The sequence below is a fragment of the Pseudomonas sp. VE 267-6A genome (assembly GCF_024126555.1).
Lineage (GTDB): Bacteria > Pseudomonadota > Gammaproteobacteria > Pseudomonadales > Pseudomonadaceae > Aquipseudomonas > Aquipseudomonas palmensis.
Window position 1 is genome coordinate 55,010 of sequence record NZ_JAMYBY010000009.1, and the last position, 55,969, is coordinate 110,978.

At 64.2% G+C, this 55,969-nt stretch carries 52 protein-coding genes (1 of these 52 only partly in view); 23 read left to right on the forward strand and 29 right to left on the reverse strand.

What is annotated here, in order from left to right; translation table 11 throughout:
- Window positions 1-69: 69 nt before the first annotated feature.
- Together NJH59_RS12235 and NJH59_RS12240 are read right to left on the reverse strand one after the other, a co-directional pair.
- On the reverse strand, window positions 70-1,071 hold the full coding sequence (locus NJH59_RS12235; RefSeq protein ID WP_043861541.1) for a phosphate ABC transporter substrate-binding protein PstS: 1,002 nt from the start codon (window positions 1,069-1,071) through the stop codon (window positions 70-72).
- Window positions 1,072-1,221: 150 nt separating this feature from the next.
- Window positions 1,222-2,511 (reverse strand): MFS transporter, encoded by a 1,290-nt coding sequence (locus NJH59_RS12240; RefSeq protein ID WP_043861540.1) that lies wholly within the window; start codon window positions 2,509-2,511, stop codon window positions 1,222-1,224.
- A gap of 360 nt (window positions 2,512-2,871) precedes the next feature.
- Between NJH59_RS12240 and NJH59_RS12245 the strand changes: the two genes are divergently transcribed.
- Both NJH59_RS12245 and NJH59_RS12250 read left to right on the forward strand, forming a co-directional pair.
- The gene (locus NJH59_RS12245) at window positions 2,872-3,273 is read left to right on the forward strand and encodes an acyl-CoA thioesterase (protein WP_009402429.1); all 402 of its coding nucleotides are present in this window, start codon (window positions 2,872-2,874) and stop codon (window positions 3,271-3,273) included.
- 72 nt (window positions 3,274-3,345) lie between these two features.
- Entirely contained in the window at window positions 3,346-4,242 is an 897-nt protein-coding gene (locus NJH59_RS12250) for a D-hexose-6-phosphate mutarotase (protein ID WP_253086838.1), read from the forward strand.
- 49 nt (window positions 4,243-4,291) lie between these two features.
- Here the strand turns inward: NJH59_RS12250 and NJH59_RS12255 are convergent, their stop codons facing one another.
- From NJH59_RS12255 to NJH59_RS12275, 5 genes are all read right to left on the reverse strand, one after another.
- Complete coding sequence (locus tag NJH59_RS12255; protein WP_236176493.1) at window positions 4,292-4,825, reverse strand: DUF3299 domain-containing protein; 534 nt, start codon at window positions 4,823-4,825, stop codon at window positions 4,292-4,294.
- A 51-nt stretch (window positions 4,826-4,876) separates the two neighbouring features.
- Window positions 4,877-5,122, reverse strand: a complete 246-nt coding sequence (locus tag NJH59_RS12260) for a GlsB/YeaQ/YmgE family stress response membrane protein (protein WP_043861538.1) — start codon at window positions 5,120-5,122, stop codon at window positions 4,877-4,879.
- A gap of 92 nt (window positions 5,123-5,214) precedes the next feature.
- Window positions 5,215-6,297, reverse strand: coding sequence for a 5-(carboxyamino)imidazole ribonucleotide synthase (locus NJH59_RS12265; protein ID WP_043861537.1), 1,083 nt, complete (start codon window positions 6,295-6,297; stop codon window positions 5,215-5,217).
- Window positions 6,298-6,307: 10 nt separating this feature from the next.
- Complete coding sequence (purE, locus tag NJH59_RS12270; RefSeq protein ID WP_054916459.1) at window positions 6,308-6,799, reverse strand: 5-(carboxyamino)imidazole ribonucleotide mutase; 492 nt, start codon at window positions 6,797-6,799, stop codon at window positions 6,308-6,310.
- Between the two features lie 212 nt (window positions 6,800-7,011).
- Entirely contained in the window at window positions 7,012-7,917 is a 906-nt protein-coding gene (locus tag NJH59_RS12275; protein WP_043861535.1) for a LysR substrate-binding domain-containing protein, read from the reverse strand.
- Window positions 7,918-8,095: 178 nt separating this feature from the next.
- Here NJH59_RS12275 and aspA point away from each other — a divergent pair, with 178 nt between their 5' ends.
- On the forward strand, window positions 8,096-9,520 hold the full coding sequence (gene aspA / locus NJH59_RS12280) for an aspartate ammonia-lyase (protein WP_043861534.1): 1,425 nt from the start codon (window positions 8,096-8,098) through the stop codon (window positions 9,518-9,520).
- A 126-nt stretch (window positions 9,521-9,646) separates the two neighbouring features.
- On the opposite strand, the gene NJH59_RS12285 is transcribed toward aspA, so the two are convergent.
- Window positions 9,647-10,228 carry a hypothetical protein gene (locus tag NJH59_RS12285; protein ID WP_229589177.1) on the reverse strand — a complete coding sequence of 194 codons (582 nt, stop codon included), beginning with the start codon at window positions 10,226-10,228 and terminating at the stop codon, window positions 9,647-9,649.
- Here NJH59_RS12285 and NJH59_RS12290 point away from each other — a divergent pair.
- The 3 genes from NJH59_RS12290 (at window position 10,227) to NJH59_RS12300 (ending at window position 13,472) form a co-directional block, all read left to right on the forward strand.
- Window positions 10,227-11,213 carry an asparaginase gene (locus tag NJH59_RS12290; RefSeq protein ID WP_253086839.1) on the forward strand — a complete coding sequence of 329 codons (987 nt, stop codon included), beginning with the start codon at window positions 10,227-10,229 and terminating at the stop codon, window positions 11,211-11,213. The two genes, NJH59_RS12285 and NJH59_RS12290, sit on opposite strands and share 2 nt — an antisense overlap.
- An 87-nt stretch (window positions 11,214-11,300) precedes the next feature.
- Complete coding sequence (locus NJH59_RS12295) at window positions 11,301-12,293, forward strand: AraC family transcriptional regulator (protein ID WP_043861531.1); 993 nt, start codon at window positions 11,301-11,303, stop codon at window positions 12,291-12,293.
- Window positions 12,294-12,434: 141 nt separating this feature from the next.
- The gene (locus tag NJH59_RS12300) at window positions 12,435-13,472 is read left to right on the forward strand and encodes a histone deacetylase family protein (protein WP_043861530.1); all 1,038 of its coding nucleotides are present in this window, start codon (window positions 12,435-12,437) and stop codon (window positions 13,470-13,472) included.
- A gap of 2 nt (window positions 13,473-13,474) precedes the next feature.
- On the opposite strand, the gene NJH59_RS12305 is transcribed toward NJH59_RS12300, so the two are convergent.
- Entirely contained in the window at window positions 13,475-15,004 is a 1,530-nt protein-coding gene (locus NJH59_RS12305; RefSeq protein ID WP_229589181.1) for a PLP-dependent aminotransferase family protein, read from the reverse strand.
- Between the two features lie 108 nt (window positions 15,005-15,112).
- Between NJH59_RS12305 and NJH59_RS12310 the strand changes: the two genes are divergently transcribed.
- Entirely contained in the window at window positions 15,113-15,559 is a 447-nt protein-coding gene (locus NJH59_RS12310; protein WP_104571767.1) for a GNAT family N-acetyltransferase, read from the forward strand.
- 14 nt (window positions 15,560-15,573) lie between these two features.
- Window positions 15,574-16,248: a GNAT family protein gene (locus tag NJH59_RS12315; protein ID WP_054916454.1), complete on the forward strand. Its 675-nt coding sequence runs from the start codon at window positions 15,574-15,576 to the stop codon at window positions 16,246-16,248.
- 94 nt (window positions 16,249-16,342) lie between these two features.
- On the opposite strand, the gene oadA is transcribed toward NJH59_RS12315, so the two are convergent.
- Both oadA and NJH59_RS12325 read right to left on the reverse strand, forming a co-directional pair.
- The gene (gene oadA, locus NJH59_RS12320; protein ID WP_043861527.1) at window positions 16,343-18,151 is read right to left on the reverse strand and encodes a sodium-extruding oxaloacetate decarboxylase subunit alpha; all 1,809 of its coding nucleotides are present in this window, start codon (window positions 18,149-18,151) and stop codon (window positions 16,343-16,345) included.
- 11 nt (window positions 18,152-18,162) lie between these two features.
- Window positions 18,163-19,578 carry an acetyl-CoA carboxylase biotin carboxylase subunit gene (locus NJH59_RS12325; protein ID WP_043861526.1) on the reverse strand — a complete coding sequence of 472 codons (1,416 nt, stop codon included), beginning with the start codon at window positions 19,576-19,578 and terminating at the stop codon, window positions 18,163-18,165.
- A gap of 205 nt (window positions 19,579-19,783) precedes the next feature.
- On the opposite strand from NJH59_RS12325, the gene NJH59_RS12330 reads away from it, so the two are divergent.
- Window positions 19,784-20,731 carry a LysR family transcriptional regulator gene (locus NJH59_RS12330; RefSeq protein ID WP_253086840.1) on the forward strand — a complete coding sequence of 316 codons (948 nt, stop codon included), beginning with the start codon at window positions 19,784-19,786 and terminating at the stop codon, window positions 20,729-20,731.
- Here NJH59_RS12330 and NJH59_RS12335 read toward each other — a convergent pair.
- Window positions 20,673-20,891 (reverse strand): PA3496 family putative envelope integrity protein, encoded by a 219-nt coding sequence (locus tag NJH59_RS12335; RefSeq protein WP_078481432.1) that lies wholly within the window; start codon window positions 20,889-20,891, stop codon window positions 20,673-20,675. The two genes, NJH59_RS12330 and NJH59_RS12335, sit on opposite strands and share 59 nt — an antisense overlap.
- A 162-nt stretch (window positions 20,892-21,053) precedes the next feature.
- Window positions 21,054-21,920 carry a transcriptional regulator HexR gene (gene hexR, locus NJH59_RS12340; protein WP_043861524.1) on the reverse strand — a complete coding sequence of 289 codons (867 nt, stop codon included), beginning with the start codon at window positions 21,918-21,920 and terminating at the stop codon, window positions 21,054-21,056.
- A 104-nt stretch (window positions 21,921-22,024) separates the two neighbouring features.
- Here hexR and zwf point away from each other — a divergent pair, with 104 nt between their 5' ends.
- Window positions 22,025-23,467: a glucose-6-phosphate dehydrogenase gene (gene zwf, locus NJH59_RS12345; RefSeq protein ID WP_078481431.1), complete on the forward strand. Its 1,443-nt coding sequence runs from the start codon at window positions 22,025-22,027 to the stop codon at window positions 23,465-23,467.
- 84 nt (window positions 23,468-23,551) lie between these two features.
- Window positions 23,552-23,869 carry a hypothetical protein gene (locus NJH59_RS12350; RefSeq protein ID WP_054916453.1) on the forward strand — a complete coding sequence of 106 codons (318 nt, stop codon included), beginning with the start codon at window positions 23,552-23,554 and terminating at the stop codon, window positions 23,867-23,869.
- 61 nt (window positions 23,870-23,930) lie between these two features.
- Here the strand turns inward: NJH59_RS12350 and NJH59_RS12355 are convergent, their stop codons facing one another.
- Complete coding sequence (locus tag NJH59_RS12355; RefSeq protein ID WP_054916452.1) at window positions 23,931-26,801, reverse strand: EAL domain-containing protein; 2,871 nt, start codon at window positions 26,799-26,801, stop codon at window positions 23,931-23,933.
- Between the two features lie 235 nt (window positions 26,802-27,036).
- Here NJH59_RS12355 and uvrD point away from each other — a divergent pair, with 235 nt between their 5' ends.
- From uvrD to NJH59_RS12375, 4 genes are all read left to right on the forward strand, one after another.
- The gene (gene uvrD / locus NJH59_RS12360; protein ID WP_054916451.1) at window positions 27,037-29,220 is read left to right on the forward strand and encodes a DNA helicase II; all 2,184 of its coding nucleotides are present in this window, start codon (window positions 27,037-27,039) and stop codon (window positions 29,218-29,220) included.
- A gap of 192 nt (window positions 29,221-29,412) precedes the next feature.
- The gene (locus NJH59_RS12365; RefSeq protein WP_043861520.1) at window positions 29,413-30,264 is read left to right on the forward strand and encodes a TIM44-like domain-containing protein; all 852 of its coding nucleotides are present in this window, start codon (window positions 29,413-29,415) and stop codon (window positions 30,262-30,264) included.
- Between the two features lie 111 nt (window positions 30,265-30,375).
- Window positions 30,376-30,783 (forward strand): SMI1/KNR4 family protein, encoded by a 408-nt coding sequence (locus NJH59_RS12370; RefSeq protein ID WP_014720555.1) that lies wholly within the window; start codon window positions 30,376-30,378, stop codon window positions 30,781-30,783.
- Between the two features lie 157 nt (window positions 30,784-30,940).
- Window positions 30,941-31,753, forward strand: a complete 813-nt coding sequence (locus NJH59_RS12375; RefSeq protein ID WP_058541958.1) for a hypothetical protein — start codon at window positions 30,941-30,943, stop codon at window positions 31,751-31,753.
- Here NJH59_RS12375 and NJH59_RS12380 read toward each other — a convergent pair.
- Complete coding sequence (locus NJH59_RS12380) at window positions 31,750-33,510, reverse strand: cation:proton antiporter (protein WP_054916449.1); 1,761 nt, start codon at window positions 33,508-33,510, stop codon at window positions 31,750-31,752. The genes NJH59_RS12375 and NJH59_RS12380 overlap by 4 nt on opposite strands.
- A gap of 323 nt (window positions 33,511-33,833) precedes the next feature.
- Between NJH59_RS12380 and NJH59_RS12385 the strand changes: the two genes are divergently transcribed.
- On the forward strand, window positions 33,834-34,319 hold the full coding sequence (locus tag NJH59_RS12385) for an acyl-CoA thioesterase (protein WP_043861517.1): 486 nt from the start codon (window positions 33,834-33,836) through the stop codon (window positions 34,317-34,319).
- Here NJH59_RS12385 and pdxY read toward each other — a convergent pair.
- A complete protein-coding gene (gene pdxY, locus NJH59_RS12390; protein WP_078481425.1) occupies window positions 34,316-35,188 on the reverse strand; it encodes a pyridoxal kinase PdxY in 873 nt (290 codons plus the stop codon). The two genes, NJH59_RS12385 and pdxY, sit on opposite strands and share 4 nt — an antisense overlap.
- Window positions 35,189-35,305: 117 nt before the next feature.
- Between pdxY and NJH59_RS12395 the strand changes: the two genes are divergently transcribed.
- Window positions 35,306-35,698, forward strand: a complete 393-nt coding sequence (locus NJH59_RS12395; protein WP_253086841.1) for a DUF3301 domain-containing protein — start codon at window positions 35,306-35,308, stop codon at window positions 35,696-35,698.
- Between the two features lie 54 nt (window positions 35,699-35,752).
- Here the strand turns inward: NJH59_RS12395 and NJH59_RS12400 are convergent, their stop codons facing one another.
- The 3 genes from NJH59_RS12400 to zigA are packed head-to-tail and all read right to left on the reverse strand — an operon-like array spanning window position 35,753 to window position 38,565.
- Window positions 35,753-36,715 (reverse strand): GTP-binding protein, encoded by a 963-nt coding sequence (locus NJH59_RS12400; protein ID WP_058542010.1) that lies wholly within the window; start codon window positions 36,713-36,715, stop codon window positions 35,753-35,755.
- Between the two features lie 42 nt (window positions 36,716-36,757).
- Window positions 36,758-37,357, reverse strand: coding sequence for a DUF1826 domain-containing protein (locus tag NJH59_RS12405; RefSeq protein ID WP_043861514.1), 600 nt, complete (start codon window positions 37,355-37,357; stop codon window positions 36,758-36,760).
- Complete coding sequence (gene zigA / locus NJH59_RS12410; RefSeq protein ID WP_058541960.1) at window positions 37,357-38,565, reverse strand: zinc metallochaperone GTPase ZigA; 1,209 nt, start codon at window positions 38,563-38,565, stop codon at window positions 37,357-37,359. The genes NJH59_RS12405 and zigA overlap by 1 nt, the downstream gene beginning before the upstream one ends.
- A 153-nt stretch (window positions 38,566-38,718) precedes the next feature.
- On the opposite strand from zigA, the gene NJH59_RS12415 reads away from it, so the two are divergent.
- Window positions 38,719-39,036 carry a glutamine synthetase gene (locus NJH59_RS12415; RefSeq protein WP_290445893.1) on the forward strand — a complete coding sequence of 106 codons (318 nt, stop codon included), beginning with the start codon at window positions 38,719-38,721 and terminating at the stop codon, window positions 39,034-39,036.
- 75 nt (window positions 39,037-39,111) lie between these two features.
- Window positions 39,112-40,011: a GTP cyclohydrolase FolE2 gene (gene folE2, locus NJH59_RS12420; protein ID WP_058541961.1), complete on the forward strand. Its 900-nt coding sequence runs from the start codon at window positions 39,112-39,114 to the stop codon at window positions 40,009-40,011.
- On the opposite strand, the gene NJH59_RS12425 is transcribed toward folE2, so the two are convergent.
- Entirely contained in the window at window positions 40,012-40,539 is a 528-nt protein-coding gene (locus NJH59_RS12425) for a DUF3617 domain-containing protein (protein WP_043861510.1), read from the reverse strand. It abuts the gene before it with no gap.
- 128 nt (window positions 40,540-40,667) lie between these two features.
- On the opposite strand from NJH59_RS12425, the gene cls reads away from it, so the two are divergent.
- Complete coding sequence (gene cls / locus NJH59_RS12430) at window positions 40,668-42,107, forward strand: cardiolipin synthase (RefSeq protein WP_043861509.1); 1,440 nt, start codon at window positions 40,668-40,670, stop codon at window positions 42,105-42,107.
- Between the two features lie 9 nt (window positions 42,108-42,116).
- On the opposite strand, the gene cfaB is transcribed toward cls, so the two are convergent.
- Window positions 42,117-43,301 carry a C17 cyclopropane fatty acid synthase CfaB gene (cfaB, locus tag NJH59_RS12435; RefSeq protein ID WP_054916443.1) on the reverse strand — a complete coding sequence of 395 codons (1,185 nt, stop codon included), beginning with the start codon at window positions 43,299-43,301 and terminating at the stop codon, window positions 42,117-42,119.
- A 188-nt stretch (window positions 43,302-43,489) separates the two neighbouring features.
- Here cfaB and lpdA point away from each other — a divergent pair, with 188 nt between their 5' ends.
- A complete protein-coding gene (lpdA, locus tag NJH59_RS12440) occupies window positions 43,490-44,890 on the forward strand; it encodes a dihydrolipoyl dehydrogenase (RefSeq protein WP_043861507.1) in 1,401 nt (466 codons plus the stop codon).
- A gap of 77 nt (window positions 44,891-44,967) precedes the next feature.
- On the opposite strand, the gene hcnC is transcribed toward lpdA, so the two are convergent.
- The 3 genes from hcnC to hcnA are packed head-to-tail and all read right to left on the reverse strand — an operon-like array spanning window position 44,968 to window position 47,923.
- Entirely contained in the window at window positions 44,968-46,212 is a 1,245-nt protein-coding gene (hcnC, locus tag NJH59_RS12445) for a cyanide-forming glycine dehydrogenase subunit HcnC (protein ID WP_043861506.1), read from the reverse strand.
- Entirely contained in the window at window positions 46,209-47,612 is a 1,404-nt protein-coding gene (hcnB, locus tag NJH59_RS12450) for a cyanide-forming glycine dehydrogenase subunit HcnB (protein ID WP_253086842.1), read from the reverse strand. The genes hcnC and hcnB overlap by 4 nt, the downstream gene beginning before the upstream one ends.
- Window positions 47,609-47,923 carry a cyanide-forming glycine dehydrogenase subunit HcnA gene (hcnA, locus tag NJH59_RS12455; protein ID WP_043861504.1) on the reverse strand — a complete coding sequence of 105 codons (315 nt, stop codon included), beginning with the start codon at window positions 47,921-47,923 and terminating at the stop codon, window positions 47,609-47,611. Before hcnA ends, hcnB begins: the two co-directional genes overlap by 4 nt.
- A gap of 176 nt (window positions 47,924-48,099) precedes the next feature.
- On the opposite strand from hcnA, the gene NJH59_RS12460 reads away from it, so the two are divergent.
- On the forward strand, window positions 48,100-50,313 hold the full coding sequence (locus tag NJH59_RS12460; RefSeq protein WP_253086843.1) for an LTA synthase family protein: 2,214 nt from the start codon (window positions 48,100-48,102) through the stop codon (window positions 50,311-50,313).
- A gap of 141 nt (window positions 50,314-50,454) precedes the next feature.
- Here NJH59_RS12460 and NJH59_RS12465 read toward each other — a convergent pair whose 3' ends face one another.
- From NJH59_RS12465 to NJH59_RS12480, 4 genes are read right to left on the reverse strand one after another with little or no spacing between them, the layout of a single operon-like run.
- The gene (locus NJH59_RS12465; RefSeq protein WP_253086844.1) at window positions 50,455-51,672 is read right to left on the reverse strand and encodes a pyridoxal phosphate-dependent aminotransferase; all 1,218 of its coding nucleotides are present in this window, start codon (window positions 51,670-51,672) and stop codon (window positions 50,455-50,457) included.
- The gene (locus NJH59_RS12470) at window positions 51,669-52,298 is read right to left on the reverse strand and encodes an RraA family protein (protein WP_253086845.1); all 630 of its coding nucleotides are present in this window, start codon (window positions 52,296-52,298) and stop codon (window positions 51,669-51,671) included. The genes NJH59_RS12465 and NJH59_RS12470 overlap by 4 nt, the downstream gene beginning before the upstream one ends.
- Entirely contained in the window at window positions 52,295-52,960 is a 666-nt protein-coding gene (locus NJH59_RS12475; protein ID WP_100634884.1) for an RraA family protein, read from the reverse strand. Before NJH59_RS12475 ends, NJH59_RS12470 begins: the two co-directional genes overlap by 4 nt.
- Before the next feature lies 1 nt (window position 52,961).
- Window positions 52,962-53,624, reverse strand: a complete 663-nt coding sequence (locus NJH59_RS12480) for an RraA family protein (protein ID WP_253086846.1) — start codon at window positions 53,622-53,624, stop codon at window positions 52,962-52,964.
- 108 nt (window positions 53,625-53,732) lie between these two features.
- Here NJH59_RS12480 and NJH59_RS12485 point away from each other — a divergent pair, with 108 nt between their 5' ends.
- The gene (locus NJH59_RS12485; protein ID WP_058541968.1) at window positions 53,733-54,635 is read left to right on the forward strand and encodes a LysR substrate-binding domain-containing protein; all 903 of its coding nucleotides are present in this window, start codon (window positions 53,733-53,735) and stop codon (window positions 54,633-54,635) included.
- Window positions 54,636-54,732: 97 nt separating this feature from the next.
- Here NJH59_RS12485 and glmS read toward each other — a convergent pair whose 3' ends face one another.
- Window positions 54,733-55,969, reverse strand: partial view of a glutamine--fructose-6-phosphate transaminase (isomerizing) gene (glmS, locus tag NJH59_RS12490; protein ID WP_043860659.1) — the 3' portion only. Its footprint extends 599 nt past the window's final position; 1,237 of the gene's 1,836 nt are visible here — the last part of the coding sequence; the start codon falls outside the window, past its right edge; the stop codon is at window positions 54,733-54,735.

The following is a 55,969-nucleotide window of genomic DNA, read 5'->3' on the forward strand; positions in this document are numbered from 1 at the left end:
GGCATGCCTGGCAGCGGACTCGCAATTTGCAGCGCGGCCCGCACAGATGCAGGGCGCGCCCGTTCACACTCAGTTTGCAGCGACGCCTTTGGCGGCGTGGTTCAGGCCCAGGTCGGCCAGCGCTTTCTCGGCCACTTTGGCGGGCAGCGGGATGTAACCGTCTTTCACCACGACCTGTTGACCGGCCTGCGACAGCACCAGCTTGACGAACTCGGCTTCCAGCGGGGCCAGAGGCTTGTTCGGGGCCTTGTTGACGTAGACGTAGAGGAAACGCGACAGCGGGTAGGTACCGTTCAGGGCGTTGGCTTCGTTGTCTTCGACGAACGCGCCGCCTTCCTTCTTGGCCAGGGCCACGGTTTTCACGCTGGCGGTCTTGTAGCCGATGCCCGAGTAACCGATACCGTTCAGCGAGCTGCTGATCGACTGCACGACGGACGCCGAGCCAGGTTGTTCGTTGACGTTAGGCTTGAAGTCGCCTTTGCACAGGGCTTCTTCCTTGAAGTAGCCGTAGGTGCCGGATACCGAGTTGCGACCGAACAGCTGGACCGGCTTGTTGGCCAGGTCGCCGGTCACGCCCAGGTCGCCCCAGGTTTTCACGTCGGCCTTGGCACCGCACAGGCGGGTGGAGGAGAAGATGGCGTCGACCTGAGCCATGGTCAGGCCCTTGATCGGGTTGTCCTTGTGCACGAACACGGCCAGGGCGTCGACGGCGACCGGGATGGCGGTCGGTTTGTAGCCGTACTTCTGTTCGAACGCCTGCAGCTCGACGTCTTTCATCTTGCGGCTCATCGGGCCCAGGTTGGCGGTGCCTTCGGTCAGCGCGGGTGGCGCGGTGGAGGAGCCGGCGGCCTGGATCTGGATGTTTACGTTCGGGTATTCCTTCTTGTAGGCCTCGGCCCACAGGGTCATCAGGTTTGCCAGGGTATCGGAACCGACGCTGGAGAGGTTGCCCGATACGCCGGTGGTTTTGACGTAGGTCGGAATAGCAGGATCAACAGCGGCAACTGCGTTGGCAGTCGCAACGCCAGCGGCGGCAAAGGTCAGGGCCGCCATCAAACGCTTCAGTTTCATGCCTTACTCCTAGCAGGAATTGGGGGTAGATGGATCGGGCCCAAGTATCTGCAGGCCGTATGACTACTCTATGAACTGAATGTGACAATTAGATGAAAGGCCATCACCTCGTTCGAGGGATGGCCTTTATAGCGGACGCGGGGCGGGGTTTCAGCGCTTGGTGAGCAGCAGGTAGATGCCTACCAGCAGGCCCAGGGTGCAGATGCCGGCGACATAGTAGGCCGGGCCGAGCGGGCTGAACTTCATCAGCGAGGTGACCATGATCGGGGTCAGGCCACCGAAGATCGCGTAGGCCAGGTTGTAGGAAAACGACAGGCCGCTGAAACGCACCACCGGCGGGAAGGCGCGCACCATCACGTAAGGCACCGCACCGACGATGCCCACGCACAGCCCGGTAACCGCGTACATCGGGTACAGCCACTCAGGGTGCGCCGCCAGGTTGTGGTAGAAGCTCCAGGAGCTGGCCAGCAGCGCCAGGCTGCCGACGATGAACACGCGCCCGGCGCCGAAGCGGTCGGCCAGGCGCCCGGCCACGATGCAGCCGATGCTCAGCAGCACGATGGCCAGGCTGTTGGCCTTGAGGGCCTCGGTGGCGCTGATGCCGTAGAGGGTCTGCAGCACGGTCGGGGTCATCAGGATGACCACGATGATGCCGGCCGACAGCAACCAGGTCAGCAGCATCGACAGTACGATGGCGCCACGGTGGTCACGCAGCACCGCGCGCAGCGGCACTTCCTCGGCCAATGCCTTGCGCTGCTGCATCTCGGCGAACACCGGGGTTTCGTGCAGCCAGCGGCGCAGGTACACCGAAAACAGGCCGAACACGCCGCCGAGCAGGAACGGGATCCGCCAGGCGTAGTCGCTCAGTTGCTCGGGGGTGTATACGGTGTTGATCAGGGTCGCGACCAGCGAGCCGAGCAGGATGCCCGAGGTGAGGCCCGCCGTCAGGGTGCCGCAGGCGTAGCCGATGTTGCGCGCCGGCACGTGTTCGGACACGAACACCCAGGCACCCGGCACTTCACCGCCAATGGCGGCGCCCTGGATCACGCGCATCAGCAGCAACAGGATCGGTGCCCACATGCCGATCTGCGCGTAGGTGGGCAGCAGGCCCATGATCAGGGTCGGCACGGCCATCATGAAGATGCTCAGGGTGAACATCTTCTTGCGCCCCAGCAGGTCGCCGAAGTGGGCCATCACGATGCCGCCCAGCGGGCGCGCCAGGTAGCCGGCAGCGAAGATGCCGAAGGTCTGCATCAGGCGCAGCCACTCGGGCATGTCGACCGGGAAGAACAGCTTGCCCACCACCGCGGCGAAGAACACGAAGATGATGAAGTCGTAGAACTCCAGCGCCCCGCCCAGGGCGGAGAGCGACAGGGTCTTGTAGTCACTGCGGGTGAGCGGCCGCGAGGGCTGCTCTATGGAGGGGGGCACGGAGGTCATCGAAGCGTCTCTTATTGGCAAATCAGGCCGCGGCAGCGCTGGCCCCGGCCTGTCAGGAGGTCGAACGATAGCAAATTGTTCGAAAAAGCACATGGATCGACATAATCGGGGCAGATAATCATGACCGCATGGTCGTCGCCCCACGCGCGGCTCTATATACTGGCCGCTCGTATCAAACGGTTACGCCTTGTGTGGGATGTTGTGCGAAAACGCCGCTAGGTATGCTTAGTCGGTTTCGCAGAGTTTCCCTTCGCCGCACGGCAGAGCGAAGCAGCGTAGTATGTTCGTGCTGAATCGTTTTTCGCGGCGTCCGCACCAGCGCAAACCAACGAAGCGTTACGGGTCAGAGGCACCCCCGGCATGATTGAACTCGAACAAGAAGATCCCATTCCGCAAGGCGACCTGGCCTTGCAGATCACCGCATTGCCCCGTGAAACCAACGGTTTCGGCGATATCTTCGGCGGCTGGCTGGTCGCCCAGATGGACCTGGCCGGCACGGCCATGGCCAGCCGAGTCGCAGGCGGGCGCGTCGCCACCGTGGCGATCGACCGCATGGCCTTTCTGGTGCCGGTGGCGGTGGGCGCGCAATTGTCCTTCTATACCCAGACCCTGGAAATCGGCCGCAGCTCGATCCAGATGATGGTCGAGGTGTGGAGCGACGACCCGCTGAGCAGTGAATGGCGCAAGGTCACCGAGGCGGTGTTCGTGTTCGTCGCCATCGACGGCAGCGGCCGCACCCGCTCGGTGCCGCCTCGTCGCTGAGCCTGGGGCGCGCTAAACTCGAGGGTCTGCGCGAGGTCCAAGACCTCGTAGGCCACCCTTCGAGAGCAACGCATGTCCACATCCAAGGTAGAAGTCGAACAGCATGGCGAGCTTGCCTGCTGGCGTATCACCACGCCTCGCGCCGAGCTGCTGATTGCCCAGCAGGGCGCACAGGTGCTCAGTTACCAGCGCGTGGGCGAGCCGCCGCTGCTGTGGCTCAGCGATCAGGCGATCTTCAGGCAGGGCAAATCGGTGCGCGCCGGTGCCCCGGTGTGCTGGCCCTGGTTCGGCAACCTGCAACGCAACCCAGCGGCCGTACAGGCCATGTTCCACGGCGCCGAGGCCCCGGCCCACGGGCTGGTGCGCGGGCGTGACTGGCAGTTGCTGGGTATCGACAGCAGTGCGGATTCGGTACGCGTGGACTTCACGCTGCCCCAGACGTTGGGAGAGCTACCCGGCTGGCCGCACACGGTGGAACTGAAACTGAGCATCGTGCTCGGCGAGGAACTGGCGCTGACCCTCGACAGCCACAACCTGGGCAATGGCAGCGTCACCCTCAGCCAGGCGCTGCACAGCTACTTTGCAGTCAGCGACGTGCGTGGCGCGCGGGTAGAAGGCGTGGACGGGCTGGCCTACATCGAGACGCTGGCAGACTGGGAGCAACGCACCCAGCAGGGCGACCTGGGGTTTGCCGGGGAAACCGACCGCATCTACCTGCAGGCACCTGAGCGTCTGAGCATCGTCGACCCGGGCTGGAACCGGCGTATCACCCTGCGTACCCAGGGTTCGCGTTCGGCGGTGATCTGGAACCCATGGGTGGACCGCGCCGCGCAGCTCACGGACATGGCCGATGACGGCTGGCAGCGGATGCTGTGCATCGAGACGGCGAACGTGTGGGATGACGTGGTAACCCTGAAGCCTGGGGCGACGCATTCTTTGAGTGTCAGTATCGGCAGCGAACCGCTCTAGACCGCATTCGCCGGCAAGGCCGGCTCCTACATTGCAGGAGCCGGCGCGGTTATAGGTCGGAGTCCTCCACCACCCTCACCTTCCCCGCATCCAGCGCATACGCCGCATCGGCCAGGTCATTGCTGACCTTCTCCACCTTCAGCGTGCCGCTGACCCACAACGGCGTGTAGATATCGTCCAGCTTCAGGCCATGGGGATAACGCACCAGCACCAGCTGGTTGGGCGGCGGTGGCGGTACATGGATGCAGGCGCCCGGATAGGGCACAAGGAAGAACAGCGTGCTGTTGCCCTTGGCGTCGGTTTCCAACGGCACCGGGTACCCGCCCAGACGGATCTGCCTGCCGTTCATGGCAGCCACCGTCTTGCTCGAATACATCACCGCCGGCAGGCCCTTGCTCTGCTTCAGGCCACCCTTCTCGGTAAAGGTACCCATCGCCTCGGGGGAGTTGTGGTCGATCTCGGGCATCTGCTCCAGCGCCTTCTGGTCCGACTTGGGCATCAGCTCCAGCCAGTCGGTCTCGGGCAGCTCGGCGCGGGCCAGGCCACTACACAGCAACAGGATAAGCAGTACGACTCGGCGCATGAAAAAAAGCTCGGCAACTGACGGAAAGTTGCCGAGCATTCTAGCGCCCTGTCAGCGCTTTTTGATCATGCCGTAGATCACCAGCAGGATGATTGCACCCACCAGTGCACCGAGGAAGCCAGCACCCTCGCCCGCATGGTAGATCCCCAGCGCCTGGCCACCGTAGGTCGCCGCCAGAGAGCCGGCGATACCCAGCAGAATGGTCATGATCCAGCCCATGCTGTCGTCGCCCGGCTTCAGAAAACGTGCCAGCAAGCCGACGATCAGGCCGATGAAGATGGTTCCGATGATACCCATGGCATTCCCTCTGAATTGAGTGCACGAGCCAAAGCCTAGTCAGCGCTTTGGCATCCTGCCATCAGAGGGATGCGCGGCGGGAATGGTTCCGCTCAGCCTGCGATGAGCGCTTCGACCTGCTGGATCTTCTGCTCCAGCGTGGCCATGTCGGCGCAGCGCAGGGTGGCGTGACCGACCTTGCGCCCGGCCTTGAAGGCCTTGCCATAGTGATGCAGGTGACAGTCGTCGATAGCCACGACCGCGGCCACCGCCGGCACTTCGCCGATGAAGTTGAGCATGGCGCTTTCGCCGACCTTGGCGGTCGAGCCCAGCGGCAGGCCGGCCACGGCGCGCAGGTGGTTCTCGAACTGGCTGCACTCGGCACCTTCGATGGTCCAGTGCCCGGAGTTGTGCACACGCGGCGCGATCTCGTTGGCCTTCAGGCCACCGTCGACCTCGAAGAACTCGAACGCCAGCACGCCGACATAGTCGAGCTGCTCGAGCACGCGGCTCGCGTAGTCTTCGGCCAGGCTCTGCAGCAGGTGGTCTTCGCTGGCCACCGACAGGCGCAGGATGCCGCTGTCGTGGGTGTTGTGCACCAGCGGGTAGAAGCGCGTCTCGCCATCGCGGCCGCGAACGGCAATCAGCGACACCTCGCCGGTGAACGGCACGAAGCCCTCCAGCAGGCAGGGCACGCTACCAAGTTCGGCGAACGTGTCGACAACATCGGCTTCGGTGCGGAGCACCTTCTGGCCCTTGCCGTCATAACCCAGGGTGCGGGTCTTGAGCACGGCCGGCAGGCCGATGCTGGCGACGGCGGCCTCCAGGTCGGCTTGCGACTGGATGTCGGCGAAGGCCGGGGTCGGGATGCCCAGGTCACGGAACATGCTCTTCTCGAACAGCCGGTCGCGGGCGATGCGCAGCGCTTCGGCGCTCGGATACACCGGCACGAACTGCGACAGGAAGGCCACCGTCTCGGCTGGCACGCTTTCGAATTCGAAGGTCACCAGGTCGACTTCGTCGGCCAGCTGGCGCAGGTGATCCTGGTCGCCGTAGTCGGCACGCAGGTGCTCGCCCAGGGCAGCCGCACAGGCGTCAGGGGCCGGGTCGAGGAAAGCGAAGTTCATGCCCAGCGGGGTACCCGCCAGGGCCAGCATGCGGCCCAGTTGGCCGCCACCGATTACACCGATTTTCATGCGTGTGACCTCAGGCCTGGCGCGGGTCTGGATTGTCCAGAACGTTGTCTGTCTGCTCAGCGCGGAACTGTTTCAGAACGGTATGGAACTGCGGGTGCTTGGCGCCCAGGATGCTCGCCGAGAGCAGCGCGGCGTTGATCGCGCCAGCCTTGCCGATGGCCAGGGTGGCAACCGGGATGCCGGCCGGCATCTGCACGATCGACAGCAGCGAATCGACGCCCGAGAGCATGGCCGACTGCACCGGCACACCCAGCACCGGCAGGTGGGTCTTGGCGGCGCACATGCCTGGCAGGTGGGCAGCGCCACCGGCACCGGCGATGATCACCTCGATGCCACGGCCTTCGGCCTCTTCGGCGTACTGGAACAGCAGGTCCGGCGTGCGGTGGGCGGAAACCACCTTCACTTCGTAGGGAATGCCGAGTTTTTCCAGCATATCGGCGGTGTGGCTAAGGGTGGACCAATCGGACTTGGAGCCCATGATCACGCCAACCAGTGCACTCATCGTCGAGCCTCTTCTCTTGGGCGCCTTCAGGCGCGTCAAAAAACAACAAGCCACGCAGGGACGACCGGCGTGGCTTGTTATGCGAATTAGGGCCGGGTGTACCGACCGAAGGCCGCGCAGTATATCGTAAAGCCGTGTGTTTGATGCACCCCGGCGACCAACTGTAAGCCTTATTTTTCGGGCTTTTTCAGGGCTTCGGGCTGACTCTGGAGTCAAGCCGTCGCCGGCCCGCCTTCGAGCTTGCGCCACAGCAGGCGCACGTTGGCCTTGCGCACCAGCGCGCAGCGGTACAGGCGGATCTCCAGCGGCACGTGCCATTGCGCACCGCCACAGATCACCAGCTCGCCACGTTCAAGCTCGGCACGGGCCGACAGGCGCGGCACCCAGGCAATACCCAGGCCTTCCAGGGCCATGCTCTTGAGGCTGTCGGCCATGGCGGTTTCGTAGATGGTGGTAAAGCGCAGGTTGCGCTGGCGCAGCAGCAGATTCACCGAGCGCCCCAGAAACGCTCCGGCGCTGTAGGCCAGCAAGGGCACGCTGGCGTCGTTTTCCAGGTCGAACAGCGGTTTGCCGTCGGCATCCGCTGCACACACCGGCAGCATCTCGGTGTGCCCCAGGTGCAGCGAGGGGAAGATCTCGGCGTCCATCTGCAGGGCCGCATCCGGGTCGTAGAACGCCAGCATCAGGTCGCAGCCACCTTCGCGCAGGGCGTGCACCGCATCGCCGACGTTGGTCGCCACCAGCCGCGTGGCGATGTTCAGGCCGTCGTTGCGCAACTGCGCGATCCAGCGCGGAAAGAAGCCCAGCGCCAGCGAGTGCGCCGCCGCCACCTGGATCACCTCGCCCTGCCCGCCTTCCAGGTGATGCAAGTGGCGCAGCACCTCGCCCAGCTGGTCGACCACCGTGCGCGCCGTCACCAGGAACAGTTGGCCGGCAGCGGTCAACTCGATCGGCGTGCGCGAGCGGTTGACCAGGGTCAGCCCCAACGCAGCCTCCAGGCTGCGAATGCGCCGGCTGAACGCCGGCTGGGTCACGAAGCGACGCTCCGCCGCCTGGGAAAAGCTGCGGGTGGCGGCCAGGGCGCTGAAATCTTCCAGCCATTTGCTTTCGAGGTTCATCGGGCTCTCCAGGCATGCACCAAAATGGTACACGCTCGAATGTCAATTGGCGTCACATGGAACGTTATGCCGTTTGTGCATAGGTTAGCGTGCAACAGCATTGGCCGCAAAATCCGTGCAGGCCTAGGATTGGCGCCATTCCGGCATGTGCCGGGCCTAACTCGAGATGATCTCTATCATGTCCGCTGCTGCATCGTTCCGTGTCGAAAAAGACCTGCTTGGCACCCTCGAAGTCCCTGCTGATGCCTACTACGGTATCCAGACCCTGCGTGCTGCCAACAACTTCCACCTCTCTGGCGTGCCGCTGTCGCACTACCCGAAAATGGTTGTCGGCCTGGCCATGGTCAAACAGGCAGCTGCCGACGCCAACCGCGAGCTGGGTCACCTGAGCGATGCCAAGCACGCCGCCATCAGCGAGGCCTGTGCCCGCCTGATCCGCGGTGACTTCCACGAGCAGTTCGTGGTCGACATGATTCAAGGCGGTGCCGGTACCTCCACCAACATGAACGCCAACGAAGTGATCGCCAACATCGCGCTGGAAGCGATGGGTCACCAGAAGGGCGAGTACCAGTACCTGCACCCGAACAACGACGTGAACATGGCGCAGTCGACCAACGACGCCTACCCGACCGCCATCCGTCTGGGCCTGCTGCTGGGTCACGATGCGCTGCTGGCCAGCCTCGACAGCCTGATCCAGGCCTTCGCTGCCAAGGGTGAAGAGTTCAGCCACGTACTGAAGATGGGCCGTACCCAGCTGCAGGACGCCGTGCCGATGACCCTGGGCCAGGAATTCCGTGCCTTCGCCACCACCCTGACCGAAGACCTCAACCGCCTGCGCACCCTGGCGCCGGAAGTGCTGACCGAAGTCAACCTGGGCGGTACCGCGATCGGTACCGGCATCAACGCCGACCCGGGCTACCAGGCCCTGGCCGTACAGCGTCTGGCGCTGATCAGCGGCCAGCCGCTGGTACCGGCTGCCGACCTGATCGAAGCCACCTCCGACATGGGCGCCTTCGTGCTGTTCTCCGGCATGCTCAAGCGCACTGCAGTCAAGCTGTCGAAGATCTGCAACGACCTGCGCCTGCTGTCCAGCGGCCCGCGCACCGGCATCAACGAGATCAACCTGCCGGCGCGTCAGCCAGGCAGCTCGATCATGCCCGGCAAGGTCAACCCGGTTATCCCGGAAGCGGTCAACCAGGTGGCCTTCGCCATCATCGGCAACGACATCGCGCTGACCATCGCGGCCGAAGGCGGCCAGCTGCAGCTGAACGTGATGGAGCCGCTGATCGCCTACAAGATCTTCGACTCGATCCGTCTGCTGCAACGCGCCATGGACATGCTGCGCGAGCACTGCATCGTCGGCATCACCGCCAACGAACAGCGCTGCCGTGAACTGGTCGAACACTCGATCGGCCTGGTCACCGCCCTGAACCCGTACATCGGCTACGAAAACGCCACCCGTATTGCCCGTATCGCGCTGGAAAGCGGCCGCGGCGTACTGGAACTGGTGCGTGAGGAAGGCCTGCTGGACGAAGCGATGCTCAACGACATCCTGCGTCCGGAAAACATGATTGCACCGCGTCTGGTACCGCTCAAAGCGTAACCGACGCCGTACTACCGCTCACCAGGTTGAGGGACTAGACACCTCTCACCTTTTGAGGGCCCAGGGACTTTGTCTCCGGGCCCTTTTTTTTGCCTGCGGCGCGAGCTTCGCCAGCAATGCCGGCGCCTACAGCGAACCGGTGGTGTCGGCTGCTTCTGCCGACGAGGGCAGCAGCAGCACATTCAGGAAGGTCGAATCGCTGACGATCTCCTTCATGAACCACCACACGAACGCCAGGCAGAGCGCCACCATGAAGGCGGTCAGATCGCCCGTGTAATGGCGCACCGTGAGCACCCCGATAAAGCACAGCACCACGCCCAGCCCGCTGATCAGGTCTGCCCAGTTGGAACGGCTGAGGTGGCGCTTCATGGCCCGGTGATCCGCCTCGGGCAACACCAGTGCCTGGGCACACTTTGCACAGGTGAGCGGCTGCCCGCCCATGAGCGTTTCCAGTTCGCCCTCGCTCGGCAACCAGACGTGGCCGCATGCCGGGCAATTGAGGTCTACCGCGGCGCACAGGCGCTCTTGCGCGGATTTGTACTTGTTCGTCGACACGTCCTTGGCACCTTCGTCCTGAAGCAGGCGCGATGGTAACCGCTGGCCGTCACGCTGCCCATCGCGAACTCGGGCGGCCCGGCCGCTGACAGCGCGCCGGGGGATGGCGTAAGGTGGTCGGCTTTCCTTCAGTCGAGCACGGAGACAGGCCATGACCCCGGCCCCTGCCCACAACATCATGGTGCTGTACACCGGTGGCACCATCGGCATGCAGGCCAGCGCCGGCGGCCTGGCCCCGGCGTCGGGCTTCGAGCAGCGCATGCGTGAGCAACTGGCCGGGCAACCGGGCCTGGCAGCCTGGCAGTTCCGCGAACTGCTGCCGCTGATCGACAGCGCCAACATGACGCCCTGCTACTGGCAGCGCCTGCGCGCCGCGATCATCGAAGCGGTGGATGGCCAGGGCTGCGATGGCGTGCTGGTGCTGCATGGCACCGACACCCTGGCCTACAGCGCCGCCGCCTTGAGCTTCCAGTTGCTCGGGCTGACGGTGCCGGTGCTGTTCACCGGCTCGATGCTGCCGGCCGGTACGCCGGACAGCGATGCGTGGGAGAACCTCACGGGGGCGCTGCAGTTGCTGAGCCAGGGTACGTCGCCGGGTGTTCAGCTGTATTTCCACGGTCAGCTGCTGGCGCCCAACCGCACCGCCAAGGTGCGCAGCTTCGGCCGGAACCCGTTCGCGACCTTGCAGCGCTCGGGCGGTGCGGCGCAGGCGCCCGTACCGGCAGCACTGGCTTATCGCGCGCCGCTGCAGGTGGCCAAGGTTGCAGTGTTGCCGCTGGTGCCAGGCCTCGACGCCGCGCTGTTGCAGGCCACACTCGACAGCGGGGTCCAGGGGCTGGTGCTGGAATGCTATGGCAGCGGCACCGGGCCGTGTGATGACGATGCGTTCGTGGCCGTGCTGGAACAAGCCTGCGCGCGTGACATCGTGGTGGTGGCGATCACCCAGTGCCATGAAGGCGGGGTCGAACTGGAGGTGTACGCAGCCGGCAGCCGCCTGCGCGAGGCCGGTGTGCTGTCGGGTGGCGGAATGACCCGGGAGGCGGCGTTCGGCAAATTGCAGGCATTGCTTGGTAGCCGGTTGCCGGTTGACGAGGTGCGACGGCTGGTTGGGCTGGACCTGGCTGGCGAATTACGTTGAGCCCTTCGCTGGCTTGCCAGCGAACAGGCCCTGAAGGGCATACAAATTGCTCACTCAACCCCAAGCCCCCTCAGCCGGATGCCGAGCATGCTCCACTCCCACCTCACCACCCTGAACGCGGTTTCCCTGATGCTGCAGGCCTTCAAGGACGAAGACCGTGCCGCCCAGCGGCTGCTCGAAGGCACCGGCATCACCCCGGCCGACCTGGGCCGCGCCGACTGGCGCATCACCACGCACCAGGAACTGCGGGTGTGCGCCAACGCCGTGGCCATGCGCCGGGAAGTCGGGCTGGAGCTGGGCCAGCGCATGCACGTTTCATCCTACGGCATGCTCGGTTACGCCCTGCTTTCCGGTGCCACCCTGGGTGACGCCCTGCACCTGGCCCTGCAGTACCCCGCGCTGCTGGGAACACTTTTCCAGCTGCGCCTGATCGAGGACGGCGAGCGGGTCTGGTTCAGCGCCAGCGACTACGGCCAGGCCCCGGAGCTTGCGGCGTTCAATGCCGAGTTCTGCCTGACGTCGCTCAAGGTCATCTGCAACGACCTGCTCGGCCAGCCGCTGCCCTTGCTGGGCGCGCGTTTCGCTCACCCTGCCCCGGATTACCAGGCGCTCTACAGCGCGCCTTTCGACTGCCCCCTGCAGTTCGGCGCCAGCGACAATGCCTTTGCCTTCGAACGCCACTGGCTGGCCCGGGCCCTGCCCCTGGCCGACCCGATCACCCACCGTGCGATGAGCGAACGCTGCCGCCGGCAGAACCTGGAATTCACCGGGCGCCAGGCCTGGCTCGGGCGCATTCGCCAGCTGCTGCAGCAGCAGTTGGAGGCACCACCAGGCCTCGAGGGCCTGGCGCGGCAGATGAGCTGTTCGTCACGCACCCTGCGTCGCCACCTGCACGAGCTGGGCAGCAGTTATCAACAACTGCTCGATGAGCTGCGCTTCGAACGGGCCAAGCAGTTGCTGGCCGAGGACGAGCTGCCGATCTACCGCATCGCCGAGGTGCTGGGCTTCAGCGAGCCGGCCAGCTTCCGACACGCCTTCCTGCGTTGGAGCGGCGTGGCACCGAGCCATTTTCGCGCCTGAAACACGCGCATGCACCGCGAGGGGGCGAAATGCGGACAACCGTGTTGGCCATATCGATCCCCTTTTGGCCGTTTGCGCCGTTCTGCCCGTGGGCGTACCTCTCGACAATGGGGCCACGCCAGTAAACCCGGAGAACAAAAAATGCTGACGATCTATTCCGATGACCATCGCCTGCACCACGGCCGCTGCGAGCTGATCGACGGGCAGTTGATGCCCTGCTTCGAAATGCCCTCGCGTGCCGACCATGTGCTCGAGCGGGTCAAGGCCCAGGGCCTGGGGCCCGTCGAAGGCCCTACCGATTTTGGCCGCGCACCGCTGCTGCGCGTGCACAGCGCCGACTACCTGGATTTCTTCCAGGGCGCCTGGCAGCGCTGGAGCGCACTGGGCCATGACGGCGACCTGCTGCCGTTCACCTGGCCGGCGCGCAGCCTGCGCCAGGTCAAACCCAGCGGCCTGCATGGCGAGCTGGGCTATTACAGCTTCGACGCCGGTGCACCGATCACCGCCGGCACCTGGCAGGCCGCCTACAGCTCGGCGCAGGTTGCCCTGACCGCACAGGCGGCGGTGCAGGCCGGTGCCCACAGCGCCTTCGCCTTGTGCCGGCCACCGGGGCATCATGCCGCCAGCGACGTGATGGGGGGCTACTGCTATCTGAACAACGCCGCGATCGCCGCCCAGGCCTTCATCGACCACGGTCGCCAGCGCGTGGCGATCCTGGATGTGGACTACCACCACGGCAACGGTACCCAGCAGATCTTCTACGCGCGCAACGACGTGCTGTTCGCCTCGATCCATGGCGACCCGCAAGCCGAATTCCCGTTCTTCCTCGGCTATGCCGACGAGCACGGCGAAGGCGACGGGCTGGGCTGCAACTTCAACTACCCGCTGCCGGCAGGCAGCGACTGGGCCACCTGGCGCGGCGCGCTGGACGAAGCCTGCGAACGCATCGGCGCGTATGACCCCGAAGTGCTGGTGATCTCGCTGGGCGTGGACACCTTCAAGGACGACCCGATCTCGCAATTCAAGCTCGACAGCCCCGACTACCTGGCCATGGGCGAGCGCATCGCGCAGTTGGGCAAGCCGACCCTGTTCATCATGGAAGGTGGCTATGCCGTGGCCGAAATCGGCGTCAACGCGGTCAACGTGCTCGAGGGCTTCGAGCGCGCCCGTCAAGGCTAGGCTCAGTCGGCCCAGGCACGTGCAAGGCGTGCCAGGGCCTGGGCAATCGCGGCCTCGTTCACGGCCGCGAACCCCAGCACCAGTCCGGCACGCTTATCCACAGGCAGCGGCGTGTCGGGCAACCAGTAATCACTCAGCGCATTGAGTTCGACACCCACCGCTGCAGCACGGGCGATCAGCTCCCGTTCGCGCGCCTGGCTGTGCACATCGATCTTCAGGTGCAGGCCCGCCGCCACCTCCGGCAAGGCTCCCAGCCCCGCCACAGCCTTCGGCCAGCCGGCCAGTAGCGCATTGCGCCGGCTCAGCGCCGCGCGGCGCATGCGCCGGATATGACGCTGGAAGTGCCCTTTGGCCATGAACTGCGCCATCACCGCCTGTGTGCCGACCTCGGAATGGCGCACCGCCAACGCCCGAAAGCGCGAGAATGCCTCCACCAGCCGGGCCGGCAGCACAAGGTAGCCCAGACGCAGCGCCGGGAAGGCCACCTTGCCGAAGGTGCCGACATACAGCACCCGTCCGCTGCGGTCCAGGGCTGCCAGCGGGGCCAGCGGCGCGCCGCTGTAGCGGTACTCGCCGTCGTAGTCGTCCTCGATGATCCAGCTGTCGTTGCGCTCGGCCCAGGCCAGCAGTTCCAGGCGACGCGCCAGGCTCAGGGTGACGCCGGTGGGGTACTGATGCGCGGGGGTAACGTAGCTCAGGCGACAGTTGGGCAACTGGGCCAGGGCAGCGCACTGCAACCCGTCGAGATCCACCCCCACGCCATGCACCTTCGCGCCCGCCATGGCGAAGGCTTTGCCCGCCGCACGATAGCCGGGGTTTTCCACAGCCACACCGTCACCGGGCGCCAGCAGCAGCTGTGCACAAAGGCTGATTGCCTGCTGCGCACCACTGGTGATCACAATTTGTTCAGCCACGCAGGACAACCCACGGGAGCGACGCAGGTAGGTGGCAATCAGCTCGCGCAGCAGCGGTTCTCCGGCCGGGTCGCCGTAACCGAGTGACGCCGGGTCGGGATTTCGCCAGAAACCCGCCTGCAGCTTGGCCCACACCTCGAAGGGGAACAGGTCGAAGGCCGGTATGCCAACCTGAAAAGCCCGCGGCGCACGAGGCTCATGCACGGATAAATGATTGTTTTCCAGGCGCTCCAGCACGTCCGTGTGGATAACTTTACTGGATAAATCCTCAGTGCAATCACCCGTTTTTGTGGATAACCCTGTGGAAAAACCCAGGGATAACCCTGTGGACAGTTTTGTGGATAGTTTTGGCAGCTGACTGACGTAGGTACCATCGCCCACCCGGCTTTCGATATAGCCTTCGGCATACAGCTGGTCGTAGGCACGAACTACGCTGTTACGTGAGACGGCCAGCGCTGCGGCCATGTCGCGGGTGGCGGGAAGACGCGTGCCGCTACCCAGTCGCCCGTCCAGCACGCGCTGGCGCAGCGCCTGGTACAACTGGCGACTGAGCCCCTGACGACGGTCCAGCACGATGCCGGTGGGGTCGAAGGGCAAGGCAACGCTACGTTCGCTCATGAAATTGGACCTGCCAAATAAGCCGGAAATGGCTCTTACCATAAGCCAATAGCCTGCCTAGGATGGGGCCATTCGCCAACCCCCTGTATCGCACACAAGGATCCTTCGATGTCTACCGTGACCCTGCGCCCCGTGACCGCCGATGACCACGCCGCCTGGCTGCCGCTGTGGCAGGCCTACCAGCGTTTCTATGAGACCCGCATCGATGAGGCGGTCAGTGCCGTGACCTGGCAGCGCATGCTCGACGCCAGCGAGCCGACCAACGCTGCGCTGGCCTGGGTCGATGGCAAGGCGGTGGGCATGGTGCACTGGATCTATCACCGCTCCAACTGGACGGTGGAAAACGCCTGCTACCTGCAGGATCTGTATGTCGACGCCAACCAGCGCGGCAAGGGCGTGGGCCGCCAACTGATCGAGCTGGTGTACGACACGGCGCGCCAGGCCGGCTGCACCAAAGTGCACTGGCTGACCCATGAAACCAATGCCACCGGTATTTCGCTGTATGAACAGGTGGCCGAACGGCCGGGTTTCATCCAGTTCCGCAAAGCCCTGTAATCGGAGAAGCCACCATGAGCACACCGTTGAACTGGCGGCCGGCCAAGGCCCCGCAGCCTGTCCCGCTGGTCGGGCGCTTCATCCGCCTGGAAAAACTCGACCCGCGCCGCGACCGCGAGCACCTGTGGGCGGTGTTCCAGGGCCCCGAGGCCGACCAGACACTGTGGAAGTACCTGGCCTACGGACCATTCACCGAGCGCGAAGACTTCGACCACTGGCTAGACAGCAACGCCGCCAGCAGCGACCCGCTGTTCTACAGCGTGATCGACCTGGCCAGCGGGCAGACCCAGGGTATCCTCAGCCTGATGTCGATCGTGCCCGAGCAGGGCCGTATCGAGATCGGCCACATTGCCTTCGGCGCGGCCATGCAGCGCACGCCCAAGGGCACCGAGGCCATCTACCTGCTGGGCAAGCAGGCCTTCGCCCTGGGCAACCGGCGACTGGAATGGAAGTGCAACAACGACAATGCCCGCTCCAAGCGCGCGGCCGAGCGTTTCGGGTTCACCTTCGAAGGGGTGTTTCGCAAGCACATGGTGACCAAGGACCACAACCGCGACACGGCCTGGTACTCCATCACCGATGACGAATGGCCGGCCATTGCCGCTGGTTTCGAACGCTGGCTGAGCGAGGACAACCAGCGCCCAGAGGGTCAGCTCAAGACGCTGGAAGCGTGCCGTACGGGTGCGTGAGGCCGGTACCCGGAGCGGGCGTATCCAACAGAAGATAAAAAAAGGGGAGCAATTCGCTCCCCAGAGGTTAACCGCTTGCAGATGAAGGCCTGAGTCAGCCTTCGATCTCGATCAGGATCTCGCCCGGGTTGACCCGGTCGCCCTTGGCCACGTGTATGGCTGCAACCTTGCCGGCGATGGCCGATTGCACCTCGGTTTCCATCTTCATCGCTTCGGTGATCAGCACCGCCTGGCCGGCCTTGACCGTGTCGCCCTGCTTGACCAGCACATCGACGATGTTGCCCGGCATGGTGGTGCTCACATGGCCCGGCTCGCTGGCCTGCTTGCGCTTGCTGCTGCCACCGCCGACGAACTCGTTGAGCGGCTCGAACACCACCTCTTCCGGCATGCCGTCGATGGACAGGTAGAAGTGGCGCTTGCCTTCGGCCTTGACGCCCACACCGGTGATATCCACGCGGTAGGTCTCGCCGTGCACGTCGATCACGAACTCGGTTGGTACGCCTTCGCCACCGGCCGAGGCCACCGCGCCGGCTTCCGGAATCGGCAGCAGCACTTCAGGGGTCAGGCTGCCGGCTTCACGCTCTTCAAGGAACTTGCGCCCGATGTCCGGGAACATGGCGAAGGTCAGCACGTCTTCTTCGGACTTGGCCAGGCTGCCGATGTCGGCACGCAGCTTGGTCATCTCGGGCTTGAGCAGGTCGGCGGGGCGCACGTCGATGACGTCTTCGCTGCCGATGGCCTGGCGACGCAGCTTCTCGTCGACCACCCCCGGTGCCTTGCCGTAGCCGCCCTGCAGGTACAGCTTCACCTCGTTGGTGATGGTCTTGTAGCGCTCGCCGGCCAGCACGTTGAAGAACGCCTGGGTGCCGACGATCTGCGAGGTGGGCGTGACCAGCGGCGGGAAGCCGAGGTCTTCACGCACCCGCGGGATCTCGGCCAGCACTTCGTTCATGCGGTTGAGCGCACCCTGCTCCTTGAGCTGGTTGGCCAGGTTGGAAATCATCCCGCCCGGTACCTGGTTGACCTGCACGCGGGTATCCACGGCGGTGAACTCGCTTTCGAACTGGTGGTACTTCTTGCGCACGGCATAGAAGTACAGGCCGATCTCCTGCAGCAGTTGCAGGTCCAGGCCGGTATCGAACTCGCTGCCCTTGAGCGCTGCAACCATCGATTCGGTGCCCGGGTGGCTGGTGCCCCAGGCGAAGCTGGAGATGGCGGTGTCGATATGGTCGGCACCGTTTTCGATGGCCTTGAGCTGGCACATCGCGGCCAGGCCGGCCGTGTCGTGGCTGTGGATGAACACCGGCAGCGACTGCTCGGCCTTGAGTGCCTTGACCAGCTCGCCGGTGGCGTAGGGGGTCAGCAGGCCGGCCATGTCCTTGATCGCGATGGAATCGCAGCCCATGGCTTCCATCTGCTTGGCCTGGGCCACGAACGCCTCGATGGTGTGCACCGGGCTGGTGGTGTAGGCGATGGTGCCCTGGGCATGCTTGCCGGCCGCCTTCACGGCCTCGATGGCCACGCGCAGGTTTCGCACGTCGTTCATGGCGTCGAAGATGCGGAACACATCGATGCCGTTGACTGCTGCCTTGGCCACGAAGGCCTTGACCACGTCATCGCTGTAGTGCCGGTAGCCAAGCAGGTTCTGGCCGCGCAGCAGCATCTGCAGCCGGGTGTTGGGCAGTGCTGCGCGCAGCTTGCGCAGGCGCTCCCACGGGTCTTCCTTGAGGAAGCGCACGCAGGCGTCGAAGGTCGCGCCGCCCCACACTTCCAGCGACCAGTAGCCCACCTTGTCGAGCTTGTCGCAGATCGGCAGCATGTCGTCGGTGCGCATGCGGGTGGCCAGCAGCGATTGGTGGGCGTCGCGCAGGATCGTGTCGGTTACGAAAATTTTCTTGGACATTGTAGGGTTCCTCACAGGCCTGCGTGGGCGGCGATGGCGGCGGCGATGGCCAGGGCCAGCTCTTCGGGTTTGCGCTTGATCGAGTAGTTGGTCAGTTCAGGGTGGCTTTCGACGAAGCTGGTGTTGAACTGGCCGCTACGGAATTCCGGGTTGCGCAGGATTTCCTGGTAGTACGCGGCGGTGGTCTTGACCCCCTGCAGGCGCATGTCGTCCAGGGCCCGCAGGCCGCGGTCCATGGCTTCTTCCCAGGTCAGTGCCCAGACCACCAGCTTCAGGCACATCGAGTCGTAGAACGGCGGGATGGTGTAGCCGGTGTAGATCGCCGTGTCGGTGCGCACGCCCGGGCCGCCGGGGGCGTAGTAGCGGGTGATCTTGCCGAAGCTGGGCAGAAAGTTGTTTTTCGGGTCTTCTGCATTGATCCGGAACTGCAGCGCGAAGCCGCGGTGCTGGATGTCTTCCTGCTTGACCGACAGCGGCAGGCCCGAGGCGATGCGGATCTGTTCGCGAACGATGTCGATACCGGTGATTTCCTCGGTGATGGTGTGCTCCACCTGCACCCGGGTGTTCATTTCCATGAAGTACACCTCGCCATCGGCGAGCAGGAACTCCACGGTACCGGCATTCTCGTAGCCCACGGCCTTGGCCGCGCGCACCGACAGGTCGCCGATGTAGGCGCGCTGTTCGGGGGTCAGCTGCGGGCTGGGGGCGATCTCGATGAGCTTCTGGTTGCGGCGCTGGATAGAGCAGTCGCGCTCGAACAGGTGCACCACGTTGCCGAAGCTGTCACCCAGGATCTGCGCCTCGATGTGCTTGGGGTTGACGATGCATTTTTCCAGGAACACCTCGGCCGAACCGAATGCCTTGGTGGCTTCGGAAATCACCCGCGGAAAGGCCTGCTCGAGTTCTTCGCGGCTGTTGCAGCGACGAATGCCGCGCCCGCCGCCGCCGGAAGTGGCCTTGAGCATAACCGGGTAACCGATGCGGTCGCCCTCTTCCAGGGCTTCGTGGATGTCGGCCACGTTGCCTTCGGTGCCCGGGGTGACCGGTACGCCGGCCTTGATCATGCTGCGCCGCGCCTCGGTCTTGTCGCCCATGCGGCGAATGACTTCGGCGGCCGGGCCGATGAACTTGATCCCGCGTTCGGCGCAGATGTCCGCCAGCTCCGCGTTCTCCGACAGAAAACCATAGCCCGGGTGCAACGCATCGCAGCCGGTTTCCACTGCCAGGTTCACCAGCTTGCGCGGGTTGAGATAACCGGCCAGGGGTTCGGCACCGATGCTATGGGCCTCGTCCGCACGCTTTACGTGCAGGGCGTGACGGTCGGCGTCGGAATAGATCGCCACCGAGCGAATGCCCATCTCGGCGCAGGCACGCACAATGCGTACTGCGATTTCACCCCGGTTGGCGATCAGGATTTTTTTTATCACTGGAGTCTTCCCAAAGCCGTTGGTAACAAACGAACCGGCAGTACCGGTCGGCGCGTGACCAGACGTCGCTGGCCAGTCGTATAATCACCCTAGCGCCGAACGTGAATAAACAAAAATCAATATTTGTTAGGGGCAGCATTAGCAATTGCTTATAGTGCCGTAACAGGGTTTTGCCGAGGCGACGGGAAATATGCGTAAGTCATTGATGCGTATGACATTGCGTCAATTGCAGATCTTCAATGAAGTGTGTGATTTGCGTTCCTACAGCCGGGCCGCCGAGGAGATGTCGCTGACGCAACCCGCCGTTAGTCTACAGATCCGCCAGCTCGAAGAACTGGTAGGCCAGCCGCTGTTCGAGTACGTCGGCAAGAAGCTCTACCTCACCGAGGCCGCCGAGGCGCTGCAGCGCGCCAGCCGGGACATCTTCGGACGCCTGGAGAGCCTCGACATGCAGCTGTCGGACATGCAGGGCTCGCTGCAGGGCCAGCTCAAGCTGGCGGTGGAATCGAGCGCCAAGTACTTCGTGCCGCACCTGTTCGCCGCCTTCAAGCGCCTGCACCCGGAGGTCAACCTGACCCTCACCGTGGTCAACCGCGCCCAGGCCATCCGGCGCCTGTCGGACAACCGCGACGACCTGATCATCATGTCGATGGTGCCGCAGGACATGGGCCTGGAGTTTTTGCCCTTCCTGAACAACCCGATCGTGGCCGTGGCCCCGCCCGATCACCCGCTGTGCACGCTCGACAGCCTGCGCCTGCAGGACCTGGAGCCGCATACGCTGCTGGTGCGCGAACAGGGTTCGGGCACGCGCAAGGCGTGCGAGGAGTACTTCAAGGAAAAGCGCGTGCACTTCACTCAGACCCTGGAAGTGGCATCGGCCGACGCCCAGCGCGAATGCGTGATCGCAGGCCTTGGCATCGCCCTTTTGACCCGGCATGCACTGAACATGGAACTGGCCACCGGGGTGCTGCGCGAGCTGCCGGTAGAGGAGCTGCCGCTGTATCGCAGCTGGTGCGTGGTGCAGGCCAAGGCCAAGCGGCAGTCGCCGGTGGCCCTGGCCTTTGTTGCGTTCATCCGCAGCGAACGTGCGCAGATCAGCGCGCTTGTTGAGCGTTTCTCGGGGACGTCGCCGCTGACACCTGCCATACGCTGACAGCGTGCAGTTCGGGGTAGTCGGCGATGTCCTGCAGCAATTGGCGCTGCTCGGAATAGCTTTCGATCGCGCGGCGAAACTCCATGCGGCGCTGATCCTTTTCCTGCTGCTTGCGGGACTTGGCGGTAGGTTGGTGCGAGCCATCGAATTCACGAGCCATTGCGTGTCTCCCTGGTCGATTGCGGGGAGTTTCAGCGTGCCCGGGCGGGGTTACGGTTTGGCGGCGGGAGGGTTACAAAAGCATGAACAATCAGGCGTGGTATGCGGTGCTGCCCTTCGCTGGCAAGCCAGCGAAGGTGTCAGCTCGGGCGGTGCAAGACGATCAGTCGTCCATCGCCTTGATCGACTTGGGCGACAGGCGCAGGCTGCGCAAGCTGCGCTTGACGCTCTTGAGGTGGTTGACCAGGCTCGGCCCGCGCGCCATGGCAACGCCCATGGCCAGCACGTCGATCACCACCAGGTGGGCGATACGTGAGGTCAGCGGGGTGTAGATTTCGGTGTCTTCATGCACGTCGATGGCCAGGTTGACCGTGGACAGTTCGGCCAGCGGGGTCTGGCTCGGGCACAGGGTGATCAGCGTCGCACCGCTTTCACGCACCAGGTTGGCAGTGATCAGCAGGTCCTTGGAACGCCCTGACTGGGAAATGCAGATCGCTACGTCACCCGGCTTGAGGGTGACCGCCGACATCGCCTGCATGTGCGGGTCGGAATACGCCGCCGCCGTCAGCAACAGGCGGAAGAATTTGTGCTGGGCATCGGCAGCCACCGCACCCGATGCACCAAACCCGTAGAACTCCACGCGCTGCGCCTGGGCCATGGCCGTCACGGCACGCTGCAATGCCTGGGCATCGAGGTGCTCGCGCACTTCCATCAGGGTGTGCAGGGTGGTGTCGAAGATCTTCAGGCTGTAGTCGGCTACCGAATCGTCTTCATGAATCGCGAACTGACCGAAGCTCGCACCCGCCGCCAGGCTTTGCGCCAGCTTGAGCTTGAGGTCCTGGAAACCGGTGCAACCGATCGCCCGGCAGAAACGCACAATGGTCGGCTCGCTGATCCCGACGCTGTGCGCCAGATCAGCCATGGAGCTATGCATGACAGCCGCTGGATCGAGCAATACGTGATCGGCAACCTTCAGTTCCGATTTGCGTAGCAGATGGCGCGACTGGGCGATGTGTTGCAACAGATTCAAGGGCAGGACTCGGTTATGATCGGCTGACCGGGTTGTAGCTTTCTTGTAGTTATACTACATGACCGGCGACCCGCCCAGCTAAACGATCTTGGAGAGTGGTGGCATTGACTATCCCGTGCGACATTCTGGTGTTCGGCGGCACCGGCGACCTGGCCCTGAACAAACTGCTTCCAGCGCTCTACCACCTGTTTCGCGAAGGCCGTCTGCACAACGCCGTGCGGATCATCGCCCTGGCCCGCCGGCCCTTGCCACGGATTGAATTTCTCAAGCTGGTCGAACGCCGCTGCCGCGCCCAGATCGTGCCCCAGGACTTCAGCGACGAGGTGTGGCACCGCTTTTCCACGCGCCTGGACTACTTCTCCATGGACGCCATGCAGAGCGCCGATTTCGGCCGCCTCGCCCGCTTTCTGGGCGAGCCCGGCGGGCTGACGCGGGTCTACTACCTGGCCACCGCACCCAACCTGTTCGTGCCCATCGCCACCCACCTGCAGGTGGCCGGGCTGGTCGACAGCGAAGCGCGTATCGTGCTGGAAAAACCCATCGGCCACTCGCTGGAGTCCGCCACCACGATCAACAGCGCCATCGGCGCGGTGTTCGCTGAATCCCAGGTGTTTCGCATCGACCACTACCTGGGCAAGGAGACGGTGCAGAACCTCATGGCATTGCGCTTCGCCAACGCGCTGCTGGAACCGGTGTGGCGCACCAACCAGGTGGACCACGTGCAGATCAGCGTGTGCGAAACCCTCGGTGTGGAAAACCGCGGCGGCTACTACGACCGTGCCGGCGCCACCCGCGACATGCTGCAGAACCACCTGCTGCAACTGCTCTGCCTGGTAGCCATGGAGCCACCTGCGCAGTTCGAGGCCGAGGCGGTGCGCGATGAAAAGGTCAAGATCCTCAAGGCCCTCAAACCCATCACCGGGCAGGACGTGCAGGACAAGACCGTGCGCGGCCAGTACAGCGCCGGCAAGATCGGCGGGCAGGAGGTTCCGGCCTACTACTTCGAGAAGGACGTGGACAACGACAGCGACACCGAAACCTTTGTCGCCGTCGAAGCCCACATCAACAACTGGCGCTGGGCCGGCGTACCCTTCTACCTGCGTACCGGCAAGCGCATGGCCAAGCGCTCCTCGCAGATCGTCATCCAGTTCAAGCCGGTGCCCCATCGCCTGTTCGACGGCGACCAGGCCAACCAGTTGCTGATCCAGCTGCAGCCCGACGAGCGCATCAGCCTGCAGATGATGACCAAGGCACCGGGCAAGGGCATGCGCCTGGAGCCGGTGGAACTGAACCTGAACCTGGCCCAGGTGTTCGGCCAGGCACGACGCTGGGACGCCTACGAACGCCTGCTGCTGGATGTTCTGGACGGCGACTCGACCCTGTTCATGCGCCGCGACGAAGTGGAGGCCGCATGGGCCTGGATCGACCCGATCCTGACTGGCTGGCAGGAGCACTTCCAGGCCCCCCGCCCTTACCCGGCCGGCTCCAATGGCCCGGACCAGGCCCACAGCCTGCTGGCTCACCAGGGACGCGCCTGGCACGGTTGAAAGCTTTCCGGCTGCCGGGTGCAGCCGCGCTGTTCGATAGTGGGCACGCAACATCCCACCCACCATCGAATGGAGTACAAAGGAATGTCCCTGAAAGCAAAAGGCTGGATCGCGCAGAACGACAAGATGCCGGGCAACGCCAGGTTTCGAGTGTATGGCACCGTGGAAGTCGCCACCTCGGCCATCGTGCCGGTGCTGGTGAAACGCGCCATCCAGGACAAATCGCACGCCCTGGCGCTGGAACTGAAGCTGGAGAACGTGGACGCCCTGGCTGCCCAGGTGATCACCGAACGTGCGGTCTGTTTCGAAATGGACGGCGACCACAGCAACATCCCGAAAGTGGATATTTTCCACGACGGCAAACTGCTGGTGAGCCTGGAGGAGATCCTGGTCACTCACTGACCGGCAGGCTGCGACTTGTTACAACGCCAGGGCCCCGTTGATCGGGGCCCTGGCCGTAGGGCTACCAGCGCCGATCTTCACGCAGCAAGGCGGCCAGGCTGTCGGCCTCCACCGGCCGGCTGATCAGGTAGCCCTGCACCTCATCGCAGCCCTGCTCGCGCAGAAACGCCAGCTGCTCCTGGGTTTCCACCCCTTCGGCCACTACCTGCAGGCCCAGGCTGTGGGCCATGACAATGATCGCACGGGTGATTGCGGCGTCCTCGCTGCCTTCGTGCAGGCCACGGATGAAGGTCTGGTCGATCTTCACGTAATTCACCGGAAAACGCTTGAGGTAGCTGAGCGACGAATAGCCGGTGCCGAAATCGTCGATGGCCAGCTTGACCCCCAGTTCATGCAGCTGATGAAAGGTCGCGATGATGTGCTCCACGCTGTCGAGCAACTGGCTTTCGGTCAGCTCCAGCTCCAGCAGGTGCGGTGCCAGGCCGCTGTCTTCCAGCACCTGACGCACCAGGCTGACCAGCTTGCCCTGGCGCAACTGATACACCGACAGGTTCACCGACACGCGAATCGGCGCCAGCCCCTGCCGTTGCCATTCACAGGCCTGCCAGCACGCCTGGCGCAACACGAACTCGCCCATCGGCGCGATCAGCCCGGTCTCTTCGGCCAGGCCGATGAAGTCGCCCGGTGGCACCATGCCCACCTGCGGGTGATGCCAGCGCACCAGGGCCTCGGCAGCCTGCAGGCGGCCGCTGGTCAGGCACAGTTTGGGCTGGTAATAGACCTCCAGCTGGCGCTCTTCGATGGCCTTGCGCAGCTGGTTCTCCAGTTGCAGGCGCTCCAGGGTGCTGGCCTGCAGGCTCTCGGTGTAGAACTGGAACCCGTCGCCGCCGAGGTGCTTGGCGTGCTGCATGGCCATGTTGGCCTGGCTCACCAGGGTGCTGACATCCAGGCTGGCATCGGGTAGCAGACTGACCCCCACTGAAGCGCTGATCACCAGCTCGTGCCCGTCGACACGCAGCGGCACGCGCAGCTTGTCCAGCAGGCGCGTCGCCACCCGCACCAGGCTGGACAGGTGTGAATAGCCGTCGAACAGCACCACGAACTCGTCACCGGACAGACGCGCCACGGTATCGGCCTCGGGCACTGCGTTGCCGATGCGCTGGGCCATGGTCTTGAGCAGCCGGTCGGCCAGTTCGTGGCCCAGGCTGTCGTTGAGCAACTTGAAGCGGTCCAGGTCGATGTGCAGCAGCGCCAGGCTGCGACCGCTGCCACGCAGGCGCTGGCCGGCTTCATGCAGACGCAGGCGGAACAACGCGCGGTTGGCCAGGCCGGTCAGTTCGTCGTAGTGCGCAAGGTACCGCAGGCGCTCTTCGGACTCGCGGCGTGCCGACAGGTCGGTGAAGAAACCCACGATGGTGCCGACCTGGCCACGCGCATCCGTCACGCCGGTCAGTTGCAGCCACTGCGGGTAGAGTTCCCCGCTCTTGCGCGCCTCAACCAGCTCGCCTTCCCAGCGCCCCTGCTGCGCCAGGGCCTGGTCGATGGCACCGTAGTGCCGGCGCGCGTCGCGGCTGCATGGCAGCTCCAGCGCATTGCGCCCCAGCAGTTCTTCGCGCACGTAGCCGGTCATGTGGCAGAACGCCTGGTTGGCGGCCAGTACGGCATAGTCCGGCCCCATGATCGCGATGCCTTCGCTGGCCGCCTCGAATACGGTTGCGGCCAGGCGTTGCTGTTCCTGCTGGGCCTTGCGCGCGCTCACGTCGCGCCGGGTGCCGAGCATGCGCACCACCCGCCCGGCGGCATCGCGCTCCACCGCGCGGCCGCGGTCCTCGATCCAGCACCAGTGGCCCTGGGCGTGGCGGAAGCGGTACTCGATACGGTAATCGTCGGTGCGCCCCTTGAGGTGGTCGACCAGGGCGCGCTTGAGCGCCGGTACGTCATCCGGGTGCAGGCGCGGCTTGAGGTGCGCCTGCACCGCCCGCACCTGCTCCGGGTTCAGGCCGAACAGCTCGTGCAGTTGGGTGTGATGCACCTCGTCGGTTTCCAGATTCCAGTCCCACAGCCCCAGCTCACTGGCTTCCAGCGCCAGGGCCAGGCGCTGCTCGCTCTTGCTCAGGGCCTGGTTGGCGCGGTCCAGCTCCTGGCTGCGCTGCGCCACCCTCGATTCCAGCCCGGCCTGGGCCTGACGCAGTTGCTCCTCGATCAGCCGACGCTGCTCGACCTCGGTCGCCAGGGCCTTGTTGAGCCGCTCGCTGCGCGCCTGCGCGGCCTGCAGGTGCTCTATCAGCGCCTGGTTCTGAAAGCGGCGCAACAGGCCCCCCTCGATCAGCCGATTGACCTGCCAGGCCACCACCATCAACGCGCCGAGCAGGATCAGCCCCAGCCAGCCCCAGCCCTGCTGCTGCTCGTCACCGCGCCAGAACAGGAACGCGATCGGCGGCAGCAGGCACGGCAAGGTGAAACTCAGGAACGCCGGCAGGCTGACCGCGTAGGCCACGCTCGCCGACAGGGTCGCGGCCCCCAGCAAGCCGAAGACCCAGGCTTGTTGCACGAAGTTATCCACAGGCACCAGGGCAATCGCCGCGCTGGCCAGGGTCAGGCCGCTGAAGGCCGAACCGAGCAGGAACATGCGCCACCAGGTCGGTTGCACCTGTCGATCGGGCATCGCCGCGTCGAAGGCCGCCACCTGAATGACCCGCAGCGCTACCAGCGCCATCAACCAGACGATCCACACACTGACCAGCAGGTAGCGCTGCGGGCTCCACAGCAGCCAGGCACACACCAGGCCGTTGAGCAGCATGAACAGGGTGGGCAGCAACGAGCCCTGGTACAACAGACGGGTACGCTCGACGGCCAGTTGCGTGGCGAACTGTTTGCGAATACCGCGGCGCGCTTCCAGCGGCACGCTGACGGAGGCAGATGCGAAGGTCATAGGCAATGTTCTTGTAATGGTGAGCCTCGAACGAGCACGGAGCATACACAAGCAGGCGCCTGGGCCAAACTGCTCTGGGTCATAAATTGTGCGTGGCAATTATGGAACCTGGTTTCAGTGCCGAGCCCTCAAGCACGCGGGCCAAGGGGCGCGACCGATGAGCGGGCGGCGCCTTGGGCGATCTTTTTCCACCATGGGTTTGCCCCCGGCTCGCTTGCGCCCCTAAAATGGCCGGATGCGCGATGACCTCTCCCTCCTGTTGAACTCCCTCAACGACGCCCAACGCCAGGCCGTAGCGGCCCCGCTTGGTCGCCAGTTGGTTCTGGCCGGTGCCGGCTCCGGTAAGACCCGAGTGCTGGTGCACCGTATCGCCTGGTTGATCCAGGTCGAGCAGGCCTCACCCCATTCGGTGCTGTCGGTGACCTTCACCAACAAGGCCGCCGCCGAGATGCGCCAGCGCATCGAGCAGTTGATGGGCATCAACCCGGCCGGCATGTGGGTGGGTACCTTCCACGGCCTGGCGCACCGCCTGTTGCGTGCCCACTGGCAGGAAGCGGGGCTGAACCAGAACTTCCAGATCCTCGACAGCGACGACCAGCAACGCCTGGTCAAGCGGGTGATCCGCGAGCTGGGCCTGGACGAACAGCGCTGGCCGGTACGCCAGGCGCAGTGGTTCATCAACGGGCAGAAGGACGAAGGGCTGCGCCCGCAGCACATCCAGGCCAGCGGCGACCTGTTCCTGGGCACCATGCGCAGCATCTACGAGGCCTACGAGGCAGCCTGCCAGCGCGCCGGCGTGATCGACTTCTCCGAACTGCTGCTGCGCGCGCTGGACCTGTGGCGCGACAACCCGGGCCTGCTGCAACACTACCAGCGGCGCTTCCGCCACCTGCTGGTGGACGAGTTCCAGGACACCAACGCCGTGCAGTACGCCTGGTTGCGCCTGCTGGCCCAGGGCGGTGACAGCCTGATGGTGGTGGGCGACGACGACCAGTCCATCTATGGCTGGCGCGGCGCCAAGATCGAGAACATCCACCAGTACAGTGCCGACTTCCCCGACACCCAGATGATCCGCCTGGAGCAGAACTACCGCTCCACCGCCGGCATCCTCAAGGCGGCCAACGCCCTGATCGCCAACAACAGTGATCGCCTGGGCAAGGAGCTGTGGACCGACGGCGGCGACGGCGAACCGCTGAGCCTGTACGCCGCCTTCAACGAACACGACGAAGCGCGCTATGTGGTCGAGACCATCGAGAGCGCGCTCAAGACCGGCATGGCGCGCAGCGACATCGCCATCCTGTACCGCTCCAACGCCCAGTCGCGGGTGCTCGAGGAAGCCCTGCTGCGCGAGCGCATCCCGTACCGCATCTATGGTGGTCAGCGCTTCTTCGAACGCGCCGAGATCAAGAACGCCATGGCCTACCTGCGCCTGCTTGAAGGGCGTGGCAATGACGCGGCGCTGGAGCGGGTGATCAACGTGCCGCCGCGCGGCATCGGCGAGAAGACCGTGGAGGCGATTCGCGAACACGCCCGTCACGCCCAGGTATCGATGTGGGAGTCGATGAGCCTGCTGATCGCCAACAAGGGCCTCAAGGGCCGTGCCGCCAGCGCCCTGGCCGCGTTCATCGAGCTGATCGAGAACCTCTCGGCCAAGGTCATGGACATGCCGTTGCACCTGATGACCCAGACCGTGATCGAGCAGTCCGGGCTGATCATCTATCACCAGGAAGAAAAGGGTGAAAAGGGCCAGGCACGGGTAGAAAACCTTGAAGAACTGGTCAGCGCCGCGCGCAACTTCGAAAGCGCCGAGGAAGACGCCGAGCTGTCGCCGCTGGCTGCGTTCCTGGGCCACGCCTCCCTCGAGGCCGGCGATGCCCAGGCCGAGGAACACGAAGACAGCATCCAGCTGATGACCCTGCACAGCGCCAAGGGCCTGGAGTTCCCCCACGTGTTCCTGGTGGGCATGGAAGAGGGCCTGTTCCCGCACAAGATGAGCCTGGAAGAGCCCGGCCGCCTGGAAGAGGAACGCCGTCTGGCCTATGTGGGCATTACCCGCGCCATGCAGCAGCTGGTGATGACCTACGCCGAGACCCGGCGCCTGTACGGCAGCGAAACCTACAACAAGGTGTCGCGATTCGTGCGTGAGATCCCTGCGGGGCTGGTGCAGGAAGTGCGCTTGTCCAACAGCGTCAGCCGGCCGTTCGGCTCGGGTCAGAAACAGAATTCGAGCAGCCTGTTCGGTGCGGCGAACATCCCCGAAACCGCGTTCAACCTCGGCCAGCGCGTGCAGCACGCGGTGTTTGGCGAGGGCGTGATCCTCAATTTCGAGGGCGCCGGTGCCCAGGCGCGGGTGCAGGTGAACTTTGCCGAAGGCAGCAAGTGGCTGATGCTTGGCTACGCCAAGCTGGAGCCGTTGTAACACCCTCCGCCGGCAAGGCCGTCCCCTGTGGGAGCCGGCCTTGCCGGCGAAGGTGTCGGCCAATTCCTACACGCACTTGATAAACATCCCACAGCGCCAAGCAAAAGATAGAAACATTATGGCGCTAGTCATGTGTCCTACAACCTGTGCACCATGGCGCGCGTGCACTCCACAAAACGGGAATACCCTTCTATGCAACGTTTTCTTAGCATCGCCTTGGCGCTGTGCATCGGCCTTACGCTGAGCCTCGACGCCAACGCCAAGCGCTTCGGCGGCGGCAAGAGCTCGGGCGCCGCGCCGACCCACCAGACGCGCCAGGCCGCTCCGGCCACGCCGGCCGCCACGCCAAATGCGGCAGGCCGTCCACCGGCAGCCGCCAGCGGTGCTTCGCGCTGGCTCGGCCCTCTGGCCGGCCTCGCCGCCGGTGGCCTGCTGGCCTCCATGTTCATGGGCGACGGCTTCCAGGGCATGCAGATCTTCGACATCCTGATCATGGCGGTCATCGCCTTCCTGATCTTCCGTTTCATTGCCGCCCGTCGCCGCAAGCAACAGCCGCAGATGGCCGCTGCCGGTCACGCGCCGTTCCAGCGTGAAGTTCACGAGCAACCGGCTCAGCCGTCGATCTTCGGTGGTTCCGCTGCACCTGCCGCGGCCCGCCCGGTGATCAACGCACCAGCCTGGTTCAATGAAGAGAGCTTCCTGGCCGCTGCACGCAACCACTTCCAGACCCTGCAGCAGCACTGGGACGCCAACGAGATCGACAAGATCGCCGAGTTCGTTACCCCGCAGATGCTGCAGTTCCTGAAAAAGGAACGTGCCGAGCTGGGTGAAGGCTTCCAGTCCACCTACATCGACGACCTGAACGTGCAGCTGGAAGGCGTGGATGACCGTGCCGACCGCACCATCGCCACCCTGACCTTCAGCGGTGTGTCGAAAACCTCGCGTTTCGACCAGGGCGAAGTGTTCAGCGAAAGCTGGAACATGGAACGTGCCCAGGGCGAAAACCAGCCTTGGCTGGTCGCAGGGATCCGCCAGAACGGCTGATCTTGAGGCATTGCACAAAAAACCCCGGGCTTGCCCGGGGTTTTGCTTTTAGCGTAGCGTCCTACTAGGGTATAACGCGCAGCGTGTCGTCAAGGTAAGAGGATTGAACCCGTGGAAGAAATCATCGAGCAACTGCGTGAAGCCAACGAACCGGTACCCGTACCGCTTGAGTTGCCCGACGAAGACCTGCTGGTCGAGATTGAAGAACAGCTGTTCATCGATATCCCGTTCGTTTTCAGGGAGTTCCTGCTGACCGTCAGCGATGTGGTGTACGGCAGCCTGGAGCCGGTGACCGTCACCGACCCGCAATCGCATACCTACCTGCCTGACGTGGCGGCCAATGCCTGGGATGCCGGCGTGGACCGTTCGCTGATTCCGATCTGCCAGGATGGTGACGATTACTACTGCGTCGAGGAAGACGGCACCGTGGTGCTGTGGTCGGCCGAAGAAGAGCTGGTGACCGAAGAAACCTGGGAATCGGTATGGCACTGGGCGCGCGACGTGTGGCTGGAAAGCTGATCCGTCAGTTTGTCGGACAAAAATGATGGCTCTGAGCTATCAATCTTCGTAGAATCGCCGCGCCTTCCTGTGCGCGGCGGTGTTGCTACCGCTCCATCCCCTCGGACATACGACCCGCGCGCACAGGAATGCACCTTCACATGCCGGGGCCCTGTCGATGTACTCCAGACTGTTCACACTGCTCGCCCTGCTGCTGGCGAGCGGCTGCCAGGCGCCGCTGACACAGTTGCAGACCCTCAGCCAGGCCCATGGCCATCGTGTCGAGATCCAGCCTACCCAGCCCTTCCCGCTGGCGCTGAGCGTTCCGCTCAAGGCGCCAGGCGCCCTGCGCCTGCGTGTCTATCTGGAAGGTGACGGACGCGCCTGGGCCACCTCCAGCCAACCCAGCCTGGACCCCAGCCCGCGCAACCTGTTGCTGGCGCGACTGGCCCTGGAAGACCCACAGCCCAGCCTGTACCTGGCGCGCCCTTGCCAGTTCGTCAGTGCGCCTGGCTGCCGCGCAGCGATGTGGACCGACCAGCGCTTTGGCAAGGCAGTGCTCGATAGCCTGGACCAAGCCCTGAGCGGCATCAAGCAACGCTATGGCAACCAGGAGTTCGAGCTGATCGGCTATTCCGGCGGGGGTGCGCTGGCCTTGCTGCTGGCCGCCCGGCGAAGCGACGTTACCCAGGTACAGACCCTGGCCGGCAACCTCAGCCCGCGGTACTGGGCACAGACCCTGCAACTGACGCCGCTGGCGGGCTCACTGGAGCCGCTGGACTATCGCCAGCGCCTGCGCGACCTGCCGCAGCGCCACCTTCTCGGCCTGCAGGACCGCAGCGTGCCGGCCTCGCTGTTCGAGCACTACCGCGTGGAACTAGGCAGTGCCCGCTGCATGCAGCAGGTTGCGTTGCCCGGTGTGAGCCACGCCGAAGGCTGGACACAGGCCTGGGCCCAATGGCGGGACCAGCCGCTGCGCTGCAAACCCTAGGGGTGATGTTCCTTCTGATTGTCGAGGGTTTCGAGCAGTGCGATCTGCATGCGCGTGTGCACCCGGATGAACCAGCGCCACAGCAACGCCACCACACCGGCCGCCACCACCGCGATCAGCAACAGCAGCTCGCTGGTGGGCAGGATGCTCGCCGACAGCGCCGACAGCAGCAGAAAGATCACCAGCAGCGACAGCAGCGGGATCACCTCGGCGATCACCCGGCGCACGCGCTGGGTATGGCGCCCGGCCATTTCCGGCTTGACCCCCATTTCGGCCAGCAGCATCGACAGCGCCTTGAGCTTGCGATACGCGGCAATCAGGAACGGCAATGACAGCAGCAACGCCGCGCCCCAGATCAGCGCTTTCTGCTGGGCCAGGTCGGGCAACCATTCGCTCAGGTACTCGCCGATGCGTGCCGCGAAGTAACCTCCACTGAAGAAGATCGCCACCACCAGCGCCAGGTTGACCCCCACCTGCAGCAGGATGCGCCGGATCATCGCCGCCACCATCGCGCCCTCGCCTTGCGGCTGGATGCTGCGCAGCCATTCGCCGTACAGCGACAACACCCGCGACAGGCGCTTGGGTACCACACTGGCAAGCTTGAGCGACAGCGGGTCGGCGGCGCGAATCAGGTAGGGCGTGAGCAAGGTGGTAATGGCCGACACCGCCACCGCCACCGGGTAAAGGAAGTCGCTGGTGACCTGCAGGGTCATGCCCAGCGCAGCGATGATGAAGGAGAATTCGCCGATCTGCGAAAGCCCCATGCCCACCCGCAACGAGGTGCGACCGTCGTTGCCGGCGATGAAGGCGCCCATGCCGCACGAGAGCATCTTGCCCAGGACCACCGCTACAGTGATGACCACGATCGGCCAGATGTACTCGATGAGCACGCTCAGGTCGATCATCAGGCCGATGGCGACGAAGAAGATGGCACTGAACAGGTCGCGAACCGGCTCGATCAACTGCTCGATCTTCAGCAACTGGCGCGATTCGGCCATGATCGCCCCGATCAGGAACGCGCCCAGCACCATGCTGTACTCGAGCTTGACCACCAGCAGGCAGAAGCCGAAGCACAGGCCCAACACGGTAATCAGCAGCATCTCGTTGCTTTCGAACCTGGCCACGTAGGCCAGTACCCGCGGTACCAGCAGTATGCCGATGACCAGCGCCACGATCATGAACAGCGAGAGCTTGCCGACGGTGGAGAACACCTCGCCGGAACTGACCGCGCCGCTGACCGCAATGCCCGACAGCAGGGCAATGATGCCGATACCGAGGATGTCCTCGACGATCAGCACACCGAAGATCAGCTGGGCGAAGCGCTCGTTCTTCATCTTCAGGTCGTTGAGCGCCTTGACGATGATGGTGGTGGAAGAAATTGCCAGGATTGCGCCCAGGAACAGCGAGTCCATGGTGTTCCAGCCGAACCAGCGGCCGATCTCGAAGCCGATCCAGATCATCAGCACGATTTCGAGGAAGGCCGCAATGAACGCCGTGGCCCCCACCTTGAACAGCTTGCGCAGGCTGAACTCCAGCCCCAGGCAGAACATCAGGAAGATCACCCCGAGTTCGGCCAGCGTCTTGATCGTGTCTTCGTCGTGGATGAGGCCGAATGGCGGGGTGTGCGGGCCGATGATGAAGCCGGCGACGATATAGCCGAGTACCACCGGCTGCTTGAAACGGTGAAACAGGATGGTGACCACACCGGCAACCAGCATGATCACCGCCAGATCCTGAATAAAGCTGATGGCATGCACGGCGTGGAGCTCCTTACTTCGAACCGAAGAACAAGCCCGCCGCTCGATGACATGCCTGTCGTGGAGCGGCGGGGGAATTAGTCTGTCAAATGACGCCAGGCACCACATTGCATGGGCTTGGTCAGGTTAACACCGGCGCCTGCAACGAAAAGGCGGTGTAATATCAAGAAACAGATAGACCGGTAACACGCCAAAGATGGCACGAACGGCGTGACGGCAACGGCGCTGTCAGCGTCCCGTTTTCATGGGATTCGAAATTGGGGAAAAGAAGCGTGATGACCACTCGCCACCCCGCCTCAGCGCAACCTTACCGTGAGCACACTATGGAACCTGGAAACGCCCAGCTGTCGATGACCGTCCTGATGACCCCGGACATGGCCAACTTTTCTGGCAACGTACACGGCGGCACCCTGCTCAAGTACCTCGATGAAGTCGCCTATGCCTGCGCCAGCCGCTACGCGGGCCGTTATGTGGTGACGTTGTCGGTGGATCAGGTGGTCTTTCGCGAGCCGGTACACGTGGGCGAACTGGTGACCTTCCTGGCGTCGGTGAACTACACCGGCAACACCTCGATGGAGGTCGGGATCAAGGTCGTCACCGAAAATATCCGCGAGCGTTCGGTGCGCCACAGCAACAGCTGCTTCTTCACCATGGTCGCGGTGGACGACGATCGCAAGCCGGTCGCCGTGCCGCCACGCCAGCCAGAGACCAGCGAGGAAAAGCGCCGCTTCGTGCAAGGCAAGCAGCGCCGCCTGATTCGCCAGGAACTCGAAAAGCGCTACCAGGAACTCAAGGGCGACGCCTTCTAGAGCGACAGTCGCCGCGCCTCGAAGCGCACCCGCGGGTGCATGATGCGGTCCTGAGCACGCACCAGCTCCAGCTCGTAGCTGGTGCAAGCCTGGGTTTCCAGCAGCACCTCGTGCACGGCCGCGGCAGTGAATTCGAAAGCCGCCACCCAGCTGTCACCCAGCAGCACCCGCGCCAGGAACAGGCCGGAGGTCAGGTCGCCGACCCCCACCGGCTGCCGCGCAAAGGCCAGCAGCGGTCGTTGCAGGTGCCAACTGCCTTCGGCAGTCACCAGCAGCATCTCGAAGTCTTCGGCCTTGCGTCCCGGGTATGCCAGGTGCTTGACCAGCACAGCCTTGGGCCCGCGGGCGAGCAGGCTGCGCGCCATGGCCACGCAGTCCTCCAGCGACTCGGCCCGACGCCCGCAGAAGCTGTCGAGCTCCAACTGATTGGGGCACAGCACATCCGCCACCGCCACCGCTTCATCGAGCAGGAAGTCACTGACCTCGGCGGGTACGATGCAGCCTTTTTCCGGATGCCCCATGACAGGGTCGCACAGGTACAGGGCGTTCGGGTTGACCGCCTTGATCCGCGCCACCCCAGTAAGAATCGCACGGCCCTGGGCGGCGCTGCCGAGGTAGCCGGAAAGCACCGCATCACAGTTGCCCAGCTCGCCGATCGTCGCAATCCCGTCCACCAGCGCCGGAATTTGCTCTGGCGCAAGCACTTCGCCGGTCCACTGGCCATACTGAGTATGGTTGGAGAACTGAACGGTGTTCAGCGGCCAGACATTGACCCCCACCCGTTGCATCGGAAACACCGCGGCGCTGTTGCCGGCGTGGCCGAATACCACGTGTGACTGGATGGCGAGCAGATGCGGTGTACGTTTCATGCAGGGCTTCCAAACGATCGAATGAAAAACAAGGCGCGCAGTATGGCGCCAAATGCCACCTGTACGACAGACCGGGGTGGCAGTTAAGCTGAGCCTATCTGGTTGGAGCGAACGTAGATGTTAACCCTCGAAAACCTTCTGGTGCTGATGCTGCTGGCCACCGCAGGCACCTGGCTGTGGCATAACCACGGCCTGCGCGAAAAGGCACTGGAACGGGTCAAGCAGCATTGCGCCAAGCTCGACCTGGAACTGCTGGATGGCAACGTGGCGCTCAAGCGCATCGGTTTTGTGCGCGATGCCAACGGGCGCAAGCGCCTGGCCCGTGTGTACAACTTCGAATTCACAGTGACAGGCGAACATCGTCACCCCGGTACGGTGACGCAGTTTGGCGCGCATACGATGCAGATCGAACTGGCACCCTACCCGTTCGAGATCAAGCCGCCGGTGCAGGGCGGCAACGTGATCGAGATGAACCAGTGGCGCCAGGAGCACAATCGCTGGCGCCAGTGACGTTCCCTCCGTCTACCGGGGCCAGCCTTGCCTGCAAAAAGGCCGGCCCTGTCTTCAGGGAATCCGGCATTCCTGCATCCCCTGCTCCAAGGCCGCCACTGCCTGCGGCTGTGCAAAAATCAGCTCGATACGCGAGTCGCGCCGCCACTCGCTGGCCTGCCAGTGCAGCGCCTGCCCCTCCAGCGCATTGGCCGACTGCCAACCCTCCGGGCTGTGGATAACCAGTTTGGCCCTGCGCCACCCAAGGCCTGCAAGCCATTGCTGCAAACGCTGCGGGTGCAACTGCTGGCTCGGGTGCCAGCGCCAGCCAATGCTCCAGCCCTGCTCCAGCTGTTGATAAAGACAGATCGGCGTCAGCGGGTTTATCCACAGCGCCGCCGGCAACGGCTTGGCCTCCGGCAACTTGAAGTTATCCACCGGCAACGGATGCACACCAACGCCCGGCAGGCTGTTCAGCGCAATCTGCCCATGGTCCGTCCAAAGCTGGGGTACATCAGGCAAGCCCTGGCTTATCCACAGGCGCGTGGCGGCCGCCAAGCCTTCAGATTTGTTGAGCACCAGCAGCCCCGCACCGTGCAGTGCCTGCGCCTGCGGCTGGGGTAATACCTGGCCTGCCGCCAATGCCTGGGCGTCCAGTACCAGCACCGACGGCTGAACCGCCAGCACGCCTTGCCAGGGTGCTTCGCCCAGCTGGGCCAGCAACTGGGCAGGATGACCCAGCCCCGAAGGCTCGATGAACAGTCGATGAGGGCGCGCCTTGCGCAACAAGCGCCCCAGGCCCACCTGGAACGGTGCACCATTCACGCAGCACAGGCATCCGCCCGCCACTTCGCCCATCGCCACGCCATCATCGTCGGTGGCGAGCAAGGCGGCATCCAGGCCGATCTGGCCGAACTCGTTGATCAGCACCGCCCACCGCTCGTGGGCCGGGCGCTGGGCCAGCAGGTGCCGGATCAGGCTGGTCTTGCCGGCGCCCAGGGGGCCGCCGATCAGGTGGGTGGGTATGTTCTGCAGCATGCGCATCGATTCGTCAGGAAGGATACGCACTATGCTGCGCGCTCAGGCCATCCAGTCAAGCGTCAGCATAAGGCGGCGCTGCCCCGCAGGTACCGCCGGCGAACGGTGCACCAGCCCCTGCCCCTCATTGCCCAGCCACCTCTCGCCCTTGAGCACGGCCACATCACCGGTCGACAACTGCTCCACCTGCACCGCATCGGGCGCCGTCAGCCATTCACTGCCGGGGCCCGCATAGGTACAGATCAGCCGCGCCGGCACGTGGTCGACGTGAAAACGCGGGCACATTGCGCCCTCCAGTGCGCGCAGGCGCAGGCCCACCCGACGCGCGTCGAGCAGGCAGGCGTAGGCGCCCACCAGCCAGCGCACATCGCAGATGAACCCCTCATACCCCTGCAGATCGGCATACGCTGCCGCCAACCCGCGCAGGGCGGGTGCGTCGTCATCTGGCTGCAACTCCAGGGTCAGGGACTCGGCCAGCGGCTGCCCAAGGGACAACAGCACCTGGGCAAAATCGGCCACATGCACCGGCAACTGGCGCTGCCACACGGCCAGATTGACGCCATCCTGCAGCACCTCGGTCAGCACCTGGGGCGATTCGCCGACTGTTTGCCGGGCGCTGCCACGGCGTTTCAGGGCCAGCATCAGGCCGCCTCTTCGTCGTGCCAGTCGCCAAACGGGTCGGGCAGGCGTTGCCAGCCCTCGGCGCCCAATGCCATTTCTTCATCGCTCAGCAGGCAGGCGCCCAGCTCGGCATCCAGTTGCGCAAAGTCGATGTGCTGCCCGATGAACACCAGCTCCTGTCGGCAATCGCCGCATTCGGCCGTCCAGTGCTTGAGGATCGCCGCCGCGTCCTGCGGGTCCTGGGGCCATTGCCCGCGTGGTACGAAACGCCACCAGCGACCGGCGAAGCCGTGGCGCATCATGCCGCCGGCCTGGGACCAGCTGCCGGCTTCCTGGTGCTTGCTGGCCAGCCAGAAAAAGCCCTTGGAACGCAACAGGCGGCCGTTGCTCCAGGGCCTGTGGATAAAGTCGAAAAAACGCTGTGGGTGCAAGGGGCGGCGGGCCTGCCAGGTGGTGGCGGCAATGCCGTACTCCTGGGTTTCCGGCACATGCGTACCGCGCAGTTCCTGCAGCCAGCCCGGCGCCTGGGCAGCACGCTCGAAGTCGAACAGGCCGGTATCGAGAATCTGCGCCAATGGCACCTGCCCCATCACCATCGGCACGATCTGGGCGTGGGCATTGAGCGAGCGCAGAATGGCGCAGAGTTCTTCGCGCTCATCGCTGCCGATCAGGTCGATCTTGCTCAACAGGATCACATCGGCGAACTCGACCTGCTCGATCAGCAGGTCGCTGATGGAACGTTCATCGCCCTCGCCCAGGGTCTCGCCGCGCGAAGCCAGGCTGTCGGCGGCCTGGTAGTCACTCAGGAAATTCAGCCCGTCGACCACCGTGACCATGGTGTCCAGCCGCGCCTGGTCGGCCAGGCTGCGGCCTTGTTCATCACGGAAGGTAAAGGTTTCGGCTACCGGTAGCGGCTCGGATATGCCGGTGGACTCGATCAACAGGTAATCGAAACGCCCCTCGCGGGCAAGCCGCGCGACCTCTTCGAGCAGATCTTCGCGCAGGGTACAGCAGATGCAGCCATTGCTCATCTCGACCAGTTTTTCTTCTGCACGATTGAGGCTGACGTTGCGCTGCACTTCGCTGGCGTCGATATTGATTTCACTCATGTCGTTGACGATCACCGCCACCCGCAGGTTGTCGCGGTTACGCAGCACATGGTTGAGCAGGGTGCTCTTGCCGGCACCTAGAAAGCCGGACAGCACAGTAACGGGGAGACGGTCGGTCATGGCGCAAATACCTCATCAGGGCGTCGGGGCATTCGAAGGATGCCTTTTTCAATGTTATATTATAACAATGCAATTTAGCCAATCGGAGATTGGATGAAAACCTTCGTACTGCTTTCGCTCCTGCTAATTCCTGTCGCGACGGTTCACGCCGCGATGCCGCGCAGTGAGCCTGCCCAATGCACGCGCAGCGCCAACCTGCTGGCCTGCCAAGATCGCGACGGCAATGTGTACAGCGTGCACAGCCAGGGCAACACCCAGTACGTGCGCGGCGTTGAGGTGTTGGGGCAGCGACGCTGGGTGCAAACCAACAGCCTCTATGGGCCGCTGACCTTCTACACGGGCCTGGCCAGCGACGGCGAAGCCTGGGTCGGCTATAGCCGCCGGGTGGGTTGGACCACGCAGAACCGGGTGTCCAGCTCCAGCGGCCAACGCTTCAGCCTGCGTTGCAATCGCCTTGGGGGCTGCGAGTGAGGACTCGGAAAAAGCTATGATGAATGAATCGTTATAGTGTAACGTATCGGTTTTTAATTCAGCGATGGTTTCAGCATGAACGCCCTGACCCTTCCCGATATCGCCGCTCAGGCCAGCCAGCAATCCATGCCTCTGGAATGGGTTGGCATGTGCGGCATCGCACTGCCGATCACACTCGACGGCGTGCAGGTACGCGCCAGCGCCGATGCCGGCGTCAGCCTGGATGATGGAGCCTCGCGGGGGATTCACATGTCGCGCCTGTACCTCGCGTTGGAGGCATTCGAGCACGCGGCGTTTTCAGTAGGGTTGGTGCGCCAGGTCCTGGAACGGTTTATCGACAGCCATCAGGGCCTCTCTACCACCGCTTACCTGCGTCTGGGCTTTGAATTGTTGCTCAAGCGGCCTGCGCTGGTCAGCCCGCTGGCAGGCTGGAAGGCTTACCCGGTGAGTGTGGACGCACGTTTGGAAAACGGAGTGTTCCACGTGGAACTAAACGCACAAGTCGAGTATTCCTCGACCTGCCCATGCTCCGCCGCGCTCGCCCGCCAATTGATTCAGCAGCAGTTCGTCGATGATTTCGCCAACCGCAGCAACCTCGATCATGCTGCCATCCTGCATTGGCTCGGCACCGCCCAAGGCATCGTCGCAACACCACACAGCCAACGCAGCACGGCCCATCTGCACCTGCGCCTGGCCCCAGGCGAGGAGCAAATGCCCTTTCGACAGCTGATCGACCTGGCCGAGGCAGCTCTCGGCACTGCTGTGCAGACAGCCGTGAAACGAGCCGACGAACAGGCGTTTGCGCTGGCCAACGGGCAGAACCTGATGTTCTGCGAAGACGCCGCGAGGCGCCTGCATCTGGCCCTGCAACCGCTGCCGTGGATCGACGGCTTCAAGCTGCGTGTGGAACATGCCGAAAGCCTGCATGCCCACGACGCTGTCGCGCAAAGCCAATGGCAGTGGCACCCGCGCTGATCAGGTGCGCGGCTTGACCGTGCCGCAATCGTTGCCCAGCCACACCGCACGGGTGTTCATGCTGCCCTTTTGCTCAACACCGGACGCATTGAACGTGCCGCTGACCTTGGTCAGAAATTCCCGATCGCTGAGAAACTGCGCTTCACCGTTGCCTTGAGCCTTGGGGCAACTGAAGGTGAACTTCCACACATTGCCGTTGCGCTCGGTGATCTTCTGCGTGCACCCCGACTGCGGGTCTTGCAGCGGAATGTCGTTGGTCTGAACCTGCTCCTGGGTCAGGCACGAACGCACCCCTTTGCCCCCGACGCTGATGCCTTGCTTGGCCAGGCCACCCTCGATCATTGCGCGCTGCTCGGGCGGCAGGTTCTTCAACTGGCCGAGCATGAATTCCATGTCGGGCAGTGGCTTGCCATCGACCTGCATGTTGCTGCTGGTCAACTCCCACAGGCCCGGTTGCAACATCTGCGCATGCACCAACGGGCTCGCCAGGCCCAGTACCAGTGCCAGCATCGGCAGACGACTTTTCATGTAGTGACTCCTTCAGAATCCGGCCCCAAGCCGGAACACAGCTTAGACGCGTTTTCGTGCTTTCAGTTGCAAGTGCAGGCGCGAACGTGCTCTGTTAGCGGGCAGTGCCCTCGGATAGCAGAATGTGTATGGATTACCACAGCCCTTACTTCTTCGGTTACCTCATCGGTGTGATTCACCTGCTGGGCGTGATTGCCGCCCTGCATGCCGTGTTCACCGTGCGCACCGCCCAAGGTGCAATTGCCTGGGCCATGTCGCTGCTGTTTATCCCCTACTTCACGCTGATTCCGTACCTGGTGTTCGGCAGTCGCACCTTCGACGCCTACATCCAGGCCCGCCGCCAGGCCAACCGCGAAATGCACGTGGCCATGGCCGACCTCAACTGGCGCCCCTGGGTGGAAGAGGCGCTGACCGCGCGCAACTCCGAATCGTATGCGGCGCTGCGGGCCATGCCCAAGCTTGGGCGCATGCCGTGCCTGGCCAACAACCAGGTCAGCCTGCTGATCGACGGGCAGGCCACCTTCGACGCGATCTTCAAGGCGATAGAAGCGGCCCACGACACGGTACTGATCCAGTTCTTCATCATCCACGACGACGGCATCGGCCGTGAACTCAAGGCGCTGCTGCTGAGAAAGGCCGCGGAAGGGGTGAAGATCTACGTGCTGTTCGACAGCGTCGGCAGTCACGCCCTGCCCTCCGCCTATATACAGAGCTTGCGCGAAGGCGGCGTGAACATCCGCGCCTTCGCCACCCGCCGCGGCTGGTTCAACCGCTTCCAGGTCAACTTCCGCAACCATCGCAAGATCGTGGTGGTCGACGGCATGCTGGGGTTCATGGGGGGCCATAACGTAGGCGACGAATACCTGGGCGGCAACCCCAGGCTATCGCCCTGGCGCGACACCCATGTGCAGGTCAGCGGCCCGGTGCTGGCCTGCCTGCAGGAATCCTTTGCCGAAGACTGGTACTGGGCGGCGCGCCAGTTGCCGCCACTGATCCTGCCCGACACCTACCCCGACAACGGCGTACTTTGCCAGGTACTGGCCAGCGGGCCGGCCGATCCGCAGGAGACCTGTTCGCTGTTTTTTGTCGACGCCATCCACGCGGCGCGCGAGCGGCTCTGGATCACCAGCCCGTACTTCATTCCCGACGAGGCCGTGTCGGCCGCGCTGCGCCTGGCGGTGTTGCGTGGCGTCGACGTGCGTATCCTGATTCCCTCGCGCCCTGACCACCGTATCGTGTACGCCGCCTCCAGCCTGTTCGCCTTCGAGGCGGTGCAGGCCGGGGTGCGCATGTTCCGCTACGGGCCGGGGTTTCTGCACCAGAAGGTGGTGCTGGTCGACAACGAAGTCAGCGCCATCGGCAGTGCCAACCTGGACAACCGCTCGTTCCGCCTGAACTTCGAAATCATGCTGCTGACCGTAGACCTTGCCTTTGCCGCGCAGGTCGAAGCCATGCTCCAGCACGACTTCGACCAAGCGCGGGAAATCACCCCCGAGGACAGCCAGCAGACGCGCCGCCTGCAACAACTGGGGATGCGCATCGCCCGACTGATCTCGCCGATCCTCTGAGCGCGACTATCAGCGGTACAGGTCCTCGCGGGTCAGCGGCAGGTCGTGGCCACCATCGGCGAACGGCTTGACTGCCAGAATCTGGTGCAGGTTGATCCAGCCCTTGGCAAAGGCATAGGAGCAACCGGCCAGGTACAGCCGCCAGATGCGCAGGGCCTTTTCCGGCACCAGGCTCGCGGCCTTGTCCAGCTGGCTTTCGAGGCGATCGCTCCACTGCGCCAGCGTCCGTGCGTAATGCAGGCGCAGGCTCTCGACGTCGACCACTTCCAGCCCCGCTTCGCTGATACGCGCACTGATCATCGACAGGTGCGGCAGCTCGCCATGGGGGAACACATAGCGCTCGATGAAATTGCCCGCGCCGCGCCCCACCGGGCGCCCGTCCACATGCTTGGCGGTGATGCCGTGGTTCATCACCAGGCCGCCTTCGCGCACCGCGCCGAACAACCGCTGGCAGTACAACGCCAGGTTGGCATGCCCCACGTGTTCGAACATGCCGACACTCACCACCTTGTCGAAGCGACCGTCCTGGGGCAGGTCGCGGTAGTCGAGAATCTGCAGTTCCACCTGATCTTCAAGCCCTTCTGCCTTGACCCGTTCACGCCCCAACTTGAGCTGCTCCTTGCTCAGGGTGATGCCGAACACCTTGGCGCCGAACTCACGTGCGGCATAACGTGACAACCCGCCCCAGCCACAGCCCACGTCCAGCAGGTAGTCGCCCTGCTTGAGCCGCAGCTTGCGGCACAGGTGCTCGAACTTGTTCTGCTGGGCCTGCTCAAGGGTGTCGCCGGGGGTCTTGAAGTAGGCGCAGGAATACGCCATGTCGCGGTCCAGCCACAGCTGGTAGAAATCGTTGGACAGGTCGTAGTGGTAGGAAATGGCCGCCGCGTCGGTGGCCTTGTCATGCTCGCTGCGCACCGGCTGGTCTTCTTCCTCGTCCGTGAGCAACGCCTGACTGAGCTCGTCGCACACGCGGATGACTTCGCCGATGGTGCCCTCCAGTTCCAGCTTGCCCTCGACGAACGCCGCGCCCAGCTCATCCAGGCTGGGGTGGGTCAACTGGCCGATCAGCTGGGGATCCTTGACCACGATGGTGACCTGCGGCTGGGGGCCGAGATCGAATTCGTGACCATCCCAAAGCTTGAGTCGCAAGGGCAACCGCAGGCTTTGCAGAACAGGTGGAAGTTGCGCAAGCATGAAATGAGCCTCCCGTAATCTTCGGACGTCTGCACAAAAGGGTAGCCCATCCTCAAGAACAGGGAGGCATGCCGGACTATCGTCGTAGACCGGCCGATGCAAAAAGGTAGTGGCATAAATTGTATACAACCTCCAGATCGGCCCCTAACCTTGGCTGCATTGTCGATTCTTCATCCGGGAGTACAACAATGAAAACCTATGATGTCGTGATCATCGGCGGCGGCCCTGGCGGCTACAACGCTGCCATTCGCGCAGGCCAGCTGGGCCTGAGCGTGGCCTGTGTCGAAGGTCGCCCGACCCTCGGTGGCACCTGCCTGAACGTTGGCTGCATGCCGTCCAAGGCCCTGCTGCATGCCTCCGAACTCTACGAAGCGGCTGCCGGCAGCGAGTTCGCCAACCTCGGTATCGAGGTCAAGCCAAGCCTGAACCTGGCGCAGATGATGAAACAGAAGGACGAGAGCGTCGCGGGCCTGACCAAGGGCATCGAGTTCCTGTTCCGCAAGAACAAGGTCGACTGGATCAAGGGCTGGGGCCAGCTCGATGGCGTGGGCAAGGTCAAGGTCACCGATGACCAGGGCGCCGTGACCGAACTGCAGGCCAAGGACATCGTCATCGCCACCGGGTCCGAGCCGACTCCGCTGCCCGGCGTGACCATCGACAACCAGCGCATCATCGACTCCACCGGCGCCCTCGCCCTGCCCCAGGTGCCCAAACACCTGGTGGTGATCGGCGCGGGCGTGATCGGGCTGGAGCTGGGCTCGGTGTGGCGCCGCCTCGGTAGCCAGGTCACCGTGGTGGAATACCTCGACCGCATCTGCCCCGGCACCGACGAAGAAACCGCCAAGACCCTGCAGCGCGCATTGGCCAAGCAAGGCATGAGCTTCAAGCTGGGCAGCAAGGTGACCCAGGCCACGCCGTCGGCCGACGGTGTCAGCCTGACCCTCGAACCGGCCGCCGGCGGCACCGCCGAAACCCTGCAGGCCGACTACGTGCTGGTCGCCATCGGCCGTCGCCCCTACACCCAGGGCCTGGGCCTGGAAACGGTAGGCCTGCAGACCGACAAGCGCGGCATGCTCGAGAACCAGGGCCATCGCACCAGCGTGCCGGGCGTGTGGGTGATCGGCGACGTCACCAGCGGCCCGATGCTCGCCCACAAGGCCGAAGACGAAGCCATCGCCTGCATCGAGCGCATCCACGGCAAGGCCCACGAAGTGAACTACGGGCTGATCCCGGGGGTGATCTACACCCGCCCCGAACTGGCCAGCGTGGGCAAGACCGAAGAGCAGCTCAAGGCCGAAGGCCGCGCCTACAAGGTCGGCAAGTTCCCGTTCATGGCCAACAGCCGGGCCAAGATCAACCACGAGACCGAAGGCTTCGCCAAGGTGCTGGCCGATGCAGAAACCGACGAGGTACTCGGCGTGCACCTGGTTGGCCCGTGCGTCAGCGAGATGATCGGTGAGTACTGCGTGGCCATGGAGTTCTCGGCCTCGGCCGAAGACATCGCCCTCACCTGCCACCCGCACCCGACTCGCTCCGAGGCCTTGCGCCAGGCGGCGATGAACGTCGAAGGCATGGCCATGCAGATCTGACCCCGGTCAGCCTGCACGCTTGATCCGTGCGCCTGAACCGACGGCAACCATCACCGCAGGTTCAGGCACGCACCGGGTCAGGCCTGGGCGGCTTTGGGCTGAGTACCGAAGCGGTCCGCGAGAAACGGCGTCAGGTCCAGCGGCAGTGCCTCCTCATGCAGCACCTTGTCGATCAGCACGCCAGTGATCGCCGAGGTCAGGATGCCGGTGCGAAAGTGCCCACAGGCATTGAGGTAGCCACTCACGCTCTGCACCGGGCCGAGAATCGGCAGCTCGTCCGGCGAACCGGGACGCAGTCCTGCCCAGCTGCGCTTGAGGTTGATCTGCGCCAGCTCCGGAATGCAGCGTACCGCGCCCTGCACCAGACCGTTGATTTCCGGATAGGTGGTGGTGACGTCGAAGCCCTTGTCTTCGGTGGTGCTGCCGATCAGGATCTCACCGTTGTCCTTCTGCGCCATGTAGCAATCGGCGGTGGTCAGGCAGCCTTGCAGCAGCTTGGGCATGCGCTCGGTGAGCAGGATCTGGCCCTTGACCGGCTTGACCGGAATGCTCAGGCCGGTGGCCATCTCGCTCAGTTCTGCCGCCCAGGCGCCGCCGGCGTTGATCAGGGTCTGGCAATGAAACTCGCCTTCCACGTCGGTCTTGACCCCCACCACCCGGTCGCCCTGGTGCAGCACGCCGGTGACGTTGGTGTTGAGGAACAGGTCGACGCCGTTCTGCCGCGCACCTTCGGTGTAGGCATCGGCCAGACGGAACGGGCTGACCTGGTGATCGCACAGGAACTCCAGCGCGCCGTGGGCATGGTGGCTGACGGCTGGCTCGGCCTTGCGCAGGGCATCGCGGTCGAGCCAGCGAACCTCGTGGGCCAGGTGCGGGATCTGCGCGACGATATGCTCGGCGTACAGGCGGTCCTCGTCGTCGTAGATCACGTACTTGAGGCCGGTGCGCTCGAACTTGAAGTCCATGCCGTGGCGCTCCATCAGTTCCTGGTGCAGGCCGGGGTACAAGGCATTGGATTGCAGCGCGAAGTCGAAGAACGACTGCGGCAGGATGTGCGGGGTGCTGGAATCGACCGCCACGGCGGCGCCGTTGGCTTCGCGCTTGTGCTTTTGCGACATCATGCGAAAGAAGATCACCCCGCAGCCCAGGCCGACCGATTCGCCGATCGCCCACAACCCGCCCGCCGAGGCGCGGGTAGCGTTGCCGGGGCGCTTGGCGTCGATCAGCGCGATCCTGAGGTTGCCACGCTTGGACAACTGGTAGGCGCAGGAAGCGCCGATCACACCGCCGCCGGCGATGACCACATCATAGGTTCTGTTCATGCTTCAGCTTCCGTGCCGAGGTTCTTGAATGCGGAGAAAGGGATCGGGTCGATGGGGAACCGCGGGCGCAGCCAGCCCACATCGGCACGCCCGGTGGCCTGGCGCAGGCGATCGTTGCAGTAGCCCACGCACATGCGGCCCTGGCAATCGCCCATGCTCACGCGGGTCCGCATCTTCAGCCCGGCCATGTCCTGTACACCCTGCTCCAGGGCGCGGTCGATGTCGCTGCGGGTGACGTGCTCGCAGCGGCAGATGACGGTGTCGGGTGCGGGCAGCGTGATCTGCTCAGTGCCGCGCAGTGTGTAGCGGTCTACCCCGGCACGAAAGCGCTTGATCGCGGCCAGCTTGCCCAGGTAGCGCTCGCGCAGGTCCAGCGCCTGTTCGGGGGTGATGACCTGAGCCTGGTGCAGGATCGACACGGCGGCGATGCGCCCGGTGAGCATCGCGGCTTCGCCACCGCGAATCCCGCCCATGTCACCGGCCAGGTGAATGTGCGGCTCGCTGCTCTGTTGCCACACGTTGCTTTCGGCGCGCAGGTAGCCGTCTTCGTTGAAGCCGTGGGCCAGGCCCATCTGCTGACTGAGCTGGGTGCGCGGAATGAAGCCGTAGCCCACGGCCAGGGTCTGCGCCGAGACGCGCTGCACACGGCTGATGTCCGGCTGCCAGTTGTCACTGTAGGGGGCCAGGCGCACTTCGGTGAGTTCGCCCTCGCCGTTGGCACCTACCACGCCCCAGCCGTAGTTCATGGGGATACCGTTGAGCTTCAGATAACCGAGCATGCTCAGGCCGTCGAGAAACAGCTGCGGCTTGTTCAGCAGAGCCAGGCTTTCCTTGGCGATCTTGCCGAAGGCACATGCCTCGTACACCCCTTCCACCTTGACCCCGGCCGCGTGCAGTTGGCATGCCACCAGGGGCAGCAGCGGGCCGGTGCCGGCGATGACGGTGGTGCCCAGCGGCTTGACCACGCCGCTCTTGATCTGCAACTGCAGACCGCCCAGCAGCATCACGCCGGGCAGGGTCCAGCCGGGGAACGGCACGTTGCGCTCGTGGCAGCCGGCGGACAGTACCAGGTGGCTGTACTCCACTTCGTGCAGCTGCTCGTCGCTGTCCAGCACCATCAGGCGGTTGCCGCCTTCGCCCCCGACCACACGGGTTTCCAGGCGCACGTCGATGCGCTCGGCACAATCGGCGAACTCTTCGTGCAGGGTTTTCAGCGCGCTGGCATAACGCTTGCCCAGGTAGCCCAGGTCGACGCCGCTGCGCAAAGGGCCGCGATAGACCACCCCGCCCAGACGCGAAGCTTCGTCGAACAGCACGCTGGAGACGCCATGCCGGGCCAGTTCGATGGCAGCCGCCATGCCTGCCGAACCGCCGCCGACTATTACCGGACGCAGGCTCATTCGACACCCTCCACGTCGAAGCGGTTGACCCCGGTTTCGACCTGCATGCCCGGCTTGACGATGGTCTGGCAGGCGCGGCGCTTGGGGCGACCGTTGATCGACACCAGGCAGCAGTGGCACACGCCCATGCCGCAGAAGGCACCCGTGACCTGGCCATGGTCGTTGCGTGCCACCTGGCGCAGGCCCACTGCGTGCAGCACGTTGAGCACGCTTTCGCCTGCCGCGGCCGGTACCGGCCGACCGTTGAGCTCGATGGTCATGTCTGCCCGCGACAGGGGCTGAATATCATGATTGCGGTCCATTGACTGCATTGCGTTTCATCCTTGAAAAGAGTGGCAGGAACCCACCACGGTAAGCCATGGAGGCGCATTCGACATTGATCCAGGCCAGAAAACTGGGTTTCGACTTGTTGCCGGAATGCTGTGGAGATGTACTGCACTTGGTACCATCACCACATTTACATGACGACATGATGACGAACGCCCCCGTGAAACGTATCTATCGCTGGTTGCAGCACCCTCGCGCTTCGCTCGCCGCCCTGTTCGGGCTGCTGGTGGTGGTTCCTGTATGCCTGCGCGTGGCGAACGGCTGGGCCGATCCGCTGGGGTACCTGTCCGACGTGGGCCTCGGTGGAGCACTGGTCGTTCTGCTGTACCGTCGTCCGGTATGGCTGGCAGTGCCCGTGGTGCTGGCGTGGGGAGCGCTGAGCCTGGCCAGTGCCGAGCTGGTGGCCGCAGTAGGCCGATTGCCGACCCCGGCCGACCTGCACTACCTCACCGATGTGCAGTTCATGGAAAACTCCGCCGGTGGCAGCCTGGCCAACCCTGGCTTCGCCATTGCCCTGGGGCTTGGCCTGCTGTTGTGGCTTGCGACCCGCTGGGCGGCCCGGGCCAGACCCGTCGCGCCATTGCCGCGGCACCTGTGGGCGGTGCCCGTGACCTGCCTGCTGGTGCATGCCGGTACCCAGGCCTGGGAACCTGCCGAAGCGGACGAGTGGCAGGTGTTCAACCTGCCACATCAATTGCTGGCGGTAGGCGTGGGTGAAAGCCAGGCGCGTATCGAAGACTGGCTGGAGGCCGATGTGGTCGACCCACCCGTGGCCATGGCCGGCCTGACCCGCCTGGACCTGAGCGGCAAGCCGCTGCTCGACGCGCCCGGCAGCGCGCGCAACGTGCTGGTGGTCGCGCTGGAAGGCATCCCGGGGGCTTACCTGGACATCAACCGACGCACCCTCAACCCCGCCTACCAGGAACACCTGATGCCCAAGCTGAGCGCCTGGGCCGAACGCGGCATGAACACCCCCGACTACGTGCTGCATACCCACCAGACCATCCGTGGCCTCTACGCCATGCTGTGTGGCGACTACGACAAGCTCGACAACGGTACCCCCAAGGGGGTCGAGTTGCTGACGCAGAACCAGCGCAACCAGGAATGCCTGCCGGCGCAATTGCGCGAACATGGCTTCAGCACGCACTACCTGCAGGGTGCCGGGCTGCGCTTCATGGCCAAGGACAAGATCATGCCGCACATCGGCTTCGATACCACCCTGGGCCTGGACTGGTTCAAGAACCCCAACTACCTGGACTTCCCGTGGGGCAAGGACGACAAGGCGTTTTTCGAAGGCGCGCTGGACTATGTCGGCCAACTGCAGAAGCAGCCTGAACCGTGGATGCTCACCCTGCTGACCGTGGGCACCCACCAGCCCTATTCCGCGCCGGCAGAGTACCTCGAACGCTACGCCACGCCCAAGCAGGCGGCAGTGGCCTACCTCGACGACGCTGTGGATAACTTTCTTGCCGGGCTGGAACGTCAGGGGGTACTCAAGGACACCCTGGTGGTGATCACCTCGGACGAATCCCATGGCATCGACGGTGTACGCCTGGCGTCTTCGTGGGGCTTCAACCTGATGCTGGCGCCCGAGCAGGCACAACTGCCACAGGTGAAATCCGGCGTGTACGGTCACGTCGACCTGACCGCATCGGTGCTCGACTACTTCGGCTTCCCGGTGCCCAACGCCCTCAGTGGGCGTTCGCTGCTGCGCGACTATGACAACGGGCGTGAAATCATGTCGTTCACCAACGGCAAGCTGCGCTATCACGATGGCAATGCCACCTTCACCGAATGCGATTTCCAGCAGCGCTGCCGGTCGTATGCCAGTACCGGCTTCATTGCCGAACGCGCCAACCTGACAGATCGCTTCCGTGGCCAGCGGGCACGCCAGGTGCAGGCGCGCGCCAGCGCACTGGATCAATCAGTGATGGGCTCACCGCTGAACCAGCACTACCAGTTTGGCAGCGCGACAGTGATCCCGCTGCAGCCGCAGATCAAGGATGACTGGGCCGACAACCTGATCGGCGCGCAGTACCTGGAGATGCCCAAGGGCTCGCACACCCGGGTGCGCCTGACGGTACGTTCGGCCGACCCGCAGCAGAACGCCTATATCGTGCTCAAGACCAAGGAGTTCGAGCAGGAGGTGCTGGTGGGGCTACCTACCGAGGAGATGCTGGTCACGCCGGATCAGCCGCTGGAAATGGAGTTCACGTTCGACAACAACGAGTCGCGCAAGGCGTTCTCGTTCCACCTGTTGGGGCATGGGTTGGGGGCGGTCGAAGTGAGCGACTTCAGTGTGGTGACCGAAGCGCCGGGGCAGATTGATGAGCTGGATGAAACGCTGGCGCGGTTGAACGGCAAACCCAGTTGATTCCCTGATTGTCGGTGGACAGTTCACCGGCCCTCAGCGCACAACGCGGCTGTTCAACCAGCAGAAGCGGCTGCCCGCTTTTTCCGGTGTGAAGCGTGGCGCTGGAGCTGGTCGACACTGTGATAGCTTGAGGCACGCGCCTCAAGGGAGCTGACGTACGCTGTGGCAAAAACGACCGATGGCCTCGCAGGCCGCTCGCAGCGACAGGTCATCCAGCGCGTAGGCAATGCGCAGATAGCCCGGCAGGCCAAATGCGCTGCCCTGTACGACGGCAACACCGGCCTCATCCAGCAGCGCCAGCGCTACCGCCTCATCGTCGACCAGCGTGCGCCCGCCCGGGGAGCACTTGCCAATCAACCCCGTACAGTCGGCAAAGGCATAGAACGCACCCGCCGGAAGTTCGCAACGGATGCCTGGCGCCTGATTCAGCAGCGCTACCATGAAATCACGACGACGCTGGAACACTTCGCGGCTGTGGGCGATGAATGCCCTGGGGCCGTCCAGCGCGGCTATCGCCGCATGCTGGGAGATCGAACATGCCCCCGACGTCTGCTGACCTTGCAGCTTCTGCATCGCGTCGAGCAACCAGCGCGGCCCCGTGGCGAAGCCGATGCGCCAGCCGGTCATGGCGTAGGCCTTGGATACGCCGTTCATGGTCAGCGTGCGCGGCGCCAGCTGCGGTTCTACCTGGGCCAGGGTAAGAAAGTCGCGGCCATCGAAGATCAGATGCTCATAGATATCGTCCGCCAGGATCAACACCTCAGGGTGGGCCAGCAGGACCTTTGCCAGCGCTTCGAGCTCTGCACGGCTGTATACCGCACCGGTCGGGTTGGCGGGCGAGTTGAGAATGAGCCAGCGGGTCTTGGGGCCGATAGCACCTGACAATGCCTGCGGCGTCAGCTTGAAGCCTGACCCCGCACCACAAGCGACAATGCGCGGCTCGCCACCACACAGCTGAACCATTTCGGGATAGCTCACCCAGTACGGCGCGGGGACCACCACCTCGTCGCCCTCGTTCAGCGTCGCAGCCAGGGCATTGAAGATCACCTGCTTGCCGCCACTGCCTACCAGGGTGTCCTGCCAACCGACATCCAGACCATTTTCGCGCTGGAACTTGCGCGCGATCGCTTCGCGCAGAGCGCGAAGGCCCGCCACCTGGGTGTAGCGGGTGTGGCCGTTGTTGATGGCCTGTATGGCTGCGGCGCGGATATGATCAGGGGTGTCGAAGTCAGGTTCGCCGGCACACAGCGAGATGATGCTGCGCCCCTCGGCGCGCAGCACGGCTACACGGTCGATGATGGCGTAAGTCGCCGAAGGCCTGGCGGACTCCAGGCGATGATTCAGGGCTTCAAGGCTCATGGCTGCTCCTGCGGGCGGGTCAGCCCAAGCAGATCGAGCGTGGTGTGACCTTCGCGCAGCCTGGCCATCAACAGCGCCTCCTTGTCCGCGCGTTGCCGGCCTTCGCGCAGGGTGCGCTCCACAGCGGCGACCGGAATGATGATCACGCCATCCTCGTCGGCAACCACCAGGTCGCCGGCGCAGACCGGGGCGCCGCTGAAGACGAACGGCTTGCCCACCGAAGGCGCGGTGGCCTTCACCGTCCCCTTGACCGAGATACCTCGCGCAAACACCGCGAAACCTCGCGCCTGGAGCGCTGCAACATCCCGCACGCCGCCGTTGATCACCAGGCCGACGATGCCGGCGGTTTCTGCAGCCACGGTCAGTACCTCACCCCAGTAGCCGGCGACGAAATCGGCGGAATCACACACCAGCACGCTGCCGCGTGGCGCCTTGGCCACGGCCAGGTGCAGGCCAAGGTTGTCCCCCGGCGCGCACTGCAGCGGGTACGCCGGCGCAGCAATGAATGCACCGGGCCAGACGGCCCTGATCTGCCGGTCAACCGCGCACGGCAGGCCCGAGGCCTCGTAAAGGGTGGAACTGCCAAGGGCCTTGGCGATGGGTTGATAATCGTGTGGAAGGCTCATGGCTGCTTGCTCTGCAGGGTGTGATAACCGAGGGCGGCCCGGGCTTGCCTGAGGCCTTTGCCACCGGCCAGTTGCTGACGAATCTGCGCCTCGACCTGCTCGATACGGTGTGCTGTGTCGGCGACTTCCCGGGCGCGGCTGCGCGGTACGATGACCACACCGTTGGCGTCGGCCACGACGATATCGCGGGCACAGGCCCGGGCAGTGCCAACCGACACCGGCTGGTTGACGGTAGCCACTTCCACGCGGTCCTTGCCGGTGCGCATGAAGCGGCCTTTGCTGAACATCGGGTAACCGTCACCCAGTGCCTTGTTCACATCACGGCAAACGCCGTCGATGACCGTTGCGGCGACACCACGGGCCAGTGCGTACTGGGTCATGATGTCGCCCCACACCGTGCAATCGGTGCGTCCTTGATTGGCGATCACCACGACATCACCCGGGGCCACGTCATCCATGAAGTCGCCAACCGTGCCTGGCGGAGTGCCTGCGCTGACGTACTGCACGGTGAAGGCCGGACCTACCAGCACCTGGTCGTAGTTGGCCAGCGGCGCAATGCCGAAGGCCTGGCCAGCAAGGCCCAATCTGTCCAGGGCATCGGAGACGCCAGGGGTATCCAGGCCATCGAACAACGCGACGAGGTCTTTATCGGACAGGCTCATTTCAGTGCTCCGCCTTGATGGCTTCGAATTGGGCGTCATGCATCACGTGTTCGACCGAGCGGCCCGCCCGCACGGCATCGAGCATGCCGGCCTGGCGCCGGTCTATCCGCTCGGCCAGGGCCAGAACCTGCTCAATGACAGCGGCTTGAATGAAAACGGTGCCGCATTCGTCGGCGATCACGTAGTCATCTTCTTCGACCGCCACGCCGGCCATGTGCACCTTGACCGCAGCGTCGACTTGAATGAGCCGATTGCGTGCGCTGATCATGGTTATGCCGCAGCCAAATACCGGGTAGCCGATGTCTGCATTGGCGCGGATATCGCGGCTGAAGCCATCGGTGACCGTGCCACGGATGCCCTTGCATCGCGCCGCATTGGCCAGGATATCGCCCCAACTGGAAACGCCGTGGAGGCCACCGGCAATGACCAGAACGCGATCATCGGTGGTGATTCGCTCCACCACCGGTGTAATCAGGTGAACGTCTGGCGCCGTGCCCTGCTTGGGGCCGAGCTGCACGGTGCTGGCACGGCCGACGATTTGCGGGCAGTTCCAGAGCGGCATCAGCCCGTTGGTGGCGCCAGGAAGTTCGAGGAAGTCCAGCGCGTCCGACACGGTGTTGGTGTCGAGCGCTGCCAGGCGTTCAAGCGTGGCTTTCAGGCTCATCGGTTGCAGACCTCTTGGGAGATGAGACCTGAGTATCGACAAGGTGCTTTGATACGTATATTCCTAAGAAACTAAGCTTGTCATAGCCCTGACATATGGAAGCACACTGTGATCAATTTCCGCCTGATACGTCATCTCTGGTTGTTCCTGGCCGTTGCCGAGGACCAGAACTTCAGCCGCGCCGCCAGGCGCCTGGGCATGTCGCAGCCGCCGTTGACCGAACAGATCCAGGCCCTTGAACAGTCCTTGCGCGTGCAACTGTTCACCCGCTCGCGCCGCGGCGCGCAGCTCACCGCAGTTGGGGCGGCGATTCTGCCGGCGGTGCGCAAGTTTGCCGACCAGCTCGAGCGGCTCGAGCTGGCGGTGCATGAAGCCGTGGCCGGTCATGCTGGCGTGCTGACGATCGGGGCGATCACCTCGGCCATGATCGATGTGCTGCCGCCATTGATCGAGCGGTTCAAGCAGGACCACCCACTGATTACGGTATCGGTGCGGGAAATCGACAGTGCAGAAGCCATCCCTGCGCTGGAGGCTGGGGATATCGACATTGCCTTTGCGCGTCTAGAGGGGAACCTGGGCCGCCACCTGCAATCCATGCCGCTGTCCGAGGATCGTCTGGCGGTGGCGCTACCCAACGACCATCATCTGGCGAAGTGTGCGGCGATCAGCCTAGGGGCGCTTGCCGATGAAACCCTGGTGATGGCTTCACGGGATGTGAGCCCGGTGTACTTCGACTGCCTGGTGGGGTTATGCAAAGCCAGCGGTTTCGCGCCACGCATCGTGCACCAGGTGCGCTCGGTATCTTCCCAGGTGGCGTTCGTCAGCTGCGGCCAGGGCATCGCATTGGTGCCCGCCTCGATGGACAAGCTGGCCCCTGAAAACGTACTGGTCCGGCCGTTGCAGCCAGAAGTGAAGGTGGTCACCACCGCCGTGGCCTGGCACGACGGGCACAACAACCCGCTGGTCGAGGCGATGATCGATCAGGCCAGGCAAGGCTTGTTGATGGATTGAGCAGCGACCGCACGGGTGTGCGGGGCAAGCAGGATCCGGGAAGGCGAACCTTCCCGGATCTTTTGGCGGTGTGGAGTGCCTGGGCCTGACCGGCCCCTTACTCCACCGTCACCGACTTGGCCAGGTTGCGGGGCTGGTCGACGTCGGTGCCCTTGAGCACGGCCACGTAGTACGACAGCAATTGCAGCGGGATGGTGTACAGGATCGGTGCCAGCGCATCGATGATGTGCGGCATGGCGATCACATGGGTGCCCTCGCCATTGCTCATGCCAGCCTTCTCGTCGGCGAACACGATCAGCTCGCCGCCACGGGCGCGCACTTCCTGCAGGTTGGACTTGAGCTTCTCCAGCAGCTCGTTGTTCGGTGCCACGGTAACGACCGGCATGTCGGCATCCACCAGCGCCAGCGGGCCGTGCTTGAGCTCGCCAGCCGGGTAGGCTTCGGCGTGGATGTAGGAGATTTCCTTGAGCTTGAGCGCCCCTTCCATCGCCACCGGGAACTGCGCGCCACGGCCCAGGAACAGGGTGTGATGCTTGTCGGCGAACAGCTCGGACGTCTTCTCGATGGTGGCGTCCATCGCCAGCGCTTCGCCCAGGCGTACCGGCAGACGACGCAGTTGCTCGACCAGTTCGGCTTCGACGCCAGCCGGCAAGGTGCCACGCACGCGTCCCAGCGACAGGGTCAGCAACATCAGCGACACCAGCTGGGTGGTGAACGCCTTGGTCGAGGCCACGCCGATTTCAGGGCCGGCACGGGTCAGCAGTGTCAGGTCCGATTCACGCACCAGCGAGCTGATGCCGACGTTGCAGATGGCCAGGCTGGCAAGGAAGCCCAGCTCCTTGGCATTGCGCAGCGCCGCCAGGGTGTCTGCAGTTTCGCCCGACTGGGAAATCGACACGAACAGGGTGTCGGGCTGCACCACCACCTTGCGGTAGCGGAATTCACTGGCCACTTCGACCTGGCACGGAATACCGGCCAGCTCTTCGAGCCAGTAACGCGCAACCATGCCCGCATGGTAGCTGGTGCCGCAGGCCACGATCTGTACATTGCGCACCTTGGGGAACAGCTCGGCCGCCTTGGGGCCGAAAGCCTGCACCAACACGTGATCCGAACCCAGGCGGTCTTCCAGGGTGCGCTGCACCACGGTGGGCTGCTCGTGGATTTCCTTGAGCATGAAGTGGCGGTAATGGCCCTTGTCGGCCGCTTCCGCGCCTTCGTGATACTGCACGGCCTCGCGCTGCACCGGCTGGCCATCGACGGCCCAGATGGTGATCTGGTCGCGGCGAATCTCGGCGATGTCGCCCTCCTCCAGGTACATGAAGCGGTCGGTGACC

What these genes read in the sequence shown, in the direction of transcription:
- NJH59_RS12415 (WP_290445893.1), top strand. Translation starts at nt 38,719, where the DNA reads ATGCCGCGCAGTGAGCCTGCCCAATGCACGCGCAGCGCCAACCTGCTG.
- lpdA (WP_043861507.1), top strand. Translation starts at nt 43,490, where the DNA reads ATGAAAACCTATGATGTCGTGATCATCGGCGGCGGCCCTGGCGGCTAC.
- NJH59_RS12275 (WP_043861535.1), bottom strand. Translation starts at nt 7,917, where the DNA reads ATGAACCTCGAAAGCAAATGGCTGGAAGATTTCAGCGCCCTGGCCGCC.
- NJH59_RS12305 (WP_229589181.1), bottom strand. Translation starts at nt 15,004, where the DNA reads ATGAGCGAACGTAGCGTTGCCTTGCCCTTCGACCCCACCGGCATCGTG.
- NJH59_RS12330 (WP_253086840.1), top strand. Translation starts at nt 19,784, where the DNA reads ATGCGTATGACATTGCGTCAATTGCAGATCTTCAATGAAGTGTGTGAT.
- NJH59_RS12375 (WP_058541958.1), top strand. Translation starts at nt 30,941, where the DNA reads ATGTACTCCAGACTGTTCACACTGCTCGCCCTGCTGCTGGCGAGCGGC.
- NJH59_RS12335 (WP_078481432.1), bottom strand. Translation starts at nt 20,891, where the DNA reads ATGGCTCGTGAATTCGATGGCTCGCACCAACCTACCGCCAAGTCCCGC.
- pdxY (WP_078481425.1), bottom strand. Translation starts at nt 35,188, where the DNA reads ATGAAACGTACACCGCATCTGCTCGCCATCCAGTCACACGTGGTATTC.
- purE (WP_054916459.1), bottom strand. Translation starts at nt 6,799, where the DNA reads ATGAGTGCACTGGTTGGCGTGATCATGGGCTCCAAGTCCGATTGGTCC.
- NJH59_RS12365 (WP_043861520.1), top strand. Translation starts at nt 29,413, where the DNA reads ATGCAACGTTTTCTTAGCATCGCCTTGGCGCTGTGCATCGGCCTTACG.
- cls (WP_043861509.1), top strand. Translation starts at nt 40,668, where the DNA reads ATGGATTACCACAGCCCTTACTTCTTCGGTTACCTCATCGGTGTGATT.
- NJH59_RS12315 (WP_054916454.1), top strand. Translation starts at nt 15,574, where the DNA reads ATGAGCACACCGTTGAACTGGCGGCCGGCCAAGGCCCCGCAGCCTGTC.
- uvrD (WP_054916451.1), top strand. Translation starts at nt 27,037, where the DNA reads ATGCGCGATGACCTCTCCCTCCTGTTGAACTCCCTCAACGACGCCCAA.
- NJH59_RS12475 (WP_100634884.1), bottom strand. Translation starts at nt 52,960, where the DNA reads ATGAGCCTGTCCGATAAAGACCTCGTCGCGTTGTTCGATGGCCTGGAT.
- NJH59_RS12480 (WP_253086846.1), bottom strand. Translation starts at nt 53,624, where the DNA reads ATGAGCCTGAAAGCCACGCTTGAACGCCTGGCAGCGCTCGACACCAAC.
- NJH59_RS12260 (WP_043861538.1), bottom strand. Translation starts at nt 5,122, where the DNA reads ATGGGTATCATCGGAACCATCTTCATCGGCCTGATCGTCGGCTTGCTG.
- NJH59_RS12405 (WP_043861514.1), bottom strand. Translation starts at nt 37,357, where the DNA reads ATGCTGGCCCTGAAACGCCGTGGCAGCGCCCGGCAAACAGTCGGCGAA.
- hcnA (WP_043861504.1), bottom strand. Translation starts at nt 47,923, where the DNA reads ATGCAGTCAATGGACCGCAATCATGATATTCAGCCCCTGTCGCGGGCA.
- NJH59_RS12470 (WP_253086845.1), bottom strand. Translation starts at nt 52,298, where the DNA reads ATGAGCCTTCCACACGATTATCAACCCATCGCCAAGGCCCTTGGCAGT.
- NJH59_RS12310 (WP_104571767.1), top strand. Translation starts at nt 15,113, where the DNA reads ATGTCTACCGTGACCCTGCGCCCCGTGACCGCCGATGACCACGCCGCC.
- oadA (WP_043861527.1), bottom strand. Translation starts at nt 18,151, where the DNA reads ATGTCCAAGAAAATTTTCGTAACCGACACGATCCTGCGCGACGCCCAC.
- NJH59_RS12350 (WP_054916453.1), top strand. Translation starts at nt 23,552, where the DNA reads ATGTCCCTGAAAGCAAAAGGCTGGATCGCGCAGAACGACAAGATGCCG.
- NJH59_RS12240 (WP_043861540.1), bottom strand. Translation starts at nt 2,511, where the DNA reads ATGACCTCCGTGCCCCCCTCCATAGAGCAGCCCTCGCGGCCGCTCACC.
- NJH59_RS12285 (WP_229589177.1), bottom strand. Translation starts at nt 10,228, where the DNA reads ATGGCCTGTCTCCGTGCTCGACTGAAGGAAAGCCGACCACCTTACGCC.
- NJH59_RS12290 (WP_253086839.1), top strand. Translation starts at nt 10,227, where the DNA reads ATGACCCCGGCCCCTGCCCACAACATCATGGTGCTGTACACCGGTGGC.
- NJH59_RS12250 (WP_253086838.1), top strand. Translation starts at nt 3,346, where the DNA reads ATGTCCACATCCAAGGTAGAAGTCGAACAGCATGGCGAGCTTGCCTGC.
- NJH59_RS12385 (WP_043861517.1), top strand. Translation starts at nt 33,834, where the DNA reads ATGGAACCTGGAAACGCCCAGCTGTCGATGACCGTCCTGATGACCCCG.
- NJH59_RS12295 (WP_043861531.1), top strand. Translation starts at nt 11,301, where the DNA reads ATGCTCCACTCCCACCTCACCACCCTGAACGCGGTTTCCCTGATGCTG.
- NJH59_RS12395 (WP_253086841.1), top strand. Translation starts at nt 35,306, where the DNA reads ATGTTAACCCTCGAAAACCTTCTGGTGCTGATGCTGCTGGCCACCGCA.
- NJH59_RS12400 (WP_058542010.1), bottom strand. Translation starts at nt 36,715, where the DNA reads ATGCTGCAGAACATACCCACCCACCTGATCGGCGGCCCCCTGGGCGCC.
- NJH59_RS12265 (WP_043861537.1), bottom strand. Translation starts at nt 6,297, where the DNA reads ATGAAAATCGGTGTAATCGGTGGCGGCCAACTGGGCCGCATGCTGGCC.
- aspA (WP_043861534.1), top strand. Translation starts at nt 8,096, where the DNA reads ATGTCCGCTGCTGCATCGTTCCGTGTCGAAAAAGACCTGCTTGGCACC.
- NJH59_RS12425 (WP_043861510.1), bottom strand. Translation starts at nt 40,539, where the DNA reads ATGAAAAGTCGTCTGCCGATGCTGGCACTGGTACTGGGCCTGGCGAGC.
- cfaB (WP_054916443.1), bottom strand. Translation starts at nt 43,301, where the DNA reads ATGCTTGCGCAACTTCCACCTGTTCTGCAAAGCCTGCGGTTGCCCTTG.
- NJH59_RS12245 (WP_009402429.1), top strand. Translation starts at nt 2,872, where the DNA reads ATGATTGAACTCGAACAAGAAGATCCCATTCCGCAAGGCGACCTGGCC.
- NJH59_RS12355 (WP_054916452.1), bottom strand. Translation starts at nt 26,801, where the DNA reads ATGACCTTCGCATCTGCCTCCGTCAGCGTGCCGCTGGAAGCGCGCCGC.
- NJH59_RS12465 (WP_253086844.1), bottom strand. Translation starts at nt 51,672, where the DNA reads ATGAGCCTTGAAGCCCTGAATCATCGCCTGGAGTCCGCCAGGCCTTCG.
- hcnC (WP_043861506.1), bottom strand. Translation starts at nt 46,212, where the DNA reads ATGAACAGAACCTATGATGTGGTCATCGCCGGCGGCGGTGTGATCGGC.
- NJH59_RS12235 (WP_043861541.1), bottom strand. Translation starts at nt 1,071, where the DNA reads ATGAAACTGAAGCGTTTGATGGCGGCCCTGACCTTTGCCGCCGCTGGC.
- hcnB (WP_253086842.1), bottom strand. Translation starts at nt 47,612, where the DNA reads ATGAGCCTGCGTCCGGTAATAGTCGGCGGCGGTTCGGCAGGCATGGCG.
- zigA (WP_058541960.1), bottom strand. Translation starts at nt 38,565, where the DNA reads ATGACCGACCGTCTCCCCGTTACTGTGCTGTCCGGCTTTCTAGGTGCC.
- NJH59_RS12300 (WP_043861530.1), top strand. Translation starts at nt 12,435, where the DNA reads ATGCTGACGATCTATTCCGATGACCATCGCCTGCACCACGGCCGCTGC.
- folE2 (WP_058541961.1), top strand. Translation starts at nt 39,112, where the DNA reads ATGAACGCCCTGACCCTTCCCGATATCGCCGCTCAGGCCAGCCAGCAA.
- NJH59_RS12255 (WP_236176493.1), bottom strand. Translation starts at nt 4,825, where the DNA reads ATGCGCCGAGTCGTACTGCTTATCCTGTTGCTGTGTAGTGGCCTGGCC.